The organism is Methyloceanibacter sp., assembly GCF_058506495.1.
Map to the genome: position 1 here is coordinate 1 of NZ_JBZMXT010000015.1, position 40,723 is coordinate 40,723.

Genomic DNA, 40,723 nt, shown 5'->3' on the forward strand with positions numbered 1-40,723 from the left:
GACTGAAACGTGGCGGGGCCGAAATAGGATCGACGAGGGTGTAAAGGTCGTACTTTCGCTCGGCATGGTATCCGCCGTTATCGGGCCGAACCTAATAGTTGCCAATGACAACTATGCGGAGGCACGTCTCGCTGCGTAATGCGGCGCGATAGCCTAAATTAAAGCCCTAGCCTCCTCGCAGAGACTAGGCGCGGTTTCGGAGGGCACCGGGCAACAGAAGCCCTCCACTTCGACGGGGTGACTGCCTACGTCGCCAAAAAATGGAGCGGCGCCATTACATGGCAGACGATGGAATTCGATACGATCTTCTGACGCAGAACGCATTGCGTGGCGTCGTGCGCGAAGTGCTCACACAAGTCCAAAGCGATGGTCTCCCGGGGGAGCACCACCTCTACATCGCATTCGACACCCGAGCAGATGGCGTCTCTATCTCTAAGCGATTGGAGGAACAGTATCCGGAGGAGATGACTGTCGTCCTCCAATATCAGTTTTGGGATTTGTTCGTTTCGGACGAGCGCTTCGAGGTAAAGCTCTCCTTCGCCAACGTGCCGGAGCGGCTGGTCATTCCGTTCAGCTCTGTAAAAGCGTTTTACGATCCGTCGGCGCAGTTTGGTCTTCAGTTCGGGAAGCCGGGCGCTGCAAACGACTCCGCACGCCAGCATATGGCTTCAGCCCTACCTGACGTGGTTAGCGATAAGTCCGACGATCGCGGCAGCACGGAGCCGCCCGCTGAAGAGACTGCCGAGAGCGAACCTGTCGAAGTGGTGATGTCCCGTCCGCCAGCTGAAGTCGTGCAACTCGACAACTTCCGCAAGAAGTAGCCGCTTTCTTAGGCGTTGCCGCCGCCCTTATGCCTAAGCATTGGTCATTCGCATTCGAAAAAATGCCATCGGTCACCTAAAATAACGGGGCGGTCGACATGGCACGATTTCTGATTGATGCTTGCAAGAATGCGGGATCGCGCATCGCTTGGGGGAGACTCGTTCTTGAACAAATTCGACCTTATCCGCGCCGCACCAACAGCGGATAGCGGAGCTCTTGCGCCGATCCAAGACTATCTCAACGAGATCCATGCCCGCGTCTCGAGCATAGAAGGCGGAGCCCCTGCGGACTATATCCCTGAGCTTGGAAAGGTCGACCCAAACCTCTTTGGTATCGCCATCGCCACCGTAGATGGGCAGCTCTATACCGTCGGCGATGCTAGCGTGCCGTTCACGATACAATCAGTCTCCAAACCGTTCATGTACGGATATGCGCTTCAGCACCACGGGCGGCCACGCGTCCTCCGCCAAGTCGGTGTGGAACCGACCGGTGAGGCGTTCAACTCGATCGTACTGGATGAAGTTGCTAACCGCCCCTTCAACCCGATGGTGAATGCCGGTGCGATCGCAATCGCGGAGATGATGCAAGGTGGGTCGTTGGCTCAGCGCACAAACAATATGCTTGAGCTGTTCTCGGGTCTCGCTAGCCGCAAGATTGAAATCGACGAAGCGGTCTATCAATCGGAACTCGCGACAGGCCATAGAAACCGCGCGATCACTTATATGATGCTGAACACGGCGATGATTGAGCACGACCCGGAGGAAGTCCTCGAACTCTATTTCCGGCAGTGCTCTCTAAGTGTGACTGCCAGCGACCTAGCAATTATGGCCGCAACGCTCGCCAATGACGGCACGAACCCCATCACCGATCACCAAGTTTTCGACACGCAACATGTGCGCGACGTCCTGACGGTGATGAACTCTTGCGGCATGTACGACTATGCCGGCGAATGGGCCTATGAGGTGGGCATGCCGGCAAAGAGTGGCGTGTCTGGCTGCATTATTGCGGCGATACCCGGTCAGATTGGGATCTGCGTCTACGCACCGCCCATCGACAAACAAGGCAACAGCGTGCGCGGCATTGCTGTCTGTCAAGACATATCGCGCGAATTTCAACTTCACGCTTTCTACAATCATACCAATGTCCGCAACGTGCTCCGATGTGACTACCGTGCTGATCTGGTTCGTTCCAACCGGCTGCGAACGTTGGAGGAGCGCACACTTCTCGCGGAGAAAGGCTATGACATCGCCGTTCTCGAGGCACAGGGCGCTCTATTTTTCGGTTCGACTGAACAACTCCTACGCAAGCTCACGGAGCTCTCTAAGGACGCCAAGTACCTGGTGGTTGACTTCAAGCGCGTGCACCACGCCGACAATGCCGCTTGCAAGCTGATTAGCCGTGGGGTCCGCGCAATCGCTGGGAGCGATACAGAACTGGTATTTGCGTCCATCGATAATGAAGGGTCGCTAGACCGCCTGACACGCGCACTCGCCGAGACGGAAGAAGGGCACGCGCTTCGTCAGTTCCGCGATGCAGACGCGGCGCTAGAATGGTGCGAGGATCAGCTTCTCGCAGGCGTCGGGTCTAGCGTCGGGACTAAATTTTCTCTGAAGCAGATCAATTTGTTCAATGGTCTGTCGGCTGATGAATGCCGATTGGTCGAACGTATCGTGCGGCCGTTGGTATTCGACAAAGGCGACGTCATTATGCGCGAAGGAGATCCGGCTAAACTCTTCTTCGTCTTGGCACGTGGAACGGTAAGTGTCGAGATCCAACTCCACAACAAACCGGGACGACATAAACGCGTGGCCTCAATCGGGCCCGGTCTCACATTCGGCGAAATGGCTCTTCTCGACGGCGGTACGCGCTCCGCAGACGTGATCGCAAACGAAAAAGTCATCTGCTACGGGCTTGGTGTCGAGGAGCTGCATGAACTCGCCGACGAGCACCCTAACGTCATGATCACAATTCTTGGGAACCTGACGCGCGAGTTTTCCGAACGTCTCCGCCACGCCAACGAAGAAATCAGCGTCTTGGAGTAGGCCGACATCTCGAAGATTCGTGTGACTATGCTGCCGGCGCGTGAACGGCGTCGGGCTTGGCTCTTGGTTCGTTACTCGGTTTCAGGGGCACACTGAGTTCCACGTACAATCCCGCCTTGCGGAACTCGGTCTTAGTCTCGCCACCGAGATTGTGACGAATTCCCTGATCGATCAGTTGCGACCCAAAACCCTTTCGGCCAGACGGCTTCGGCACCGTGGGGGCACCTTTCTCCTCCCAAGTAAGAAGGAGCCGATTGCGCCTCTGAACCTTCCAGGCGACGTTCAGCTGACCGTCATTCTGCGACAGCGCGCCGTACTTCACCGCGTTGGTCGCCAGCTCATGCAGAGTCATAGCTAGGATAGAGGTGCATTGTGGTGGCAGCAGTACATCGGACCCCTTGATTCCGACCTTGGGACCGCCCTCGCGCCGGTAGGGTTCTAGCTCCCGTTCAACCATGGCCTTGAGACTTGCCCCGGACCATTGCGACTCAAGCAGCAAATCGTGCGCACGATGGAGTGCCCGAAGACGCTCCGCCAATGTACGGGCCATGGTTTGCGTCGTCGGATCCCTAGCCTGCCGCAAGCTTGCTTGCATGAGCGACTGAACGATCGCCAGTACGTTCTTTACACGATGGTTCAATTCGCCAACCAGCATGGTCTGACGCTGCGCCGTTCTCCGTCGCTCAGTGACGTCGCGGAACACGAGTACGGCGCCAGCAAGCGAACCGTCTTGCCCGATGATCGGCGCGCCCGAATGCTCCACCGGCAACTCTTTGTCGTCTCGGGTGATGAGCATCGCACCCGACTCCATGCGGGAAACCTCTCGTTCCCGAAGAGCTCTTAGCGCTGGATCGTCGACAGGTTTGCGCGTCTCCTCATCTACAACGCGGAAGACCACCCAGATAGGCCGCCCCCGCGCCTCGTTGGCCGGCCAACCCGTCAAATCTTCGGCCACCCTGTTCAGCAGGAGTACGCTCCCATTGGGGTCGGTTGCGATCACACCGTCGCCAATTGATCCCAGCGTGGTCGAAAGCCACTCGCGCTGCCCGCGCAAATCCAGTAGCGCCACCTGCCGACCGCTGTCCGCACGGCGCACAGCGCCTAACGCAGTCCAAGCGAAGACCGCAAGCACAACAATGCTGGCTACCGCAAAAATCACGAGCGCTGCAGCACTATCGTACAGGGCATTCACCTCGGCCTGACGTGCGAACCAGCCAAGGATCGGTGGGACCATCAGGATACCCGGCAAGAGCCGGCGCAACATTTCGCCAGCGGGGGATTGCTCCAAGATCGCAGCAGCAACGCCGCGCTCGGGCGAGGCGGCGATCAAACCCGTCGCGAGAAGAAGGACAGCGATGACGCCATACGTGGTCAAGCGCATGAAAGGGAACGGATCACCCGTCATGTCGACGCCATACGCCGCTCCCGTCACCACAAGGAGCACTTGAGCAAGCAACACCAGCGTGAGGACCTGGCTTAGGACGGACGGCGCCGTTCGGACGTGGTCGGCATAAAACAGCGCAACGCCAAACAAGATCAGCGCCAACAATATCCCAGGCGATGTTCCCTCAGGGGTGGGGACCGTCGGCACCGACGCCGCTTGAGCCAGGGAGAACTGGTCTTCAATCAATGCCTGCGGCGTCGCCGGATCGGGAACGAGGAACTGATCGAACCCGGGATTGCCAAGAGCGCCCTGGCCAAACATCAGGAGCCCAAACAAGGCCAGTAGCAAGCCGGTCGTTCTTGCGACGAAGCGAATGCGCCGGAACGTGAAGCACAAAAGCCCCAATCCCGCGAGGATGACGCCGACCGCAGCGATGGGCGGCATGCCGGAAAGACTCGGCATGAGGCGCTCGGGGAATATGCCAATCCAGGTCGCGAGCACAACTTCGCCGACGATGCAGACCAACACAGCCGCCAACCGGGCATAAGTCTCGCAGGCTTGCACCGTCTTCGACTGTGGCAGCACTATGTGTGTGGACGCCGCCGTCACACGCCCTCCTATTTGGGCAACCCAAATCGCACCCCAAGACATTCGTCTCGGCGGGCTTGGTTACATCCCAGGTTCTCTCATCCCTCGCCGCAATGGTATAGCCTTACACGCCAATTGTCCGGTCGCGGCTGGTATGAGGATTCCAGAAACTCTCCCGTAGACCAACCTCTCATTTCAAATAGGGGAATCTCGCTCATGACTTCAGCCGACGCCCATAAATCATCGTCCGCTCCGCGCACCGAAACGGACGCGTTTGGGCCGATCAAAGTCCCCGGCGACCGTTACTGGGGCGCCCAGACCCAGCGATCGCGCCAAAATTTCCAGATCGGGGACGAAATGATGCCGCAACCCATGATCCGCGCCATGGCGCTGGTCAAGAAGGCTGCTGCTCTGACAAATCAAGAGCTGGGGCGACTAGATTCGGAGCTCGCCCAAGCGATAGCGACGGCCGCGACTGAGATTATCGACGGACAAATGGATGGGCATTTCCCCCTTGTGGTCTGGCAGACAGGGTCCGGCACTCAAACCAACATGAACCTCAACGAGGTGATCGCGAACAGAGCCAGCGAGATCCTCGGCGGAGAGCTAGGCACAAAGAAGCCCGTTCACCCAAACGATCATGTCAATATGGGACAGTCCTCGAACGACACCTTTCCGACAGCCATGCATGTGGCCGCCGCCGAGGAGATTGCCTATCGGCTCGATCCCTCCCTGTCCCGGCTGTTCGCAGCGCTCAAGGACAAGGCCGAAGGCTTTCAGGACATCCTGAAGATTGGCCGTACGCATATGCAAGACGCGACGCCGCTGACACTTGGCCAGGAATTCGGCGGTTACGCGGCCCAGATCGAATCCGGCATTAAACGTCTGAAGCTGACTTTGCCGGGGCTCTACGCGCTGGCGCAAGGCGGCACGGCAGTCGGCACCGGCCTAAACAGCCACCCGGACTTCGCGGACATCTTCGCCCAAAAAATGGCCGCGCTGACGAAGCTCCCCTTCGTATCGGCCGAGAACAAGTTTGAGGCCCTGGCTGGCAACGACGCGTATGTCTTCACCCATGGCGCCTTAACTTCAGTGGCGACTGCTATGTTCAAGATCGCCAACGACATCCGCTTGCTGGGATCGGGACCGCGCTCGGGCCTCGGTGAAATCCTGCTGCCCGAGAACGAGCCCGGCTCGTCCATCATGCCAGGCAAGGTGAACCCCACGCAGTGCGAGGCCGTCACAATGGTCTGTGCGCGGGTCATAGGAAATGAAACCACTGTTAGCTTTGCAGGCAGCCAAGGACATTTCGAACTCAACGTATTCAAGCCCGTGCTGGCCTACGCGCTTCTGCAGTCCGTCCGACTTCTGGCTGACGTTGCCGACAGCTTCACCAAGAATTGCGTGCTAGGCATCAAAGCCAATCGCGATCGCATCAGGGAGCACATGGAACGGTCTCTGATGCTGGTCACAGCGTTGGCGCCACATATCGGGTATGATAACGCGAGCGAAATCGCCAAGACCGCCCATAAGAACGGGACGACACTGAAGGAAGAAGCCGTGCGGCTTGGCCATGTCTCTGCTGACGACTTCGACAAGCTCGTCCGCCCGGAGAATATGGTCGCCCCCAAGAAGTAGCGGCTTCAGACTGATGACCAAGGCTCGCAATAAGCGCTCGCTGACAATCGCCCGTCACCGAACAAGCGTTTCACTGGAGGCGCCATTCTGGGAAGCGCTGGCAGAGTTGGCACAGGATCAAGGCAAGTCGATCGCGCGCCTGGTCAGCGAGATCGATTGCGAAAGAACGGCTCGCGGTGATGGGACCAGCCTTTCTGCTTCACTACGACTTTATGTGCTTCAGCGCATGAAGAACGCGCGGACGAAAAGGTAGTCGGGCTCGGCCGCCGTTAGCGGCCGCCAAAGAGCCCCCCGAACGGACCGTAGTTCCGGCGCCAGTCGTTGCGCCGTCGGCGTATAACCCGGCGACGCTTGCGCTGGGGCTGCGTCGCGATGGGTTGTTCCTCTGCCCCTTCTTCCGTCGCCGCGCCATCGAGAAGATCCGCAATCGGATCGCCCAGCTCGCCATTTTCGTTACTCGGCGCGAGGGTCGGCAAAGGCGGCAAGAGTTCTCCGGGGACAGCCGCGGTGGCACTGGCTTCGGCCGCCGCCCTTGCCTCAGCCTCGATGCGTTGCCGCTTGGCACGCTCAGCCGCAGCACGTGCTTCCGCGGCTGCACGCTCGCTAGCGGCCCGCTTGGCGGCTGCTCTGGCTTCCGCCGCCGCCTTTGCCTCCGCCGCGGCCCTGGCCTCAGCTGCCGCTCTTTCCCGAGCCGCTTTCTCGGCCGCAGCTTGAGCTTCTGCTGCAGCGCGCCGTGCCGCCTCCAACTCCGCAGCTGCTTTTGCCTCCGCTGCCGCACGTGCTTCCTCTGCCGCACGCCTTTCGGCTTGGGCACGCTCTTCTGCTAGTGCGCGTTGTTTAGCTGCTTCCGCTTCTGCCTCCGCGGCCTGTCGTGCGGCTGCTTGCTCTGCAGCTGCTTTTGCCTCGGCTGCCGCACGGGCTTCCTCAGCTGCGCGCTTCTCCGCCTCACCACGCTCTGCCGCGAGCGCTCTTTGTCGGGCTGCCTCGGCTTCTCTTGCGGCTTGTTCTTGGGCCGCCTTCTCCGTTGCGGCCCTCTGCCGCGCGGCGCGCGCCTCGGCCTCGGTCCTTTCCCGCGCAGCTTGTTCCGCCTCCGCCTTTGTCTTGGCTTCGGCTGCCGCTTCGCTAGCCGCCGCGTCGGCGGGCGCGCGCCCTCCAGAGACGTCGAGGGTCTCCAGCCGCTCGACATTCTCACGCAAGCGGTCGATGGTCATCTTGTTCTTTATGGCCGCCGTACCGACAGCAGGAGCGATTGTACGCGCATCGTCGAGCGGCCCCGCAAAGACAACTGTTAGCGGCGGGACGGCTGCGCCTCGTGCCGATGTGAGCTGCATCCGCCATTCGCTATCGAGCCGCAGTCCCACAAGGTCCACATAGGTCTCAAGCGCGGTCTCAACGCCTTTGCTTGCGAGACTCGCCGGCGCGAAACGCATGGTGCCGTTCGTCACTTCAAAGTCCAAAGTCACTGGATCGAAGGCGTAGCGCCCCTTGCTCAGTTCGCCGCGAATTCGCTCAGCGTCCGCATCGAGTTGCTCCTTGGTCGCCACTTTGTTGCTCGCCGCAGCCTTGGCCGCAATCTGACGCAACGGTGCCGCAGTGAACGATGTGAGCGTTCCGGCTCCGAGTGTCATACCGCCCTGACCGCTGAGGTCTGCAACGATACCCGGCGGGCTCAGACCGTCGCCAGCGACATCGAAAGACAAATCGAAAACGCCTCTGGCGCGCGGAACGCCGGCAATTGCCTCCGTAAGGGCTGCGAGGTCTCCTTGCTTTAGGTTCGCCTTGGCGGTCAGTGCAGCGCCGCTGCCACGCGGCGAAAGGGAACCTGAACCGGAGAACGTGCCACCAAACAGCGTGCCATCAACGGACTCGATAGCCAGATTCCCTTGATCGACCTTGACCTGGAGTTTCCCGCTCGAGACCTGAAACGGCTTGCCCAGCGACAATGTCTTGGCACTGAGCGATATCGTGCCCTCCGCCTTGTCGAGAAGCCCGAGCGATAGGCCCCGTGCCGGCCAAACGGGCGCGGCGTCGTCATCAATAGCGCCCAACATCTCCTCGGTTGACTCGGCTCGCTCCCAGGCGACAAGGAGACCCATCAGGGCCGGAAGCGAAACGCGCTCCGCCGTGGCCGCGATGTCGAACGTCGTGACGTCTCCATTGCGGCCGAAATGCGCGGCTCCTTCGATGGGCTGCTCCATGACGGTCGCCTTGATCTGCTCGAGATCGACCTCGCTGGACTCACTTGCGACATTCGCACTAACCGACAATGGGACGCCGAGCGAGCTGGGTGGCGGATCAAGCCCCAACAATGGCAACGCCAGACTCGCGTCCTCAGTCCAGATCGAGGCGAAACCGTTAAGTGTCGTTCCACCCTCCGGTAGCGCGCCTATCCCCTCGAAGGCGAGTTGAAGCACCGCCGTCTCCAACGCGGCCCGCCCTGATAGTTCCTTGCTAGGAACGCCCTTCAACTTAAGAGACAACGTGCCCTGCGCACCCGCGGCTTCCGCCAGACGGTCCTGCGGTAGATCTGGGAACAGCAACACGAGAAGTGCTTGTGGACGGTCGCCGGTAACGCTGCCAACGATATCGATCTCGGCGTCTCGGGCTTGGTCAAGTGTGCCGTTCGCTTTGGCGAGCAGCGCGAGATTCGATCCGCCGACCTTGCCGTCCAACTGAAGCGACGCGTCTGTCGCGTTGCCTTCCGGGCTAGCCACGAGGGCGGCCTTGATATCGAATGGTGTCAACGCCGATAGATGCTCGGACTTGACGACACGGTCGCTGAAACCGACTAGGCCTGCCAGCGCCCGCACGCTGTCAGTGCTTTGAGCTTGCAAAGACAGATCTATCTGGCCAGACGGCGTCTCCGTCACACTGGCGATCTTACCCTGTCCACCGAGCGTCATAGCGCCTGGTGCAACGAAAGCGAGAGACTGAACGTCGAGATTGCCGCCGCTGAGCGAGAGCTGTGCGCTGAGTCTGCCGGGGGCTATGTCGGGCAGCAAGAGTTCGCCGACCTCCAAGTGCGCACGCACCTCGTCGTCCTGAATCTTTTTGAGTAGCTTCGTCCCGTCCGAAGTATTCTTGGCGACGGCTTCTCCATTCTTCGTCGGCAACCACGCCGACCAGATTGGCTCTCCACCGAGCGTTTCCCGAAGGTCCAGACGGTCGCTCTGGAAATCGACCTTGATGAGGTTGGTCTCGCCAGCCCGGTAGTGGAAGCTGCCCCCGAAGGGTGTGCCACTTACAGCGCCTTTCGCGTTCGAAAGGGCAATCTCGCCTTCGCCAATCTTCGCATCCGCGGATAGCGAGAAGTCTCCAACGAACGTTTGCCCAGTGATCGCGCGATCGCCCGCGGCCCAACGTGTCAGCGCCCGAAGCCCGGCGCCGTCGATTTCAACTGGCCCTTCGAAAATCGGGCCGGACGCACCCTTACGCAGCGTGCCCGATGTCGAGACGCGGTTCTCCCCCGGTAACGTCGCAGTCAGCTTTTCTATCGCGACACCGCCGTTGACACTTCCGAGCTTCAGGGTCAGCCCGCCCGCGAGATCGCCGCCAAGGCCAGCCTGTTCGACATCGAGAGAAAGCGCTCCCTCTCCCACTTTCGCCGCCTCGTCCAAGGCCCAGTCAGCAAACATCCGGAGGACTGCTGCAGGTGTCGGTGCATCTTCGGATGCGGCTGTTCCGAACAGCGCATCGAAATCAATCCAACGCGCCGCGAACGTGGCCTCAGCCTTGTATGGTGGACGGAAGTCGAGCGCGACATCGCCTTTGAGGATCTGCGGCCGCCCGGAAGCATGAAGGGTCAGTTCGAAGCCGGTCAGCGCGGCGCGATCTGGTGTCGCCGTCAAAGGTCCTTTCACCTCGAAGAATGATGCCGTCTTCGGCAAGCTTCGTGGTGTGGACTCTTCGCTCGAGGCCTTCGACGGCTCCGAATCGGATTCGTTGTCTCCCGCGGCGGTCATCGGGGCCCCGTCGCCTTGGGCCGGTTCCTCCGTGCTCAGCGCTTCGAATTCCGAAACGCGCATAATGAACGCGCCTTCATAAGTGGGGACATCGCGCAAGCCCGAAACTTTTCCGTCCAATTGATACGACGTAGAGCGCTGAGGATCCCGTAGGGCTGTCTTCACTCGAAACCGACCACTGTCATCGATGAAGCCGGTCGAGAAACGGATAGACTGCTGTCGCCCTTCGTAGTTGTAGGTCGCCTCGACCTTGTAGGGGCCCGCAAGGGACGAAGCACTAGCCTCACCATCGATGTTCCGGAACACGTGGGCCGTGCCATCGTCTTTCGCAACTTCGACCGTACCCCCTGTCACGTACACGGAGTCCAGGAGCACGTCTGTAGGTACAAAAGCTGCGCCTGATTTAAGTGGTCCGAGGTCAGACCAGTTGCCACCACCCTGACCGTTGAGCCGAAGCCGCAGCGTCGGATCGACAATCGTGAGCTGGTGCGCCTCGACCTTGCCGGTTAATAGCGTCCCCACGTCCAGTTTGGCTTCCAGAACTTTGGCTTCAAGAAAGGGTGTCTCTAAACCGCCGTCGGCGTCAGCGACCTTGATGTTGTCGAATTTGAGTTGTGGCGCAGGAAGGACGATCAGGTGGACTTTGCCGTCAATTTTGACGTCCCGGCCCGTGAGTTTCGTCATCTGCGCTTCGATGGCGGGCCGATAGTCATTCCAATCGATGAAGAGCGGCGCCGCGAAGAGCGCGCTCAGCACCAAGATGACCAGTGCTGTTAGTGTCAGCAGAAGCGAATTCACCGATCAATCTGCCTAATGCTGGGGCTGCCGGCGCAGGATCCCCGTGCGGAACAAATGACTAAATGCTGGGAAATGGCAATGAGCCAATTGCCGCGTACGCCGTTCCTCTCCCTATGACCGCAGAACATTCTCGGCCTTTGCGGATAATACTTACCTAACTTCAGCAAAAATCTTGCCAGGATTCAGGATATTCAACGGATCGAGTGCCTTTTTTGTGGCAATCATCACATCTACGGCCTCGCCATGCTCCGCGACCAGATAGGATATTTTTCCCTGTCCGACCCCGTGCTCGCCGGTACAGGTGCCCTCATAGCGGAGCGCCCTCTCAACAAGGCGATCCAGGAATTCCCTAGCCCGCGCCTGCTCATCTGTCGATTGAGAGTCTATCAACGGCATGACGTGAAAATTGCCATCGCCCACATGGCCGACAATTGGTGCGAGTAGGTTCAATTCTTGTATGTCCTGTTTCGTTTCACTGACACACGCCGCTAGGGCCGAAATCGGGACGCACACGTCGGTCACAATAATATCGGTCTGCTCGCGCAAGCCTTTTGCGGCCCAATAGGCATCGTGGCGTGCCTGCCAGAGCCAATTGCGACCCTCGGCCCGCGCGGCCCAATCTACTGCACTACCGCCCTCGCCTTGCGCGATCTCCGAAAAGATCGCCACCTGCTCGCGGGTGCTGGCTTCGCTCCCATGAAACTCAAGGAACAAAGTTGGTTTCTCCGGTAGTGTGAGCTTCGAATACGCGTTGCAGGCACGGACTTGAACCTCGTCCAAGAGCTCAATACGCGCCAACGGCAATCCCTGTTGAAGAGCTGCAATCGTTGCGTTGCACGCGCCCTCAAGGGTCTCGAAAGTCGAGACACCAGCTAGGATCGTTTCGGGAATGCCAAACAATTTCAGCGTTAGTTCCGTGATGACACCCAGCGTCCCCTCCGAGCCCACGAGGAGACGCGTAAGATCGTAGCCGGCAGCAGATTTGCGGGCACGCCCCCCGGTCTTGATAACGCGCCCATCGGCGAGGACGGCCGTCAGTCCGAGCACCGCTTCCCGCATCGTGCCGTATCGAACCGCATTGGTTCCGGACGCCCGCGTCGCCGCCATGCCGCCAAGGCTTGCATCAGCGCCAGGATCCACGGGAAAAAACAGCCCCGTGTCCCGTATGTACTCGTTGAGTTGCTTTCGGGTAACGCCCGCCTGAACCACACAGTCGAGATCGCCGTCATGGACGGCTATGATCTCTTTCATGCGAGAGAGATCCAGCGATAAACCGCCCAATGGCGCATTCAGCTGGCCCTCGAGCGAGCTGCCCACACCGAATGGGATCACGGGTACCCGCGCTCCGGCGCATGCCGAAACGGCTTCGGATACCTCTTCGGTGGTCTCGGCGAAAAGAACGGCGTCCGGCGCCTGAACTTTCAGCCAGGTCAGCGTATTGGCGTGCTGCGCGCGCAGAGCCTCGGACCGAGAGAACCGCTCGCCGAAACGGGCAGAAAAGGATGCAAAAAGAGCCTCTTTGCGCTCTGGAGCGGCGCGGCCGCTAAGCTGGTCGACTGCTGAGAGGGTCGTCATTCGCCTAGTCTAGACCGAGAAACTGAATAGATTCAGCCTAGTTTTCACCTGCGGGGAACCCCGAAAAGGCGGCTACCCGCGCGAAAAGCGAAGCCCTTGCTAGTTGCCGCAGGCGGTGGCTCCGGCCGTACAAACGAAGGGGACAACAACGCCCTTCCAACACTGCGAATAGGTCTTCGATGTCACCACGTCGGGCTTAAGGAGCATATCAGGCGTCACCACCGGTCTCACGGACTTCCAGAAGGGGTCGGGCTTGACCTTGCGAGGGCGCAGTTTGACGTAGCTCCAGCCCCGTTTGCGACGGATTTGCTCTGCTGTCCGAATAGCGTTCGCATGGGCGGCTCGCGCGGCGGCTGCTTTTGACTCAGCGCTGTTGGTGGCGCGAACTATGTCGCAACCAGCGTTGGCAGACTGGAGTGGACCAAAGAAAAGCAACGAAAAGCCAAGCAGCGCGAAACCCGCCTTCCAAACACGACGCATTCCCACCTCCGGATTTTGGTTAACAAGCGGCGTACTCCATTTGCCACCGCTTGTTCTTGCTCGCAAGTGTCGCGCGGCAACAATCTGGTGGTGTGGCATTTCTTACCCACACGAGGGCGCCTTGCATCCGCAGACCAGACCACGGTGGACATACACGCGCATGGGCTGTCGCCAGCGCGGGCGATGCTATAATTCCTTGCCATGGGCAAGATTCGCAGAAGTGCCGCTGAACCCATCGTCTCACCGGACGACGGGTTCGAAGAAGCGTCTCATACACCACTTCCGGATGCGCTACCGATCTCGCAACGCGCCATGCGCCGCGCTGCGGATCGCTATCTGGAGGCTCTAAACCTCGAGCAGCGCGAGGCTGTCGAGACGCTCGATGGCCCGCTTCTTGTCCTGGCAGGCGCGGGCACCGGAAAAACACGCGTTCTGACGACGCGCATCGCGCACCTATTGCGACTAGGGCGCGCCCATCCCGGTCAAATCCTGGCCGTCACCTTTACCAACAAAGCCGCGCGCGAGATGAAGCAGCGGATCAGCGAGCTCATTGGCGGAGCCGTCGAGGGCATGCCTTGGCTCGGCACATTCCACGCGATTGGCGTGAAAATTCTTCGCCGCCACGCTGAACTCGTCGACCTCAAATCGTCCTTCACCGTTCTCGACACGGACGATCAGATCCGCCTGATCAAGCAGCTTCTGGCGGCGGAGAACATCGACGAAAAGCGCTGGCCTGCGCGCGTTCTGGCCAGCATGATCGACGGCTGGAAGAACCGTGGCCTCAGGCCTTCACGCGTGCCCGATGGCGAGAGTTATGGTTTCGCGAACGGCAAGGGCCGGGACTTGTACGAAGCCTATCAGAGGCGTCTCAAGGATCTGAATGCCGTCGACTTCGGCGATCTACTGTTGGAGAACCTCCGGCTCTTCCAGGACCACCCGGACGTCCTAACTCGCTATCAGCAACATTTTCGCTACATGCTGGTCGACGAGTACCAAGATACGAACGTTGCTCAATATCTTTGGCTTCGCTTATTGGCACAGCGCGAGGGCGGGGAGGCGCAGAATGTATGCTGCGTCGGCGACGACGATCAGTCCATCTATGGGTGGCGCGGGGCGGAGGTCGACAACATTCTTCGATTCGAGACCGACTTTCCTGGCGCCAAGGTGATCCGGCTCGAACGCAACTACCGCTCGACAGCACATATTCTCGGCGCAGCATCCAGGCTGATCGCGCACAACCAAGGACGTCTCGGTAAGACCCTGCACACCGAAGACGACGACGGCGAGAAAGTCGTTGTGCAAGGGTGCTGGGACGACGAAGAAGAAGCGCGCGTGATCGGCGAGGATATCGAACAACTTCAACGTCGCGACCACACATTGAATGAGATTGCGATCCTCGTGCGTGCATCATTTCAGATGCGGGCTTTTGAGGACCGGTTCATCACGCTAGGTCTCGACTATCGCGTCATCGGCGGTCCCCGCTTCTATGAGCGGCAAGAAATTCGCGACGCGATTGCTTATCTCGATGTAACGCTCAACCCTTCTAACGACCTCAAGTTCGAACGCATCGTCAACGTACCGCGCCGGGGGCTTGGCGACGCGACACTGAAATCGCTACATCAGCTGGCGCGCGCAAATGACATCCCGCTGACCCAGGCCGCACGGCTCATTGTTGAGACCGAGGAGCTAAAGCCAAAGCCCCGTCGGGCGATTGCGGCGCTCCTTGCCGACTTCGACCGCTGGCGTTCACTCGTGGATACAATGCGGCACACGGAGCTTGCGGAGCTGATCTTGGACGAATCCGGCTACACAGGTATGTGGCAGGCAGACCGGTCGCAGCAAGCGGAAGGCCGTTTGGAGAACCTGAAGGAGCTCATCCGCTTTATGGAAGAGTTTGATACGCTTGCAGGCTTCATGGAGCACGTTTCGCTGGTCATGGATGCAAGTACCGAGGAAGGGACGGACCGGGTAAATCTGATGACGTTGCACTCGGCCAAGGGGCTTGAGTTCGACACGGTTTTTCTGCCGGGCTGGGACGAAGGCCTACTGCCCCATCAGCGCAGTCTGGACGAGGCGGGGCGGTCTGGCTTGGAAGAAGAGCGGCGCCTCGCCCATGTGGGGCTCACGCGCGCGCGCAAGAACGCGAAGATCACGTTCGCCCAAAATCGACGCAACTACGGTATGTGGCAGACCGCAGTTCCATCGCGCTTCATCGACGAGCTTCCGCATGAGCACGTCCAGGTCGCCGAAGACGATGGCCTACGTGGCTATGGGCCTAGCCGCTTTGATAGCGAGGACATGTTCGCATCGGGCAACTACGAAACGCCAGGCTGGCAACGGGCGCGCGCGAACCGCCAGCGCACTGGTGGCGGAGCCCGGCGCGAACCGATCACGATCGAAGGGACCCTCGTCGCTGCCAGTACGGCCGAAGGCGCCGGACTTGAGCTTGGCCAGCGCGTCTTTCATCAGAAGTTCGGCTATGGCCATGTCTCGGCCATTGACGGGAACAAGCTGACGGTTGATTTCGAGAAGGCTGGCCGCAAGAAGGTGGTCGATACCTTCGTCGAGCGAGTGTGAGCCAAGCACAATGTGGCTTTTCGGCTATGGCTCTCTCATGTGGGACGGATGGGAAACGCGCTATGGCTGTCGTCAGCGCGTGCACGCTGTGGCGCCCCAACATCGGCGTGTATTCAACAAAAGGTCATTCGAACGCTGGGGCACGAGCGCCTTGCCCGGGCTAACCCTCAATCTCGCACCCGTCCAAGGCGGCGATGCTCCGTGTCAAGGCATTGCCTTCGACTTTCCCGATGCGCATCAGAGAGAAGTCGAGGCCTATCTGTCGGATCGTGAGACCTGCCATGCGTCCAACATCGACATCCATCTTTCCGATACAGAGATTACGGCGCGTACCTACATCTACGATGGACCACGTCTTATCGAAGATGCTCTGTCGCTTCGCACCCGTGCACGCATGATCCTGATGGCCGAGGGTATTGCAGGCTCGAGCTTTGACTATGTCAGCAATGTCCGCGATCACTTGGAGCAACTCGGAGTAAGTGACCCTGCGGTAGACGAACTCTGGAACGCGGTGGTAGCCGTTCGGGATGGAGACCGCGATGAGTGAGGCTTCGTTGCCAGGCCTCTATCGCGCGATCGTAGAGGTTGGACAATCAGACGCCATGCGGATTGCTCAGATCCTGGACGAAGCTGAGCATCCGCAATCGGTCTCGGTCAGCACTTTCGATGTCGGCCCCGGCCGGTTCGAGATTTCTGCTCTGTACAATACTGCACCTGACCGCAACGATCTGCAGGCGTTGATCAATGCGGCCGCAACCGATCGCTCGGCATCGCCTTTACGGATCGAAGTCGTACCGGACGCCGACTGGGTTACCATCAGTCAAGGACAGCGCGGACCCGTCCGTGCTGGTCGTTTTCTCATCCATGGCAGTCACGACCGGGGAAGGATCGCCCGCAACCGCTACACAATCGAGATTGACGCGGACCAGGCGTTTGGAACAGCACACCATGCAACCACGCTTGGGTGCCTATTCGTGCTCGACGAGCTCGCGAAATGGGGACGTCCCAATTTGGTCTTGGATGTGGGGACGGGGACGGGGGTCCTCGCCATCGCAGCCGCCTTGGCGTTCGATCGGGCGGTTATCGCTACGGACAATGATCCTGTTGCGGTCAGGATCGCCCAACAGAACGCGGCGAAGGCCCATATCAGCCAGTCTGTTCATGCGTTTGTCGCGGACGGACTAGCCCATCCTAAACTACGCCGCCTTGCGCCCGACCTGATCGTAGCGAACATCTTGGCACGGCCGCTCTATGCGCTTGCTCCAGCCATGGCGCGCATCATTGTGCCTGGTGGCTATGTGCTTCTGTCGGGAATCACCGAGTCCCAAGCTAGAGGTACAACAGCTCGCTATAGCTCACTCGGGTTTGTTCTGGAGAAGCAGATCATCCTCGACGGCTGGGCAGCCTTGCTTCTCGGCCACCGCAGCGCAAGCACTTTGTTCGATTGATTGGCGGTAAGGCTTCGGCTTACAAAGCTGGCCATGTATCAAGTGTTCGATGAGGCCAGCACTCCGGCGGCGAGCAGCGACCGGGTCGAGGCATTATTGCGGGAACTGAAGAAACGGAGGCTAAAGGGCTTCCTTGTTCCTCACAGTGATCAGCATCAAAACGAGTTTTTGCCGCCGAGCGAAGAACGGCTCGCCTGGCTCACAGGTTTCACCGGCTCGGCGGGGGTAGCAATCGTCACGGATAGCGGTTCAGCACTGTTCGTCGATGGGCGCTACATCCTCCAAGCACCGGAGCAGGTCGATACCGAAATCTTCGAGGTCCTGCAGATTCCGAAAGCGAAGCCCTCGGAATGGCTGAAAAGCAAACTTGTCCGGAACAATGCAGTGGGCTACGACGCGCGGCTCCACACGATTAGCGAGATTGAGCGACTTACGAAGTCGCTGGGCGCCGCCGGCATTCGCCTAAGAGCCCTCAAGGACAACCCCATTGATCGGATCTGGGGCACGGATCGCCCTGCTCCGCCGCAGGCCGAAATTTTCGCTCAACCCCTGGAGTTCGCAGGCAAGGGTTCGGGCGAAAAACTCATCCATGTGCAGATGGAACTTGTTGAGGCAGAACACGATGCGGTCCTGCTAACCTCGCCAGAATCAATTTGCTGGCTATTCAACTATCGCGGCGGCGATATCCGGCACACGCCAGTCGCCCTTGCGCATGCCATCGTCCCAGCCAAGGGGCGCCCCACCCTTTTTATCGATGCGGAAAAAGTCGGCGAACCCATGCGCGATGCGCTGAAGCCATTCACCGATATCGCCGCGCCCGACGAACTAGACGCTGCACTGACGAAACTTGCCAAATCTGGCGCCAAGGTTCGGCTCGACGAGGGCTCCGCATCGATGCACTTCGCGAATGTTTTGTCGGCGGGTGGTACCAAACACGTTGCGGGTGGCGACCCGTGCACGCTGCCAAAGGCAATCAAGACGAACGCCGAGCAGCAAGGCGCCCGTAGAGCGCAGCTGCGCGACGGCGTGGCCATGGCGCGCTTCCTCGCCTGGCTTGACGAGGTCGGGGAAACAGGTCGGGTGGACGAAGTTTCTGCAGCGATCAAGCTCGAAGAGTTCCGCCGCGAGACGGGTCAGCTAAAGGACATTAGCTTCGATACGATCGCGGCTTCCGGACCCCATGGAGCTATCGTGCATTATCGTCCAACAAACGACTCGAAACGCGTGCTCGACAGGAACTCCCTATTCTTGATCGATTCCGGCGGCCAATACACCGACGGGACGACAGATGTGACCCGAACGGTCGCCGTTGGCAGACCGACGGCGGAGATGAAGCGCCACTACGGGCTGGTTTTGAGGTGCCATATCGCTATCGCCTCGGCGCGTTTTCCGGAAGGTTCGCGGGGCCAGGACCTCGACCCGTTCGCACGCGGGCCGCTCTGGGCGGCGGGCCTCGACTTCGATCACGGCACAGGCCACGGCGTCGGCAGCTATCTCTCGGTTCACGAAGGGCCCCAGCGCATCTCGCGCCTCGCGACCGAGGAGTTGGAGTCGGGCATGATCCTCTCCAACGAGCCAGGTTTCTACCGCGAGGGGCAGTATGGCATTCGACTTGAAAACCTCGTGCTAGTGAGACCCGCCGAGACGATCGACGGCGGCGAGCGGAAGATGCTCAGCTTCGAGACGTTGACGCTCGTTCCGTTCGACAGACGGCTGATTGATCCCAAGCAGCTCATGCCATGGGAACTTGACTGGCTGAACGACTACCATGCGCGGGTTCGCGAAAAGCTCGAGCCGCTCATCGCCAGCGAGGATCGACCCTGGCTCCGTCATGCCACCGCACCAATTCGCTAGCGCGTACCTAGACCTAATATCCAGCGCAGAAAGGAAAAGCCGCGATGGAACTCTTCGTGTCGGCCATGGCGGCCACCCTCACCACGGTCGCGTTCGTGCCCCAAGCCATTCACATCATTCGTCACAAAGAGACCCGGGCGATATCCCTGCAAATGTACTTGGTCTTCGCAACAGGCGTTGCATTCTGGCTGATCTTCGGGTTCATGCTGTGGAATTGGCCGATGATCTTGTCGAATATCGTGACGCTGACCTTGGCTCTCACAATCATCTCGATGAAGCTGCGCTACGGGTGACCTAGCTGATGAGCTTCAACCATTCGTCTTCCGTCAGAACGGCAACGCCCAGATCCTTGGCGTTTTTGAGCTTAGAACCCGCGCCGGGACCGGCCACCACGTAGTCGGTCTTTTTGGAGACGGAACCGGCGACTTTGGCGCCGAGACGCTCGGCTTGCGCTTTGGCTTCGGCGCGCGTCATCTGTTCCAACGTGCCAGTGAAAACAACGGTCTTGCCGGACACGGCGGAGGCCGTGTCGACCGATTCCAGAGCTTGCGGGCTTACGTACTTCAGCAGTTCTCGCACAACGGCGACGTTGTGCGGCTCAGCGAAAAAGTCGGCTATGGCCGCCGCAACGGTCGGGCCGATCCCGTCTATGTTCTCAAGCTCCGCATAGCTAGCGCTTGCGCGATCCTTCGCTGCCACCCCCATCGCTTCGACAAAACTATCTGCGGTCCCATAGTTCCGCGCCAGCAGCCGCCCCGTGATCTCGCCGACATGGCGAATGCCCAGTGCATAAATGAAACGGTCGAGCGTCACGTTACGGCGTGCCGCGATTGCCTCGAATAGTTTCTGTGCCGACGTTTCGCCCCAGCCTTCGCGACTCTCGAGCTTTATCTCCGCGCGCGAATCTCTTGTGGCCAGCTTGAAGATATCGGGCGGCGATTGTATGAGGCCCTCGTCGTAGAATGCCTCGATGTTCTTTGCGCCCAGCCCCTCGATGTCGAAGGCATTGCGCGAGACGAAATGCTTCAGCCGCTCCACGCGCTGCGCCGGACAGATGAGCCCACCGGTGCAACGCCGCACAGCATCTTCCTTCCCCGTGTTGGGGTTGATCTCCCGCACAGCATGACTACCGCAGGCGGGGCACACGGTTGGAAAGACGAAAGGTTTGGCGGACTTTGGCCGCTTGTCCAGAACCGGCCCCAGAATCTGCGGGATCACGTCGCCGGCCCGTTGCAAGATGACTGTATCGCCTACGCGCACATCTTTCCGAGCGATCTCGTCCTCGTTATGCAGCGTGGCATTCTGCACAACGACACCTCCAACGGTGACGGGCTCCAACTTGGCGACAGGAGTCATCGCGCCGGTGCGGCCAACCTGAATCTCGATTTCGCGTAGTACCGTCGTCGCCTTCTCCGCCGGAAACTTGTGGGCGACAGCCCAGCGCGGCGAGCGCGACACAAAGCCGAGTCTTTCTTGTAGATCGAGTCGGTCGAGCTTGTAGACGATCCCGTCAATGTCGTAATCGAGCCCGGCTCGGCCTTCCTCTATTTCGCTATACGCGCTCAGCATTTCATCGAGAGAGCTCGTAAGCTTGGCCAGCGGATTAAGCGGAAAGCCCCACTTGGCGAACGCCTCGTAGACACCCCATTGCGTGTTGGCGGGCAGGCTCGCCGTCTCGCCCCAGGCATAAGCGAAGAATTGGAGCGGTCGCGAAGCGGTCACTGAGGGATCCAACTGCCGCAACGAACCCGCCGCTGCATTCCGAGGATTAGCGAAAACCTTGGCGCCCGCTTTCTCCTGTTCGACGTTGAGCGCAGCGAAGGCGCTGTGGCTCATATAGATTTCGCCGCGCACTTCAAACGGATCCGGGAATTCCCGCGCTTTTACCTGTTTCGGAATGTCGCCAATAGTAATGACGTTTGCGGTGACATTCTCGCCCACATAGCCGTCGCCGCGCGTTGCCGCCTGGACCAGGCGACCGCGCTCGTAGCGCAATCCAATGGAGAGCCCGTCGATTTTGGGCTCCGTGGTGAAATTCAACGGTGCATCCGCATCGAGACCGAGAAACCGGCGAATTCGATCCACAAAGTCGCGTACGCCGTCATCGTCGAAAACGTTGCCCAGTGAGAGCATCGGCACGGCATGCGTGACTTTGCTAAATCCATCGGACGGCGCAGCACCAACGCGACTTGTCGGGCTATCCTCGCGCTGGAGCTCCGGAAACCGCGCCTCTATCGCCTCATTGCGCTGCCGCAAGAGATCATAAGCCGCATCCGAAATCTCTGGGTTGTCTTTTTGGTAGTAGAGCGCGTCATGACGAGCGATTTCAGATGCAAGCCGCGCCAGTTCTTTGGCTGCTCCGGCCTTGGTCAGCGCGTCGACCGAGGTCTCTGCGAGTGCGTCGGGCTTTGCAGGTTTCTTTGCCATTGTCGTTCGTCCTACGCCGATTTGCGCAAGAGACGGTCCGCGGCGGCACGCGCTTCGTCCGTGATCGTTTGACCGGCCAACATACGGGCGACTTCCTCCCGACGCTCTTCGTCACTCAGAACAGCAACGCGCGTCGTCATGTATTCGCCCTTGGCTGTCGCGACAGCTTCCTTCGCGATGCGCAAATGCCCTTGCGCAAGTGCTGCGACCTGAGGTGCATGGGTAACAGCGAGCACCTGAACGCTCTCGCCGAGCCCCGCGAGCCTTTCGCCAACAGCCGCAGCCGTAGCCCCGCCGACGCCTGATTCTACTTCGTCGAAGATAAGGGTTGGTGCAGAGCCACGCGACGCCAAAACAACCTTCAAAGCCAATATGAAACGTGCAAGCTCACCACCCGAGGCGACTTTCATCATAGGACCTGGCTCGGTCCCCGGATTGGCCGCTACGAAAAACGCAATGCGATCGATACCTGCGGGGCCGCCCTCTTGAAGATCGACTGTGTCGACTGCCGTCAAGAAGCGTGCCTTCTCGAGTTTCAACGGAGCGAGCTCACCCCCCACCTCGTTGTCGAGTTTCTTTGCTGCCTTAGCGCGCGCTTTGCTCAACAATAGGGCCGCCTGCTCATAATCCTCACGAGCCTGCTTGGCGGCCTCGGCAAGTTCAGCCGCACGCGACTCGCTGGTAGCAATCGCGGAAAGGTCCGCTGCCAGCTTCTCCTGCAGTGCGGGAAGTGCGTCCACCTGCACGCGATGCTTTCGCGCGAGAGCTCTGAGTGCAAACAATCGTTCTTCTGTGCGTTCCAGGTCGCCAGGCTCGAACGCCGTGGCAGAAAGTGCCTCTTCAATTTTCTCCCGCGCAGACTCGGTTTCGCTTAGGACGCGTTCAAGCGCATCGGCCACTGCAACAAAAGGCGAGGCACTACCAGCCCCCGCTGCTGCGGCTTGCCGCTCGATCCGCCGAAGCGCCGAAGCAAGCCGGGCACCGGTGGTTCCCTCCCCCTGAAGCGCGTCCAAAGCTTCATTGAGTTCAGAGGCGATCTTCTCTGCGCTCATCATCAGCTGACGGCGGGATGACAATCCTTCTTCCTCGCCCGGCTCCGGCGAAAGCGTCTGAAGCTCCTCTAGGGCATGCGCAAGATAGTCTGCATTGGCGCGTGCCGCAGCGACTTCGCTCTCATGGCGCAGCCGCGCCGAGTCCGCGTCAGCCCATGCCTCGTAGCGCGAAACCAATTGGGCAGCGTCTTGCTCCAAGCCGCCAAACGCATCCACCAAATCGCGATGACCGCTCGGATCGATCAAGGCGCGCTCGTCGTGCTGACCGTGGATCTCGACCAACACCCGCCCCACTTGCCGTAACAGCTGCACGCTCACGCCGAGGTCGTTGATGAAGGCGCGGCTACGGCCGTCGCCGCCTTGCAAACGGCGGAGAATGAGCACGGAGTCTTCGATCGCGATCCCGTTCTCCGATAGGAGCGCAAACACGGGGTGATTCGGCGCCAAATCGAAGCTGGCCGTGACCTGGCCCTGAGCTGCCCCATTGCGAACGAGCGAGGCGTCGCCGCGTCCACCCAGTGCAAGCGACAGCGCATCGAGCAAAATCGATTTGCCAGCGCCCGTCTCGCCGGTCAGAGCGGACAGACCTTCGCCAAACTCAAGATCGAGTTTATCGATGAGAACAATGTCGCGGATCGACAGCGCCGCTAGCACGAGACGCCTATTAGGTTTGACCGGCGCCGGTCCAGCTTCGGGTTCTCCAGGCTCGGCTGATCCACGAACCCTGGTATTGCTGGGGCTCGAGGCCGCGCTGTGCTAGGAGTTTGTAAGAGCGCTTGTACCACTTACTGTCCGGAAAGTTGTGACCAAGCACGGCGGCGGCCGTCTGGGCCTCGTTGACGATACCTAAGGCCATATAGGCCTCAGTCAAACGCATCAAGGCTTCTTCGACCTGTTCAGTCGTCTGGTATTCGGTAACAACGGTCTTGAATCGATTGATAGCCGCCAGATGGTTATTCCGACGCAGATAGTAGCGACCCACCTGCATCTCGCTGGCAGCGAGCAAGTCCCTTAGAATTCGGATACGGTTTCCTGCTTCCGCCGCGTACTTAGACGACGGATAGCGCTGCACCAACTTTTCATACGCTGCGAGCGACCGGCGCGCGAAGGTCTGATCGCGTTTGGGGTCGAGTATCCGATCGTAATAGGACTTCGCGATGATGTCCTGTGCGAAGGCCGCCTCTTGGGTGCCCGGGTGAAGCGTTAGATAGCGATCCGCTGAGGAAATAGCCTCGTCATACTGCCCCGCGCGGTAATAGGAGTAGGAAGCCATGATGATGGCCCGGCGCGCCTCGCGCGAATAGGGATGGGCGATATCAACTTCTTCATATTGTCGGGCTGCTTCCTTGAACTTGCCCTTGTCGGCCATCTGGTCCGCTTGTCCGTAAATGACCTCGGCGGGATCGGTGTTGAGCGGCTCAACCTCGTCTTTTTTGCCAAACATTTTGCTGAACGGTCCCCCGCCGCCGCCGCCGCCAAGCGAATCGAAACCTCCGAACGAGCCGCAGCCGCCAATCAGGGGCAGCATGAGCAGGACGACGACCGGCAATAGCTGCGATCGCGACCGTCCCTTCTTTTCCATCTGTGCTAAACCCGAAAATGGGCGAGCCGGTCCGGACATATCCCCCTCAAATCGCCGGTCAATCAGGCGTTCAGCGCCACACCAAACCCACGCGTGACGCGCGCATCGTGGATGAGGGCACAAGAAACGCCTGCAATATGGTGTCTTTTGGGCCTCACACACCGCAAACGGCGGTCACTCCGCTACCACGCGAGCGATAACATGCCATAAAATGACTGCAAATCGTTTAGGAAAGACGCCAGTTAGCTGCGATCAGCCGCGAAGTGCGCGGCGGCCAGACCGGGGGTGAGCTCGGCATGGCGAACATCGCGGTACCGCGGAGCCTCGACCAAGGTCCACGCGTCTGGATCTGCGAACAGGGCCTTGAGCACTAGAGCGTTCAGCCGATGCCCGCCGCGGCGGCTCTTGTACGCGCCGAGGATGGGTGCGCCAGCCAAAGCGAGATCGCCAATCGCATCAAGAGCCTTGTGGCGAACGAATTCATCCGCGTAGCGCAGCCCTTCGCGATTGATAATGCGGTCGTCTCCAATCGCTACCGTGTTGTCGAGGGATGCGCCCAGTGCAAGGCCGGCGGCCCAGAGATTCTCGACATCCTTCATAAAGCCAAAGGTGCGGGCGCGGGAGATATCGCGGCGGAAAGCCCCAGGATTGAGGTCTAGAGAGAGGCTCTGCTTTCCAATCAGTGGGTTCGCGAAATCAATTTCGATGTCGAGGTGGAAACCATTATAGGGGGTCAATTCGCCCACGGCGCCGTTTTCCTCGACGCGAATCGGCTTGAGAACTTTGAGGAAGCGGCGCGGCGCCTCGAGTTCGGCGATCCCAGCCTCATCGATCGCTTCGACAAACGGTGCGGCGCTGCCGTCCATGATCGGAACTTCGCCACTGTCGATCTCAATCAGCGCGTTGTCGACACTGAGGCCGCGGAGCGCGGCAAGAACATGCTCGACGGTCGCGATCGAAGCACCGTTTCCGTCGCTTAAGATGGTACAGAGCGTGACGCCGGAGACGCATTGCTGATCCGCAACAATCTCAACGCCGTCAATTTCGCCATTGCAAATAAGGAAGCGAATTCCTGTGTCACTGTCGGCTGGACATAATGTCAAGGAAACAGGAGCGCCGCTGTGGACCCCCGTACCGGTGAGTGACACCTCGTTGGCAAGCGTTGTCTGTCTTGCCCCGATGAAACCTTTCATGGCCCCCACTGGCCCCCCGCGCAGTCTATAGCCCCTACTCAAGTCCGGAGTAAGCTCCGAACTCCCCAATTGACCGGCTAACCTAGGCCACTAATTCGATCCGTTCCCCATACTATTGGATCGTCGCCCTTTGTTGTTTTGTGGTCGGGCGTGCCTAATTTGGTTGGTCAATCAATCTCGTAAGGACCATACTCTCTCGATAAGAGTTGGGACAAATCACGGTTTCTTACACTCTATTACGGGCATGAGAATCCGATAAATCATTGATCTGTAATATCTATTCTCAGACTCCCTGTGGGGAGGCGGGCACTCTCGTTAACGCCCGCCCTCGTTATCAATTCGCCCGCCTGCGCAGAAACGCAGGAATCTCTAAGTCATCATCACTGAGTGATTCTACCTGCGCGACGGCTGCGGCCGTTTGAGCGTGAACTGGCGGCCGTGGCGTTTCCAGACGACGCGGCGCCGGAGCTTGCTGGGCCGCTGGCCGTTGCACAGGCGGCGACACAGGAGCCGGGCCGGGAGCCGTGGGCGTCTGAGGCGCTGCGACGGGCGGCGCTGCAGGCCGCGGTATGGGACGACCCACTTCCGTAGTTGGAACGAAATCGGGCTCCATCTTCGGCGACATCTCGGCGTCTTCGCTTTTCTTACCCATGCCGACGCTGGCCAAACGCTCTAGGAATCCGACCTTTTTCTTTTGTGCATCGAGCCCGGTTCCATCGCCCTCGCCGGCCTTCGCTTGAAGCGCCTTCTGAGCGACCATCGGCAGCTCTTCGACGCGTGGCATACGGCGCAGCGGCCGCTTGATCGCGGCCGGGGGCTGGGGCTGGAAGTTCTGCGGTGCCGCTGCAGGTTTCGGCGCAGCTGGTGGCCGCGGGAGAGCAACGCCACCGACGGCCTGAGGACGCTTTTCGATCGTCACGTCATTCGATGCACGCCAAACCTGCTCATTCTTTGCTGCCTCGGGCGCTGGGACCATGAGGCTCTCGTCCAGATCAACCGGCTCGTCGGCGGTAGCACTCGGTACAGCCGTTAGACCGGCGAGGCGCTCCGTCAGACGCCCGCGCTCGGCTTGCGGCTTCGCTTTTGCCTCTGGCTTCTCCTCTTCGGCCGATACCGTACCGATACCGGTCGCGACCACCGACACGCGGATGACGCCGTCGAGTTCATCGTCATAGGTGGCACCAACGATAATGTTGGCGTCTTCGTCAGCCTCCGTGCGAATGCGGCTCGCCGCCTCATCGACTTCGTAGAGCGTAAGGTCGCTACCGCCTGTGATCGAGACGAGGAGACCACTGGAACCCTTCATGCAAACATCATCGAGCAGCGGATTCGAAATCGCCGCCTCCGCAGCGTCGATCGCCCGCCGTTCGCCGCTGGCCTCTCCAGTCCCCATCATCGCCTTGCCCATGCCGGCCATAATCGTGCGGACATCAGCGAAGTCGAGGTTGATGAGGCCTTCCTTGACCATAAGATCGGTGATGCATCCAACACCGGAGCGCAGAACATCGTCGGCCATCGCGAAAGCATCTGTGAAAGTCGTCTTCTCGTTCGCGACACGGAACAGATTCTGGTTCGGAATTATGAGCAGCGTATCGACGTATTTCTGGAGTTCCTCGATGCCGGTTTCAGCGGCCCGCATGCGGCGCGACCCCTCAAACTGAAATGGCTTTGTAACGACGCCGACCGTTAAAATGCCTTCCTCACGCGAGGCGCGAGCAATAACGGGCGCTGCGCCCGTCCCGGTCCCACCACCCATACCGGCCGTGATGAAGGCCATGTGGCAGCCGACGAGATGGGCCTTAACGTCCGCCATGGCTTCTTCGGCCGCGGCGGCACCGATCTCGGGCTTGGACCCAGCACCAAGGCCTTCGGTCACATTGTTGCCCATCTGGATGCGGCGTTCGGCGCTTGAGCTGGCTAGGGCTTGGGCGTCGGTATTCGCGACAACAAACTCCACGCCGTTGAGCCCTCGCTCGATCATGTTGTTCACGGCGTTGCCGCCGGCGCCGCCTACACCGAAGACGGTGATGCGCGGCTTGAGTTCCGTTAAGTCTGGTACTTTGAGATTGATCGTCATAGCGGCTTCCAATCCTTGCGAATTGCCCCTAGCTATTGGGCCGACACTCACACTCTCAGTCATGTGCGGCGCCCGACCTCAGGTCCGTTAAAAGTTCTCCATGATCCACTCGCCCACCCGGGCGAAGTAGCCTGTCCCCGTACGCAAGAACCGTTGCCCGGTTTGGGTTCCGAGCTTTTCGTCACCGCGCGCCCAATGCAGAAGCAAACCGATCGCAGCGGAAAAATCCGGGGCGGCGGCGGCTGGCGGCAATCCCGTCATGACGCGCGGGCGACCAAGTCGCGCCGGGCGTCCAAACATGTTCGAGGCGAGCTCGACAAGACCCGTAAGCTGGCTTCCACCACCGGTCAGCACCAAGTGCTGGGCGACCTCAGCAGGAAAGCCGCTTGAGGCGAGCCGATGGCGCATCAGGTCGAGGATTTCCTCGACGCGTGGGCGAATGATGCAAGCAAGCTGAGCCTTTGTAACTTGGTTGTTGTGCGCCGGAGCGACGCCTGTCACGCACGGATAGCCGATGATCTCTCGCTCGTCGGAGAGGGTTGCGAACGCGCTGCCATGCAATGTCTTGAGCCGCTCTGCGTGCTCCATCGGCGTTCCAAGCGTCCGTGCGATATCGGTGGTGACACCATAGCCACCGTGAGCAATCGCATCCGTATGTAGGAAATGGCCGTCGGCGATAACCGACAGCGTAGTCGTCCCGGCACCAAAGTCGATAATCGCTACACCCAGCTTTGCTTCGTCGGGCGTAACGACAGATAGGGCACTGGCATACGGCGCCGCGACGAGTCCTGCCACGCCGAGATGGCAACGCTCTACGCAGAGAATCAGGTTGCGCATCGCGACTTCGTCCGCCGTCACGGTATGCAGATCAACCGACAGCCGTTCGCCGCACATGCCGCGCGGCTCGGCAATGCCATCATTGTCATCGAGGCTAAAGTCGGTCGGCAAAGCGTGCAGGACTGCGCGCCGATCGCGCGCAGCATATTGGCGTCCACCAGCGAGGAGACGTTGCACGTCATCCTCCCGGACGGCACCGGATGGAAGCCCGACACCCGCGGAGAAGCTATCGCTCTTGAGGCGACCCGCGGTCACCGAAAGGTGCACATCCTCAATAACGACGCCGGCCATACGCTCGGCGGAGTCCACGGCGGAACGAATGCACTTCTCGGCGATATCGAGATGGGTCACCATCCCGGCCTTGAGGCCCTCGGCGCGTGTGTGACCAAAGCCGAGTACATCGAATTGAACTGCATCGGCGCCATTCTCGGCCCAATCAGGCATGACCGAGGTCTTACCAATCAGGCAGCATACTTTGCTCGTGCCGATGTCGAGAGCGGTCACGATGTGCTGGCGCTTGCCTCTTATCGATGCGTTGTAAGTCATTCCCCCCTCGAGCTCCGCATCACGTTTGGCCATCGGGCTGATTGGTCGTACCTGTGGCCGACGTTGGCATCTCGGTAGGCGCTGCGTCGTCCGCGGAGATGGCTGTAGTCTCGCGCAGGCGCAGAGTGATCCGATCGAGCAGACGCAAGTCGATCGCTGCAATGTCTTGCTGCAAAACCCCGCGTTCTTGCTCCAGCTTCTGGAGCGCGTCGAGAGCCATCTTGACGCTGCCGTCGGGCAGCATGACCTCCGTTCCGGTCCGGAGCTTTAATGTCCACCGACGATCACCGACGCGCAAAGCCGCCAGCATGCGGCTTCTCAGTTCCTTGTAGGGCGCTAGCATCTCGTAAAGCGCCGCTGCGTGCTTGCCTGCGCCCTCGCCGACAACCAAAGGCAGCCTCGGGTAAGCCTGGGGCAACGCTGGCGCGAGCACGACGCCTTCGCTATCCACGACAAACGTCTTTCTCTTGTTCTGCCAGATGGCGTACGGATCGCGCTCCTCGATTTCGACCTGCAGTGTCGAGGGCAAAAGCCGCATGACACGCGCATGGCGGATCCATGGTACCGACTCCAGACGATCCTTAGCGGCATCCGTGTCGAAGCCTAGCATGAAGGTCTGCGGTCCTGCCGCTAGCGCGGTTGTGATGGCAGCGTTTGTGGCATTCTTCTGACCTTCGACCACGACGCGCTTGACGCCAAAGCCAATGGCGACGGTAGCGCGCTCAGCGCCTGTTACCGCCGCGTTAAAAATTTTCTCGATTTGACCGCCAACGATCGCGCCGTACAAGACTGCGCTCGTCGCAAAAACCGCGCAAAGCATCTGCCATTTGCCGCCCAACGGCCCGCGACGCGTGCGGCCGAGATGAACGCGCCTCGGTCCCTTTGGAGTAACAGTTCGGCTGCCTTGCGGAACAGGAAGCTGACGCGCGTGCAGGTTCGTTGTTCCGTGCGGCGTCTGTGCCCCACGGTACCCCCTCTGCACTCCGCAACCTCTTGACGTGCCTAGCGATTGCACGACGCATCCTCCACGATCCAACGGACCAGCTCGCCAAACGAACGCCCAGCATGGGCTGCAAGCTCAGGCACCAACGACGTGGATGTCATGCCGGGTTGGGTGTTGACCTCAAGACAGATCATTTCCCCCGTTCCATCAGGTCGATCGTCGAAACGAAAGTCGCTCCGACTGACCCCACGACAGCCCAGTGCCCTATGAGCCGCTACCGACAGCTTCTGTACCAATTGGTAAACATTTGGTTTAAGCGGGGCCGGGAGGACGTGAATTGAGCCTCCTGGGGCGTATTTTGACTCGTAGTCATAAAAAGCCAGGCCGTCGGCCGGACGGATCTCGATAACGTCCAGCGCCTCATCGCCCATGACGGCGCAAGTCAGCTCGCGGCCATGGATGTAACGCTCAACCATCAACTCCTCGCCGAGGGCCCAATCGGCGGCATGGAGTTCCTGCGGCGGATGCGTCTGATCCTCACGAATGATGTAGACGCCAACGGAGGATCCCTCTGCGGGCGGCTTGATCACATAAGGCGGCTCGATTGGGTGCCCCTCGGCCGCTTCGGCGCGGCTCACGACCCGACTTTCGGCGACTGGCACGCCTGCCTCGCGAAGGACGGCCTTGGCACGTTCTTTGTGCATAGCGAGCGCCGATGCCAGAACGCCCGAATGTGTGTAGGGCAACCCCATGGTTTCCAGAAGGCCCTGGATGCAGCCGTCCTCACCGAACTTGCCGTGTAGTGCATTGAAACAGACGTCCGGCTTGATCGCAGCCAAACGCTCGGCGATGTCTCGTCCCACATCGACTTTCGTGACCTTGTAGCCTTCTCCTTCGAGGGCTTCGGCGCAGGCGGCGCCCGACCGGAGCGATATTTCACGCTCGTTGGACAGGCCTCCCATCAGAACGGCGACGTGCGTTTGGTTTTCTCTCATGGAACGGCCCCCGAGGCTGCGATGCCGACGCGAAACGGCGCCCACATCGTTCTGGACGCACCACACCTCGAATCGGTTAACGCTGCATTAACCGTATTCGCGATCCAACGCAGCCCGATAATCATGAAAATCGGGTGGCTTTGCCTAGGCCGGCTTACCGAACCGTTTGATTTCCCATTCGAGTTGGACGCCACTCTTTTCCTTGACCCGCGTGCGTACAGTTTCGCCGAGCGTTTCAAGGTCCGCAGCCGAAGCGTTGCCCTCATTGATGAGAAAGTTGCAGTGCAGCTCGGAAACTTTCGCGTCTCCTACCGAGAGGCCACGGCAGCCTGCGGCATCGATAAGCTTCCACGACTTGTTCCCTTCAGGATTCTTGAAGGTCGAACCGCCTGTGCGGCTTTTGATCGGCTGCACTTCCTCGCGATAGGCGGCAATCTCATCCATCTCGGCGAGTATTTCGGCGGGATTGCCAGGCCGTCCTTGAAACAGCGCCTCCGTGAAGATGAGGTCTTCCGACGCTCCGCAGTGACGGTAGGTGTAGTTCATGTCGTCGACGGAGAGAACGTGGGTGTTCCCTGCCCGGTCGACGGCCCGTGCTTCGACGAGCACATCGCACGTCTCGGTCCCGTGCGCACCGCCATTCATCCGCAAAGCGCCGCCGATACCGCCGGGGATACCGCGATAGAAGGCAAGCCCAGCAATACCTGCATCAGCCGCCGCCCGCGCGACATTGGCATCGGGAACGGCCGTGCCAACGCGCAGTCGGCTCAGCTCTTCGACCTTGATCTCATTAAAGCCTCGGCCAAGCCGAACAACGACGCCGTCGATGCCGCCGTCGCGCACCAGAAGATTTGACCCGAGACCGATTATTGTAACAGGCACGGCCGGGGGCAGTGTCTTCATGAAATAGGCAAGGTCCGCTTCGTCAGCTGGAGAGAACAGCACTTCGGCTGGGCCCCCGACACGAAACCAAGTGTATTGCTTGAGATCCGACCCAGCGCTCAGACGACCCCGTAAGTCCGGCATTGTTTTAACAAGAGTTGCATGAAGATCTGTTCCGATCACGAATTGCCTCCGTGCTTTGCGAGCTCCGCAGGCAACGCATTAATCCAATCGGTGATCGTTCCAGCTCCCAATCCGACAACGAGATCGCCATCTTTCGCGACAGAGGCGATGGTACCAACCAGCGCCTCGGCCCCATCGACCATCAGCACATTTGGATGACCATGGCGTCGTAAGCCCGCTGCAAGTTCCTCTCTATCGATCCCCGGAATCGGGGCCTCACCGGCGGAATAGACGGGCGTGAGGATCACCACGTCGGCGTCGTCGAAACACGCAGAGAATTCGTTGAACAGCGCCTGGAGCCGCGAATACCGATGTGGCTGCATGACAGCCACGATACGTCCTGAGCCTGCAGCATTCGCGCCTCGCAGCACAGCTGCGATCTCAACGGGGTGGTGAGCATAGTCGTCATAGATCGCAACGCCCTGCCAATCGCCCACCCGGGTGAAGCGCCGCTTCACTCCAGAGAAATTGGCGAGCGTCGCGCGGATCGTGTCATCATCGATGCCAGCTTCCGTTGCTACGGCAAGTGCGGCGACCGCGTTGAGCGCGTTGTAATGGCCCAAGGCCGGCAGCTTTAGGTCCTTGATCTCGCGCGCGCCACCTGCAGCGCCGGAGCCCAGGCGAATATCAAAAGTCATCGTGGCGTGATCGGGGCGCACATTGAATAGCCGGAAGTCGGCCGAGCGCGAGACACCATAGGTCAGTGTACGGCGCCCATTTTCCGCACCACCAACGGCCGCCATCAGGCTGCGTACAACTGGATGATCGATGCAACCAACAACGGTCCCGTAAAAGGGGATCGACTCGATAAACTGTTCGAACGCCCCATACAGAACTTCTTCCGACTCCCAGAAATCCATGTGCTCCGGGTCAACGTTGGTGATGACGCCAATCTGCGTCGGCAGCTTCAAGAATGTGCCGTCAGACTCGTCGGCCTCGACGACCATCCACTCGCCCTGTCCAATCCGTGCATTTGTGCCCCACGCGTTGATGATGCCCCCGGTGATCACTGTTGGGTCGAGACCGCCGCCAAAAAGAAAGTCGGCGACTAAACACGTCGTCGTGGTCTTGCCATGCGTTCCGGTAATCGAGACCGTCGTGCACGGACGCATGAGTTCGGCCAGCATTTCGGCACGTCTGATTATCGGTATACCGCGCTCGTGAGCGGCCTCAAGTTCCGGGTTGCCAGGTTTTACTGCGCTGGAAATCACCAGATAGGAGGCCTCATCGGCATTGGCGGGATCGTGGCCGATAATGCACTCAATTCCATGATCGCGGAGCCGCGCTAGGTTCGGGCCCTCTTTCAAATCGCTCCCTTGAACGCGGTAGCCTCGCGTGTGCATCACCTCCGCGATGGCGCTCATACCGATGCCGCCTATGCCCACGATGTGGAAAAGACCTGCAGTTTCGGGCGAAGGCAAATGCATTGCCGCTCATGCCCCGTCCGGTCCGGCGAGGTCAGCTACGAGGTCTGCGAGCCTATTGACCGCATACACGTTACCCATGCCCTTCGCCTTCTCTGCTGCTTTAGCCAGCGCGTCCGGACTGCTCAGCAACTGCTCGAGTCTTTCTGCCAAGAGCTCGGGCGTGATGCTGGACTGATGCATGCACCACCCACCGCGGGCCTCCTCCATGCGTCTGGCGTTCTCAAGTTGATCGTTGTCGATAGCATGGGGCAGAGGGACGAGAATGGCCGGCCGGCCAATCGCTGTTAGTTCGGCCACTGTGGACGCACCTGCCCGAGATATGACGAGATGCGAGTTTGCAATCCGTTCAGGTAGATCCTGGAAGAACGGGGCCACATGGGCGGTGATTTCCGCATTACGATAGGCATCCTGCACCTCGGCAACGTCTTCCGGTCGTGCCTGCTGCACAACCGTCAGCCGCCAACGAAGCGTTGACGGCAGTTTGGCCAAGGCCTCGGGCATTGTCTCAGAGAAAAATCGGGCGCCCTGACTGCCGCCGAAAATGAGAAGCAACAATCGCCCTGTGGCTTCAGGAGGCGAATACTCTTGATCGCGGAGTCCCACGACGGCATCACGTACCGGGTTGCCCGTCACAACTGCCCGCTTTTCGACACTGCTCTTCAGATGTTTCGTTGTACCGAAAGATAGAGCGAGGGCATCGGCAAAGCGGGAGAGCAACCGATTTGCGCGCCCCATCACCGCGTTCTGTTCGTGCAGCACGGTGGGGATCGCGAGCGAACGGGCAGCCAGAAGGGGCGGCAGCGTAGGATAGCCACCGAATCCGACCACCACATGCGGCTGCACCATTTCCAGAAGACGCCGAGCTCTGAAATAGCCTTTTCCCAAGGTCGAGAGCGCCTTCATTATGGCACCGGGCGATCTTCCGGAGATGGTAGCCGAGGGCACCTGGTAGATGGCGCGAGCTGGAAAATCAGCACCGTACTGCTCGGCCCGCTCATCGGTCGCTAGTTCCACAACGAAACCTCGGCGCGTCAACTCCTGCGCCAAGGCTGTTGCCGGGAAGAGATGTCCGCCTGTTCCTCCGGCGGCGAGTAGAATAGTTTGGGTCAAGCCGTCTGCCCCCTGGCTTTCGCAGGATCCCCATCATGCGCGGCACGTGCCGGATGCTCCAAGCGACCCGCCATTGGTCTCTTGCGGGTCAACCCCAGCGTAAACCCCATGGTGAGCGCCATGGCAAGCATGGATGAGCCGCCCGAAGAGATGAAAGGGAGTGTCATACCCTTCGCGGGCAGCAGGCCGACATTAACAGCCATATTAATCAAGGTCTGCAAGCCGAACAGCATCACAAGCCCCGCGGTGGCGTGCCGGATGAACCCATCCGGCTCTTGAGAGGCCTTAGACAACCCGCGCAGCACAACAAAAGCGAATAGAATCAATAAGATGATGCAAGCAAGTAGGCCATATTCCTCGGCGGCAACTGCGAAAATAAAGTCCGTATGTGAGTCAGGCAAGACATCCTTTACCGTCCCCTCGCCCGGCCCGCGCCCGAACCAGCCACCGCGGAGGAACGATTCTATTGAGCGGTCTGACTGATACGTGTCGCCGGAGGCGGGATCGAGGAACCGATCGATACGAGACGCCACGTGTGGAAGAAGAATATAGGCCGAGACGAGGCCTACGGCGCCCAGGCCGATGAGAAGTGCAATCCAAACCATGTTGATCCCGGCCATGTAGAAGAGCGCGCCCCAAACAAGACTGACGAGGAGCGTCTGGCCAAAGTCGGGCTGAAGGATGAGCAGCAGCGCAAATACTGCGTAGAGAAGAATAGCCAGCTCTAGCCCGGGGACGTCTTTGCGCTTCTGGCTCTCATTGAACAACCAAGCTGTCAGCACAATGAAGGCGGGCTTAACAAACTCCGAAGGTTGGATTCCGAGCGGACCCACGTACAACCAGCGCTTGGCTCCCTTCACTTCCAGACCAATGAACAAAATACCAAGCATCAGCACAATGCCGACGAGGAAAATGATGAGGCTTGCGCGCCGGATTTGCTTCGGCGTCAAAGTCGACGCAGCGAACATGATCGCGAAGGCTGGCAGCAGCATCGCCACATGACGGCGAACGAAATGGAACTGATCGAGCCCCAGCTTCTCGGCAATAGGTGGGCTAGCGGCTAGCGACAGTACGACCCCCGCACCCATCAACAATATGAGGGTAAACAGCATCAGCCGATCGACGGTGAACCACCAATCGGAGAGGATGCTTTTATCGGCGCGCGTAATCCTCATGGCACGCAACCCTACTCCGAAAGACTTGCGACACCGTTACGCTGCATCACGAGTTGTTTGAATGCATCACCCCGCGCAGCGAAATTGGGATATTGGTCGAACGACGCACAGGCGGGGGACAATAATACAACCGGTTCAGGGGCTTGGGATCGGCTTGCGTCGTCGGCCGCTTGATCAATCGCGCGGTCCAGTGTTCCACAGGCAATGGAAGGAAGGGCGTCCCCGAGCTGAGCGGCGAACGCGTCGGACGCGTCGCCGATCAAGTAGGCCCGTTCAATCTGCGGATAATAGCGTTCTAGGCCGGCGAGCCCTCCGTCTTTGGCAACGCCTCCCACGATCCAGTAAATGTTGTCGAAGCTACCTAAGGCTTTCCCAGCAGCATCGGCATTGGTCGCCTTGGAGTCATTTACGAACAAAACCTTACCGACTCTGGCCACTTGTTCCATACGGTGAGCAAGACCGCCAAAACTCCGAAGACCCGCCTGCAACGTCCTCGGCTCGACGTTCTGAGAGCGCGCCAACGCATAAGCGGTTGCTGCATTCTGCCAATTGTGCGCGCCACGCAACGACCCTATGCCTGCAAGGTCAATACGCGCGACCTCCTTGCCTCCTTCCATTTCCATGAGCGTCGAGTCGGCGGCGCAGACACCGTTTTGAACAGCATTGCCGACTGAAACGCGCTTAACCGTATACGGTCCGTCGAGCGTCTCGGCGATTGCCCGGCACGGTGCATCATCAACGCCAATCACTGCGGTTGCGCCAGAGCCAAGCTGGGCAAATATCCGTGCCTTAACGCTTGCATACTCATCAAACGATCCGTGACGATCAAGATGGTCGGGGGTGATGTTCAGAAGCGCCGCCGCGTCGGGACACAGTGAGGGCGTCAAATCGATTTGGTAGGACGAGAGTTCGAGTACGTAGACGCGCCCTGTCGCGAACGGGGCAAGATCCAAGACCGCCTTGCCGATATTGCCGCCAAGGGCCACGTCCGAGCCTGCAACCTCGAGGAGATGCGCGGTCAGCGCGGTCGTGGTGGATTTCCCGTTTGTGCCGGTAATCGCAACAACGGGGCATGCTATCCCACTTGCCTCTCGCGCTCGAAAGAAAAGCTCCACGTCGCCGATGACTTCGATCCCAGCGGCACGAGCCTTGATCACACTCCAATGCGGACGTGGATAGGTAAGCGGGATGCCGGGTGCCAATATGAGCGCAGAGAAAACGTCGAAGTCGACATCTGACAAATCCTCAACGGCAAAGCCTGCTTGCGCGGCCTCCTGTCGGGCGGCCTCCTTATCATCCCAAATGACGACATCCGCTCCGCCCTCTTGCAAAGATCGCGCGGTCGCGAGCCCGCTCAGACCTGCACCGACGATCGCCAGCTTGCGTCCAGCGAAAAACGAAACGGGTATCATAGTGAGCGAGGTCTAGCGCAATTTTAGGGTCGCAAGGCCGGCCAGAGCCAGGACGACAGAGATGATCCAGAAACGGATGACAACCGTGGATTCCGGCCAACCCTTTTGCTCGAAGTGGTGATGTAGCGGCGCCATGCGGAATACGCGTTTGCCGAACATCCTGTAAGAGGTCACCTGGACGATCACCGAAACCGCCTCGAGAACAAACAAACCACCGACGATCGCGAGCACAAGCTCGTGCTTCGTAGCGACCGCGATAGTGCCGAGCGCGCCGCCGAGCGCGAGCGATCCCGTATCACCCATGAAGATGAGTGCAGGTGGGGCGTTGAACCACAGGAAGCCGAGACCGGCGCCCACGAGAGCGCCGCAGATGACGGCGAGTTCAGCGGTCCCCGCTACATAATGGATCTGCAGATGGTCGGCGAACAACGAGCTGCCAACGAAGTAAGCGATGAAGCCGAATGTCGCCGCCCCAATCATGACCGGGACAATCGCAAGTCCATCCAAACCGTCAGTGAGATTCACAGCGTTGCCAGCACCAACGATGATGAAGGTACCGAAGATCACGAACAGCCACATTCCGAGCGGAATCACCGTGTCTTTGAAAAAGGGAATGGCGACGGAAGTCGAGAGCGGCGGCTCGCCGACGGTGGCAATCACATAGGTCGCGATGATAGCTGCAAATGCCTCTATCACTATCTTGATGCGGCCCGCGAACCCTAAAACCGATTGCTTCGTGACTTTGAGATAGTCGTCGTAGAATCCGACCCCTCCGTAAACCAGCGTAAGCAGCAGCACAACCCAGACATAAGGGTTGCTCAGGTTCGCGCAAAGGAGGACCGAAAAGACAAGGCCTGAGAGAATCATCAGGCCGCCCATCGTCGGCGTTCCCTGTTTCTGAATGATGTGGCTCTGAGGACCCTCTGTTCGTATCGGCTGGCCCTTGCCCTGCCTGACACGCAGAGAACGGATCACTCGCGGCCCAAAGAAGAACACGAACAGCAAGGCCGTAAGGACCGCAAAGCCTGTCCGAAACGTGATGTAGCGGAAGAGATTTAGAACGGGAACATCAGGTGCAAGTTCCGCCAACCAATATAGCATCGCGTTTCTTCCCCCAATTTGGCTGCCCTTTGTAGGCTGGCCCCCGATAGTCCCTATGACCGGTTCTCAAATTCGCGCTTGAGCCCATCTACAAGCGGCGCCATACGGCTGCCAAGCGAACCTTTTACCATAACGATGTCGCCAGGTTGCACGCTCGACAGCAAAACTGGAGACAACTCCTCCGGTGTTTCGGCGTAGCCACCGCGGCACTCACTCGGAAGAGCTTCGAATAGCGACGCCATGTCCGTTCCGGACGCAAAGACAACATCTATACCCGCCGCGTCAACGGCTTCCGCAAGCTCTCGGTGCAGTTTCGAACTCTCCTCACCAAGCTCTAGCATGTCCCCGAGTACGACAATCCGCCGCTTAAACTCCTCGCGGGGCGTGAGGCCCAATGTCTGAAGTGCTGCCCGCATGGATGCCGGGTTAGCATTGTAGGATTCGTCGACGACGCAAATCGGCCCTCGCTCTGTTGCGATAACAAATCGTTCGCCTCGCCCTGATGGCGCCTTGATAGCTCCAAGCGCTTCCGCCGCGGCCTTGAGGTCTGCGCCTGCAAGCTTCACTGCCGCGAGCACTGCAAGCGTATTCTGAACCACATGCCGGCCTGGTGCGCCAACCGTATAGGTAAGCATGTCGCCAAGGATGTCCGCCGTCGCGGTGGAACCATTGGGGCTCAGATCGCAGTTCATCAGCCGAACTTTGGAGCGCTCGTCCTCGCCGAATGAGACAATCTCCGCACCTTGAGCGCGTGCTGCGGCGGCAAGCCTCTCAAAATAGGGGTTGTCGCGGTTAAGGACGGCAGCGCCGCCAGGCTCCAATCCCTCGAAGATCTCGGACTTGGCGTCGGCAATCTCCTCGACCGAGGCGAAGAACCCGAGGTGAACTGGTGCGACCGTCGTGATAATCGCAATATGCGGGCGCACAAGACGCGTCAGCGCCGAGATCTCGCCTGCGTGATTCATGCCCACTTCGAACACGCCGTAGTTGATGTCGCGCGGCATGTTTGCGAGCGTCAGCGGAACGCCCCAATGGTTGTTGAAGGACTTGACGGAGGCATGCACGCTGCCGCTCGGGCTCAGTGCGACCCGCAGCGCTTCCTTCGTGCCCGTTTTTCCCACACTCCCGGTCACACCGATGATAACGGCATGCTCGGCGCGGTCGCGGCCCTCACGGCCGAGACTGTTGAGTCCGTCGAACGTATCTTGCACCCGGACAAGGCGCATTTCATCAAGGTCTGAGGCTGCCTCGCGAGGGGCTTTGGCGGAATACGTTTCCTCGACAATTGCACAGCCCGCATCCGCATCCAGAGCCTTTTGCACAAAGTCGTGACCATCCCGGTTGGGCCCACGGATCGCAATAAAACCCTCGCCTGTCTCCAGAGCACGGCTGTCGATTGTGAAGCCGGAGATAGGCGCCGCGGGGTCTCCTTCGCAACGGCCACCCGTCGCGCCAATCACCTCTCCTAATGTCCAGACTGGGTTAGCCAAGTTGCGCCTCTCTCATCAGGGCGGCAGCCACCGCATCGTGATCGGAAAATGGAATGACGGTCGTCCCTATCGACTGTCCCGTTTCATGCCCCTTGCCCGCGATTAGCAAGACGTCACCTTTGCGCAGCATACGGATGGCCTCAGATATTGCGGCCGCGCGATCGCCGATCTCACGTCCTCGAGGTACAGCGACTAATATCTCGTCGCGTATGACGGCAGGATCCTCGCTGCGCGGATTGTCGTCGGTAACGATAGCTATGTCGGACTTTTCTGCTGCGACCGCACCCATCTGGGGACGCTTGCCGTGATCACGATCGCCACCACAGCCGAACACGACGAAGAGCTTCTTTGCCGCGTAGGGGCGCAAGGCGTCGAGTGCCTTATCCAGCGCATCAGGCGTGTGCGCGTAATCAATGAAGATTGGGGCGCCGGTCGGCGCCATTCCCGCAAGTTCTAGACGCCCAGTGGCCCCACGCAGGTATTCGAGCCGCGGGAATACATCATCCGCGCTTGATCCTGTCGCGATCACAAGCCCGGCGGCAACAAGTGCATTGCTCGCCTGGAACGCTCCAACCAAAGGCAGAAGCACGGTGTAAGTCTTGCCTGAATGCTCGATAGTGAGCCGCTGGGCGAACCCCTCGATCTCCGCCGACATGAGACGAACATGCTCTCCCGCACGCCCTACACCGAACACGTCCAAGCCCCTAGCTCTGGCCGCGTCAGCCACCTCCGCGCTCCCCGGACTGTCCATATCGATCACGGTCGTTGCGCCGGTTGGCAGAAGCTCCGTGAACAGACGCAGCTTCTGCGCAAAGTAGTCTTCGAAGCTTGAGTGATAGTCCAAGTGATCGCGCGTGATGTTCGTGAAAGCCGCTGCCTTCAGTGCAACGCCATCCAAGCGACGCTGCTGCAGTCCGTGACTGGAGGCCTCAAGTGCGAGATGGCTCACGGACTCGGCACTCAGCTCGGCAAGAATGCGATGCAGTTCGATCGGATCAGGCGTCGTATGACGGAGGACCTTGGTGCCCCTTGGAGAGACGACGCCAACAGTCCCGAGGCTTGCGGACGCAAAACCCAAGTCGGTCCATAGCTGGCGTGTGAAGGATGCGACCGATGTCTTTCC

Annotated in this window: 29 protein-coding genes and 1 other RNA gene; 10 read left to right on the plus strand and 20 right to left on the minus strand. The window is 59.7% G+C overall.

Annotated features, from left to right (window positions below):
* From ssrA to glsA, 3 genes are all read left to right on the plus strand, one after another.
* Positions 1-229, plus strand: a transfer-messenger RNA (tmRNA) gene (gene ssrA / locus AC33YF_RS04750); the annotation flags it as partial.
* 49 nt (positions 230-278) lie between these two features.
* Complete coding sequence (locus AC33YF_RS04755; protein WP_491776054.1) at positions 279-821, plus strand: SspB family protein; 543 nt, start codon at positions 279-281, stop codon at positions 819-821.
* 165 nt (positions 822-986) lie between these two features.
* Positions 987-2,864 carry a glutaminase A gene (glsA, locus tag AC33YF_RS04760; protein ID WP_491776055.1) on the plus strand — a complete coding sequence of 626 codons (1,878 nt, stop codon included), beginning with the start codon at positions 987-989 and terminating at the stop codon, positions 2,862-2,864.
* A gap of 25 nt (positions 2,865-2,889) precedes the next feature.
* Here the strand turns inward: glsA and AC33YF_RS04765 are convergent, their stop codons facing one another.
* Positions 2,890-4,857 carry a sensor histidine kinase gene (locus AC33YF_RS04765; RefSeq protein ID WP_491776056.1) on the minus strand — a complete coding sequence of 656 codons (1,968 nt, stop codon included), beginning with the start codon at positions 4,855-4,857 and terminating at the stop codon, positions 2,890-2,892.
* Between the two features lie 195 nt (positions 4,858-5,052).
* Here AC33YF_RS04765 and fumC point away from each other — a divergent pair, with 195 nt between their 5' ends.
* Positions 5,053-6,474, plus strand: a complete 1,422-nt coding sequence (gene fumC / locus AC33YF_RS04770; RefSeq protein WP_491776057.1) for a class II fumarate hydratase — start codon at positions 5,053-5,055, stop codon at positions 6,472-6,474.
* Between the two features lie 13 nt (positions 6,475-6,487).
* Positions 6,488-6,727: a ribbon-helix-helix domain-containing protein gene (locus tag AC33YF_RS04775; RefSeq protein WP_491776058.1), complete on the plus strand. Its 240-nt coding sequence runs from the start codon at positions 6,488-6,490 to the stop codon at positions 6,725-6,727.
* A 16-nt stretch (positions 6,728-6,743) separates the two neighbouring features.
* Here AC33YF_RS04775 and AC33YF_RS04780 read toward each other — a convergent pair whose 3' ends face one another.
* From AC33YF_RS04780 to AC33YF_RS04790, 3 genes are all read right to left on the minus strand, one after another.
* The gene (locus AC33YF_RS04780; protein WP_491776059.1) at positions 6,744-11,234 is read right to left on the minus strand and encodes an AsmA family protein; all 4,491 of its coding nucleotides are present in this window, start codon (positions 11,232-11,234) and stop codon (positions 6,744-6,746) included.
* Between the two features lie 150 nt (positions 11,235-11,384).
* Entirely contained in the window at positions 11,385-12,809 is a 1,425-nt protein-coding gene (locus tag AC33YF_RS04785) for an FAD-binding oxidoreductase (RefSeq protein ID WP_491776060.1), read from the minus strand.
* Between the two features lie 99 nt (positions 12,810-12,908).
* Complete coding sequence (locus AC33YF_RS04790; protein ID WP_491776061.1) at positions 12,909-13,289, minus strand: hypothetical protein; 381 nt, start codon at positions 13,287-13,289, stop codon at positions 12,909-12,911.
* 201 nt (positions 13,290-13,490) lie between these two features.
* Here AC33YF_RS04790 and AC33YF_RS04795 point away from each other — a divergent pair, with 201 nt between their 5' ends.
* Genes AC33YF_RS04795 through AC33YF_RS04815 form a run of 5 tightly spaced genes read left to right on the plus strand, consistent with a single transcriptional unit; the run spans position 13,491 to position 19,461 of the window.
* Positions 13,491-15,866 carry a UvrD-helicase domain-containing protein gene (locus tag AC33YF_RS04795; protein ID WP_491776062.1) on the plus strand — a complete coding sequence of 792 codons (2,376 nt, stop codon included), beginning with the start codon at positions 13,491-13,493 and terminating at the stop codon, positions 15,864-15,866.
* Positions 15,867-15,876: 10 nt separating this feature from the next.
* Positions 15,877-16,413, plus strand: a complete 537-nt coding sequence (locus AC33YF_RS04800; RefSeq protein ID WP_491776063.1) for a gamma-glutamylcyclotransferase — start codon at positions 15,877-15,879, stop codon at positions 16,411-16,413.
* Positions 16,406-17,314 (plus strand): 50S ribosomal protein L11 methyltransferase, encoded by a 909-nt coding sequence (locus tag AC33YF_RS04805; RefSeq protein ID WP_491776064.1) that lies wholly within the window; start codon positions 16,406-16,408, stop codon positions 17,312-17,314. The genes AC33YF_RS04800 and AC33YF_RS04805 overlap by 8 nt, the downstream gene beginning before the upstream one ends.
* 33 nt (positions 17,315-17,347) lie before the next feature.
* Positions 17,348-19,168 (plus strand): aminopeptidase P family protein, encoded by a 1,821-nt coding sequence (locus tag AC33YF_RS04810; RefSeq protein ID WP_491776065.1) that lies wholly within the window; start codon positions 17,348-17,350, stop codon positions 19,166-19,168.
* Between the two features lie 44 nt (positions 19,169-19,212).
* A complete protein-coding gene (locus AC33YF_RS04815) occupies positions 19,213-19,461 on the plus strand; it encodes a SemiSWEET transporter (protein WP_491776066.1) in 249 nt (82 codons plus the stop codon).
* A 1-nt stretch (position 19,462) separates the two neighbouring features.
* Here the strand turns inward: AC33YF_RS04815 and ligA are convergent, their stop codons facing one another.
* The 16 genes from ligA to AC33YF_RS04895 form a co-directional block, all read right to left on the minus strand.
* Entirely contained in the window at positions 19,463-21,595 is a 2,133-nt protein-coding gene (gene ligA, locus AC33YF_RS04820) for an NAD-dependent DNA ligase LigA (RefSeq protein ID WP_491776067.1), read from the minus strand.
* A gap of 11 nt (positions 21,596-21,606) precedes the next feature.
* The gene (gene recN / locus AC33YF_RS04825; protein ID WP_491776068.1) at positions 21,607-23,301 is read right to left on the minus strand and encodes a DNA repair protein RecN; all 1,695 of its coding nucleotides are present in this window, start codon (positions 23,299-23,301) and stop codon (positions 21,607-21,609) included.
* 10 nt (positions 23,302-23,311) lie between these two features.
* Positions 23,312-24,229 carry an outer membrane protein assembly factor BamD gene (locus AC33YF_RS04830; protein WP_491776069.1) on the minus strand — a complete coding sequence of 306 codons (918 nt, stop codon included), beginning with the start codon at positions 24,227-24,229 and terminating at the stop codon, positions 23,312-23,314.
* Positions 24,230-24,471: 242 nt separating this feature from the next.
* Positions 24,472-25,422, minus strand: coding sequence for a UDP-3-O-acyl-N-acetylglucosamine deacetylase (gene lpxC / locus AC33YF_RS04835; RefSeq protein ID WP_491776070.1), 951 nt, complete (start codon positions 25,420-25,422; stop codon positions 24,472-24,474).
* Positions 25,423-25,756: 334 nt separating this feature from the next.
* The gene (gene ftsZ, locus AC33YF_RS04840) at positions 25,757-27,499 is read right to left on the minus strand and encodes a cell division protein FtsZ (RefSeq protein ID WP_491776071.1); all 1,743 of its coding nucleotides are present in this window, start codon (positions 27,497-27,499) and stop codon (positions 25,757-25,759) included.
* Positions 27,500-27,586: 87 nt separating this feature from the next.
* Complete coding sequence (gene ftsA, locus AC33YF_RS04845; RefSeq protein WP_491776072.1) at positions 27,587-28,882, minus strand: cell division protein FtsA; 1,296 nt, start codon at positions 28,880-28,882, stop codon at positions 27,587-27,589.
* Between the two features lie 19 nt (positions 28,883-28,901).
* Positions 28,902-29,702, minus strand: a complete 801-nt coding sequence (locus tag AC33YF_RS04850) for a cell division protein FtsQ/DivIB (protein ID WP_491776073.1) — start codon at positions 29,700-29,702, stop codon at positions 28,902-28,904.
* 182 nt (positions 29,703-29,884) lie between these two features.
* Complete coding sequence (locus AC33YF_RS04855; protein ID WP_491776074.1) at positions 29,885-30,820, minus strand: D-alanine--D-alanine ligase; 936 nt, start codon at positions 30,818-30,820, stop codon at positions 29,885-29,887.
* 144 nt (positions 30,821-30,964) lie between these two features.
* Positions 30,965-31,846 carry a UDP-N-acetylmuramate dehydrogenase gene (murB, locus tag AC33YF_RS04860; RefSeq protein ID WP_491776081.1) on the minus strand — a complete coding sequence of 294 codons (882 nt, stop codon included), beginning with the start codon at positions 31,844-31,846 and terminating at the stop codon, positions 30,965-30,967.
* Positions 31,847-31,881: 35 nt separating this feature from the next.
* On the minus strand, positions 31,882-33,306 hold the full coding sequence (murC, locus tag AC33YF_RS04865) for a UDP-N-acetylmuramate--L-alanine ligase (RefSeq protein WP_491776082.1): 1,425 nt from the start codon (positions 33,304-33,306) through the stop codon (positions 31,882-31,884).
* A gap of 12 nt (positions 33,307-33,318) precedes the next feature.
* Positions 33,319-34,422, minus strand: a complete 1,104-nt coding sequence (gene murG / locus AC33YF_RS04870) for an undecaprenyldiphospho-muramoylpentapeptide beta-N-acetylglucosaminyltransferase (protein WP_491776075.1) — start codon at positions 34,420-34,422, stop codon at positions 33,319-33,321.
* Positions 34,419-35,597, minus strand: a complete 1,179-nt coding sequence (ftsW, locus tag AC33YF_RS04875; protein WP_491776076.1) for a putative lipid II flippase FtsW — start codon at positions 35,595-35,597, stop codon at positions 34,419-34,421. Before ftsW ends, murG begins: the two co-directional genes overlap by 4 nt.
* 11 nt (positions 35,598-35,608) lie before the next feature.
* Positions 35,609-37,009: a UDP-N-acetylmuramoyl-L-alanine--D-glutamate ligase gene (gene murD, locus AC33YF_RS04880; protein WP_491776077.1), complete on the minus strand. Its 1,401-nt coding sequence runs from the start codon at positions 37,007-37,009 to the stop codon at positions 35,609-35,611.
* Positions 37,010-37,021: 12 nt separating this feature from the next.
* Complete coding sequence (gene mraY / locus AC33YF_RS04885; protein ID WP_491776078.1) at positions 37,022-38,110, minus strand: phospho-N-acetylmuramoyl-pentapeptide-transferase; 1,089 nt, start codon at positions 38,108-38,110, stop codon at positions 37,022-37,024.
* Positions 38,111-38,163: 53 nt separating this feature from the next.
* A complete protein-coding gene (locus AC33YF_RS04890; protein WP_491776079.1) occupies positions 38,164-39,600 on the minus strand; it encodes a UDP-N-acetylmuramoylalanyl-D-glutamyl-2,6-diaminopimelate--D-alanyl-D-alanine ligase in 1,437 nt (478 codons plus the stop codon).
* Positions 39,593-40,723, minus strand: a 1,131-nt coding sequence (locus tag AC33YF_RS04895) for a UDP-N-acetylmuramoyl-L-alanyl-D-glutamate--2,6-diaminopimelate ligase (protein WP_491776080.1), incomplete at its 5' end; no start/stop codon positions are given. The genes AC33YF_RS04890 and AC33YF_RS04895, both read right to left, overlap by 8 nt.

Coding starts and splice junctions, on each gene's coding strand:
- AC33YF_RS04755 (WP_491776054.1), top strand. CDS start 279: ATGGCAGACGATGGAATTCGATACGATCTTCTGACGCAGAACGCATTG.
- fumC (WP_491776057.1), top strand. CDS start 5,053: ATGACTTCAGCCGACGCCCATAAATCATCGTCCGCTCCGCGCACCGAA.
- AC33YF_RS04775 (WP_491776058.1), top strand. CDS start 6,488: ATGACCAAGGCTCGCAATAAGCGCTCGCTGACAATCGCCCGTCACCGA.
- AC33YF_RS04785 (WP_491776060.1), bottom strand. CDS start 12,809: ATGACGACCCTCTCAGCAGTCGACCAGCTTAGCGGCCGCGCCGCTCCA.
- AC33YF_RS04790 (WP_491776061.1), bottom strand. CDS start 13,289: ATGCGTCGTGTTTGGAAGGCGGGTTTCGCGCTGCTTGGCTTTTCGTTG.
- AC33YF_RS04795 (WP_491776062.1), top strand. CDS start 13,491: ATGGGCAAGATTCGCAGAAGTGCCGCTGAACCCATCGTCTCACCGGAC.
- AC33YF_RS04800 (WP_491776063.1), top strand. CDS start 15,877: ATGTGGCTTTTCGGCTATGGCTCTCTCATGTGGGACGGATGGGAAACG.
- AC33YF_RS04805 (WP_491776064.1), top strand. CDS start 16,406: ATGAGTGAGGCTTCGTTGCCAGGCCTCTATCGCGCGATCGTAGAGGTT.
- AC33YF_RS04810 (WP_491776065.1), top strand. CDS start 17,348: ATGTATCAAGTGTTCGATGAGGCCAGCACTCCGGCGGCGAGCAGCGAC.
- AC33YF_RS04815 (WP_491776066.1), top strand. CDS start 19,213: ATGGAACTCTTCGTGTCGGCCATGGCGGCCACCCTCACCACGGTCGCG.
- ligA (WP_491776067.1), bottom strand. CDS start 21,595: ATGGCAAAGAAACCTGCAAAGCCCGACGCACTCGCAGAGACCTCGGTC.
- AC33YF_RS04830 (WP_491776069.1), bottom strand. CDS start 24,229: ATGGAAAAGAAGGGACGGTCGCGATCGCAGCTATTGCCGGTCGTCGTC.
- lpxC (WP_491776070.1), bottom strand. CDS start 25,422: ATGAAAGGTTTCATCGGGGCAAGACAGACAACGCTTGCCAACGAGGTG.
- ftsZ (WP_491776071.1), bottom strand. CDS start 27,499: ATGACGATCAATCTCAAAGTACCAGACTTAACGGAACTCAAGCCGCGC.
- ftsA (WP_491776072.1), bottom strand. CDS start 28,882: ATGACTTACAACGCATCGATAAGAGGCAAGCGCCAGCACATCGTGACC.
- AC33YF_RS04850 (WP_491776073.1), bottom strand. CDS start 29,702: ATGCTTTGCGCGGTTTTTGCGACGAGCGCAGTCTTGTACGGCGCGATC.
- AC33YF_RS04855 (WP_491776074.1), bottom strand. CDS start 30,820: ATGAGAGAAAACCAAACGCACGTCGCCGTTCTGATGGGAGGCCTGTCC.
- murB (WP_491776081.1), bottom strand. CDS start 31,846: ATGCCGGACTTACGGGGTCGTCTGAGCGCTGGGTCGGATCTCAAGCAA.
- ftsW (WP_491776076.1), bottom strand. CDS start 35,597: ATGAGGATTACGCGCGCCGATAAAAGCATCCTCTCCGATTGGTGGTTC.
- murD (WP_491776077.1), bottom strand. CDS start 37,009: ATGATACCCGTTTCGTTTTTCGCTGGACGCAAGCTGGCGATCGTCGGT.
- mraY (WP_491776078.1), bottom strand. CDS start 38,110: ATGCTATATTGGTTGGCGGAACTTGCACCTGATGTTCCCGTTCTAAAT.